The sequence below is a fragment of the [Flexibacter] sp. ATCC 35208 genome, assembly GCF_001975825.1.
GTDB lineage: Bacteria > Bacteroidota > Bacteroidia > Chitinophagales > Chitinophagaceae > Chitinophaga.
In genome coordinates, this window is the sequence record NZ_MTKN01000013.1 from 1 (window position 1) to 57,671 (window position 57,671).

Sequence of the window (57,671 nt, forward strand, 5' to 3'; positions counted from 1 at the left end):
GACTTTTTCAGTGCCCTCGCCTGCTGGTAGCCCCTTTTTGATCTGTATGGTGCGAAGGTTAGTTCTTTAATTTAAGTTAGCCCTTCAATGTAGGTTAGCCTTCAATGTAGGGTCCCTTTCAATGCAGGTTAGCCTTTAATGTAGGTTACCTTTCAATGTAGGTTACCTTTCAATGTAGGTCAGCTTTTAATGCAGGTTAGCCTTCAATGTAGGTTACCCTTCAATGTAGGTTACCTTTCAATGCAGGTGACCCTTCAATGTAGGTTCCCTTTCAATGTAGGTTAGCCTTTAATGCAGATTACCCTTTCAATGCAGATTATCCTCTAATGTAGGTTATCCTCTAATGTAGGTTAGTCCTTTAATTTATGGAGGAAGGTGCTGAGTTTAAACAGCAGCTCATCCTGCAGACCGGCTCTCAGCTTAGCTTCTTCATCGGTAATACCGAGTTTACGCATCCGCTGGTAATAGCCATAGGAGCCTCCAATCAGATCAAGGCATTCCTGGATCTTTTGTTTTACTTCTTCTTCTTTACTCTTCTTTTCAAATTCCTTTTTTGAGAGGATTTTGTGCAGGTAGAACACACTATCTCTTGCTTCTACCCATTGCTGTCCACGCTTGTGCTGGGGTTTATAGACTTCCAGGTAGCAATTGTCCAGTGTGAGTACATCGCCCAGTTCTGTCCGAAGATCGATTACAGGGGGGTGTTGTTTACTCTTTTTCAGCAGACCGCTGATCTGAGCCCCTTTTTCGCCGGCACTGACCAGTACCATGTGCAGGGCAGCCATTTCCATGCTGATGGTGATCTTGGTAAGCCGGCTGCCAGCTTTCAGTTTGCCCATCAGGCTTGGATTGGCATGCTCATCAAATACGATATCTTCCACCAGAATTTTGCTGACCATGCGGTAGTTAGGGGTATAGCCTTCCGTATCAGGGGTTTCCTTTTTAGAAGCTTTTACCTTTTCCTGGCGGCGTACGGACTGCAGGTAATCGTCCATCATGCGGAGGTCCTGCATGCGGAGGCGATTATACAGCTCGTGATGGGTGTAGTTGACGACATTGTTCAGCGAAAGCAGGTCATCCCATACATCGCCGTGCTGTGCTTTTTTCAGTTCTTCCAGCACTTCTTCGGCTGGCATATTACGACGGTATAATATTTCCGAGATCAGGAAGATTGAAAAGTCATTGACCGGGTATCCCAGTTCCGGCAGCAGATCATAGGGGCTGCGTTTTTGATCGGCAGCCTGTTGCAATTGATCGATGTCAGACACGACCGGGGCCAGCAGATATCTGCGGGCTGCCGCTCTCAGCTTCTTACTCACATAATCCAGCAGCTGATCGCTCAGCTGACGATGACTGGCAAAGTCATGCAATATCTGCACAAAACGCTTTGATGTAGGCAAGCCGAACTGTAGTAGAATATCATTTTCCATCTCCAGCACAACTGCACCACCGGCCTCTTCCCTGCCGGCCTTCGTCCGCAAATCTGGTTGCTGACAACGCTGATAGTACTCCTGTAATTTCAGTTTTAGCTTATCCATATGTTTTTATCGATTAGGTAAAAATTAATACACATACCTCTCCTGGACCAGTTCGCATGACAATGCCATATGACAAATGTCCATGTGCCGGTATTCGGATACAAATAGTTGTTTTACAACGAATTAAATAATGGGAGTAGTATTGTGAATTAAATGGGAGAATGCAAATCTAACCTTTTTTGGTATTGGAGCCAAATAAGGAGAACATCGGCCTGACTAAAATTCAAACTACACTACCGAGCACTGGTAATGTAATAGTTTGAAAATCAATGTTAGATTATAGAAGTATCGAAGAAGCGTCGAAGAAGCATCGAAGAAGCATCGAAGAAGCATCGAAGAAGCATCGAAGAAGCATCGAAGAAGCATCGAAGAAGCATCGAAGAAGCGTCGAAGAAGCATCGAAGAAGCGTCGAAGTAAGCTTATAGCACGGTCGAAAAACAGTCGAAGAAAGCTACTCAAAATATTTTTCGTGTGAGTCTGCTTGTAAAACAAAAAGAATCAACTATTTTGGACACCAGGCGAACTAATATCAATAGCATATAAATTATTTTTTATATTTTGCCTGCCAGAAGTATTTCCATGCCAATAAGACGAATCATGTGAGACCTATAGAGCGAACAATTTAAGGCGGAATACCACAACAAGATCAGAAACAATTACAAACAATCTATAAACAGCGCATGACTAACAAGCCTACTGATTTTACCTGGAGTACGGATCCAAATCCGCACCATGTGAGAGTTCGACAAATCCTTAAAGAACACCCGGAGATGAGGGAACTCGTAGGAAAAAATCCATACACCATATTCCTGATTCTTGGGCTCGTTGGAGCACAGGTCGCCATATCATACTGGGTAAATGATCATTCCTGGTGGATGGTATTTGGCGCAGCCTACCTGGTGGGTGCATTTATCAGCCATGCCCTGTGGGTAATGATTCATGAGTCCAGTCACGGTCTTATCTTCAAAGGTAAATTACCCAATATGCTGGCTGGTATGATTGCCAACCTGCCACATATCTTCGCCAGCTCCGCCTCTTTCCAGAAATATCACCTGAAGCACCACGCTTACCAGGGTGAACATGACCTGGATGCGGATCTGCCTGATTTCTGGGAAGCCCGCCTGGTAAGCAACAACCCACTGAGCAAAATGATGTGGTTCCTGTTCTTCCCGGTATTCCAGGTAACCCGTACTGCCCGTTTGAACATCGAACTGTTTGACCGTTGGGTGGTATTGAACTGGGTGATTCAGCTGAGTTTTGATATAGCTATTATTGCCCTCATCGGTCCCAAGGCTTTTGTGTTTATGCTGGCCAGCTTCTTCTTCTCAGTAGGCTTACATCCGCTGGGCGCACGCTGGATACAGGAACACTACCTGACGCTGGATCCTGTACAGGAAACATATAGCTATTATGGTCCGCTGAATAAAGTAGCGTTCAATGTGGGGTATCATAATGAACACCATGATTTCCCTTCCATTCCATGGAACAAACTGCCACAGATTAAATCAAAGGCACCGGCTTATTATGATTCATTGCTGTCACATCAGTCATGGTCTAAGCTGATATGGTTGTTTATTTTCAATCCAAAGCTTTCATTGTATTCAAGAGTGTTGAGGAAGGAGAAAGTGAAGATTGTGAAAGAGAAAGAAGAACAGGTATCTCTCTAAATAGAAAAGAGAAATTTATAAAAAAGGGAGTGTATCATACTTTTGATACGCTCCCTTTTTCTTGAAAATGATATTCATTCACCATTGGTGAATTCCCTCTTTCATGAATATTTTCTTTGAAAACGGTATTCATCCCCCATTGGTGAATTCCCTCTTTCATGAATGTTTTCTTTGAAAATGGTATTCATCCCCCGTTGGTGAATTCCCTCTTTCATGAATGTTTTCTTTGAAAATGGTATTCATTCACCATTGGTGAATACCCTCTTTCATGAATGTTTTCTTTGAAAATGGTATTCATCCCCCATTGGTGAATGCCCTCTTTCATGAATGTTTTCTTTGGACAAATCTCAGTGTCCCTTTTTATTCCTTTACAGCTATCGCATATAAATACCAAGCCACATGCGGAAACCATTGCTCCGCCCATCTCCAGTCATAATCCGTCCCGGTCGTCGCATACGATAAATTGAACCTCCTCTTCCAAACTTCAGATAAGGTCTTTATAATTAATAAAGTGGTAAGTAAAGAAATATATGAATGAATGATTTTTTCGGTGAATTGCTTTTGGGACTACTGCAGAGATTTCGACTGAATCACATAATATCTTAATAATATATAGCGCTAGAAAAGACTACCGAAATATGTGGTTTTGCATAAACCGACAGATCGTAATTTACAATGGATTCCCACAACCCTCGGGAAATATTTTCATCCTATTAAGATATGCCTGATCAAAAGAAAAATGATGCTGGTAAAATGAGTGGATTCAAGATCTACGCCAATATGATTCTCCAGCATGCTGATATTCCCAAAAAGACGATCATCTTTAATACGATAGTATCTGGACTTGTTAATGCAATTTTATTATCCACACTAAACAGTGCGGCCAATTCAGCCGGAGAAGGTACCGTAAATATCCGCTACCTGATAGCCTTTGGCGTTGCGTTACTTATATTTTTCATTACTAAAAGGTATATTCTACGGCAGTCTGTTGAGATAGTCGAGAACTCTGTATATAACCTCAGATTGCGAATACTGAATAAACTGCGGCAATGCGATTTATCATCCATGGAATCTATCGGGAAGGACCAGATCTTTACACGTGTTTCCAACGACACCAACTTTATTTCTCAATCGGCGGCAATGATCATCAATGGCTTTCAGGCAGCCATCCTTGTATTCTTTGCATTAATTTATATTGCGATCCTTTCTGTCACCGCTTTCCTCGTTACCATCCTGGTGCTGGTGATAGCGGTCACCTATTATTTCAGAAGACAAAAAGAAGTGAATGAGGCAATGATGCTGACCAATAGGAATGAAGCCGCATTCTATGATCATATAGAAAACCTCGTGGAAGGATTTAAGGAAATAAAAATAAGTTCATTAAAAAATGAACAATTATATTTTGACATTAAACAAACTGCACTGGAAGGAAAAGATAACAAAGTAAAAAACGGTTTACACTTCGCAGTAGGATTCATGTTTTCCGAAATAGTATTTTATTTATTACTGGCATGTGTAGTATTTTTACTCCCGCAATTCCTTACATTGTATGCCGGTACCCTCACCCGCCTTACAGCATCTATCCTGTTCATTATAGGACCACTGGAAAATATTGTCACCACTATTCCCCTGTTCATTAAAGCTATCCACGCTACTAAGAACATACAACAACTGGAAAACAAGATTCAATCATTACGGAATAATGATACCACTCAAAAGAAACAACCACTCCCTCCTTTTGAGGAGCTGAGGCTGGAGAAAGTTTGTTATGAATATATAGATGAGGAAAATCAATCTTCCTTTTCTTTAGGCCCTATTGATCTTGTTTTAAAGAAAGGTGAACTGGTATGTATTGTAGGTGGTAACGGAAGTGGAAAATCAACCATGCTGAAAGTACTTACCAATCTCTATCATCCCAGCTCCGGCCGGATTCTTTATAATGGAAAAGATATTTCTCTTTATGACAATGAAGAATACAGGTCCGTTTTCTCCGCTATTTTTACAGATTTCCACCTGTTTCCAAAGATATATGGTGTGAAAGACCTCAATGAAGAAAAAGTAAATGAGTATATCAACCTGATGGCTCTTTCACATAAAACACATTTCGAGGGATTAAATTTCAGCAATGTAAGACTATCCACCGGACAGCGCAAACGGCTGGCCTTAATATGTGTGTTGCTGGAAGATAACCCCGTTATGATCCTGGATGAGGTAACGGCGGACCAGGATCCTGAGTTTAAAAAGTTCTATTACCTTGAAATACTATCCTCCCTGCGTCAAAGAGGGAAGACGGTTATGATGGTTTCTCATGATGATAAATATGCAGAACAATTCGATAGGATTATAGAAATGGAATATGGTAAAATTATTTCAAAATAGTCAATCGATATGTATCAGCACTTTTCTCAATTATCCAATATCAACGAGGTGCTACTGCAGCGTACCCTGTTATCAGACCAGAAAATTGTTTTTGTTTCAGGCACTAAACAGGAGGAAGTAGTTACGCATCGACAGTTTGTGCAGGAAGCACAGCTTTTACTAGGATATTTTACTGCAAACGGCATTCGTAAAGGAGACGAGCTGATTATCCAGCTGGAGGATAATAAAAAATATCTTATAGCACTTATCGCCTGCATCCTGGGCGGTATTATTGCCGTTCCACTGGCTACCGGTTCCCAGCACGAACACAAGCAAAAGATCAGGAATGCCTGGCAGATCATGCACAGACCATTCCTGTTTACCAATAATGCTACAGCTACCAGGCTGGCCCAATATTTTACTGATCATCATGAAGCAGATAAAATATGGTGGCAGCAAATTCAGCCATCCCTGCTTTTCTGGCCGGATGAATTTGAAGAAACAACAAACACCATAAATACAAATGCGGCACCGGATGAAACAGCCTACCTGCAGTTTTCCTCCGGCTCTACGGGTAATCCGAAAGGGGTAATGATGTCTCATTCCAACGTGTTACATAATACAGATGCAATACTGACCCTTTCAGGCGGTACGCCGGCTGACCATACAATTATTTGCTGGCTTCCACTTACGCACGACATGGGACTGATAGGCTGTTTTTTCACGGCCATACTGGGAGGCCTCAATCTTGTAGTAATCCCTACCACATTGTTTATCCGGAATCCCATGATCTGGATGGAAAAAACCCATCAGCACAGGGCAACAATCAGCTATTCCCCGAATTTCGGTTTTAAATACTTCCTCCAGGAATATAAGGCAAGAGAACACAATCCTGATTGGGATCTCAGTTGTATGAAAGTGATCTATAATGGAGCAGAACAAATATCCAAACCTATTGTAGATGATTTCGCCGCATCACTGAAAGATCAACACCTCGGTACCGTAATACGACCTTCGTATGGTCTGGCAGAAGCCACCCTGATCGTTAGTTCTCACAGACTGCAGGCTCCCATCATTTCTGTATTTGCAAACAGGTTAAGTATAAAAGAAGGCTGTGCCATTGAATTTGTAACGGAAACAACTGAAAACTCACTGGAAATCGTAGCCTGCGGTAAAGCCGTTAACTATGCAAGCTTCAGGATCTGTGATGAAAAACACCAGGTATTAAGCGATGGATGGGTTGGACAGATTGAGTTGAAAGGCCAGGCTATAACAGCGGGTTATTATAAATGCCCCGACGATCAACTGTTTTCGCCTGATGGATGGATAATGACAGGTGATTCCGGATTTATTCATGATGGAGACCTGTACGTTGTAGGAAGACAAAAAGAAGTTATTATTATTAACGGCCTTAACTATTATCCTTATGATATGGAACGGGTACTGGATAGCGAAAACAACCAGGCTTTCCCCATTACCAAAACAGCTGCCGTTGGCGTGCCGGATGAAACAAACAGTGAAGCCCTCGTTATTTTTGTACAATCCAGGCTACCGGAAGAACAATTCCTTCCCATTGCAGCAGAAGCCAGGAATATTATCCTGCAACATTTCGGATTAATTGTAAAAGATGTAGTGCAGATAGGCCGTATCCCGAAAACAACCAGTGGTAAACTGCAACGCACTAAACTGGCAGATGAATATATTGCGCAGAAAAAAATACAGCATCATCCACCCGTTCATAAAAAATATCTGCCACTGCTGAAGGAACTGATATCCGCATTATGCAATATGCCGGATATACAGTATGATCAGCCATTGACAGATCTCGGATTTGATTCGTTGAAAAGCACCGAACTGATAAACAGGCTAAACAACATCACCGGGCTTTCACTCAGACCTACCATCGTATTTGAATATACCACCATTTATAAACTGGCGGAATACCTCGAGAACACTACACAAAACAATATCGTATCCTCACCGGTAAAGCCGGCAACCTTTGAACCGGTTGCTATTATCGGTATGAACGGAATCTTCCCCGGAAATGCTGATAATCCTGAAAAATTATGGGAGATGCTGATGAATGGCATTGACCCCGTAGCAGAAATACCGGCAGCAAGATGGAATGTGGAGCAGTTTAAACCCGGGGAACAAAAAGGCCAGGGCAACGTGCTGACCAACCTGGGAAGTTATACCTCCCATCCGGAACTATTTGATGCCGGCTTCTTTGGTATATCTCCAAAGGAGGCAGTATCTATGGATCCCCAGCAACGGATGCTACTTGAAACGACTTTCCTTGCCCTGGAAAATGCAGGATATACCCTTCCCGAAATCCGCAATACAGATACCGGCGTTTTCGTGGGACTGAGTCATAGTGAATATGTACGCGCACATATGTATGCAGACAATCCGGAAAAGATTGATCCCTACTCACTCACAGGTACCATGACCAGCACTGCGGCAGGCCGGTTGTCTTATTTCTTTGACCTCAGTGGTCCCGCAATCGTGATCAATACCGCCTGTTCCTCCTCTCTCGTAGCCGTACATTATGCCTGTCAGAGCCTGCAATCCGGAGATTGTTCAATGGCCCTTGCCGGCGGTGTAAACCTCATCCTCACACCGGAAACCACCATTGCACTTTCAGAAATACAGGCATTGGCTGCTGACGGAAGGTGTAAAACATTTGATGCAGATGCTGACGGATACGGACGTGGAGAAGGTTGTGCCATGATTGTACTCAAACGGCTGGATAAAGCACTTGAAGATGGTGATACAATATCAGGGATCATCAGAAGCTCTGCTGTGAACCAGGATGGGAAAAGTAACGGCCTTACTGCTCCTAACGTTGTTGCACAGCGTCAGTTACTCAGCAAAGCCATCCAGACGGCAGGAATCGATCCCGAAGAAGTCCGTTATATCGAAACACATGGCACCGGTACCCCACTTGGCGATCCATTGGAAGTACAGGCCATCCTGGAGACCTATCAACCCGGACAGCGAAAACATCCCCTGCTTATTGGCAGCCTGAAATCCAACATCGGCCATCTGGAGTCGGCAGCTGGTATTGCCGCAATGGTAAAAGTCCTGTTATCATTCAAACACGGAATACTGCCACCCGATTTACATTTCAACAAACCTAACCCGCTTATCCCCTGGGAAACAGGTAATATAAAAGTAGTCAATGAACCCACAGACTGGCCCGCCGGCAAAAAAAAGATGGCAGGAATCAGTTCCTTTGGTTTCAGCGGCACAAATGCCCATCTGATAATTGAATCCCCTGAGCTGATTACCTCCGTGCCACCTGTCAGAAGCAGTTACATATGCACGTTATCTGCACACACACCGGATACATTGCAGGAGATGGTTGACATATTACTTTCTGCCCTGGAGCAGGAACAGGATAATATTGGTGAATGCTGTTATAATTTAAACAGGAGAAACCACCTGCTGGCATACCACTGGTATTGTGTTGCAGATAACAAAACACAACTGTTGAGTGCATTAAAAACATTTGAGGCCAGTCAGGTACACAAAACAAAACAGCTACAACCACTGCTGGCTTTCCAGTTTACCGGACAGGGTTCTCAATATTCCGGCATGGGAAAAGAACTATATGAAGCTTATCCCGTATTCAGAAATGTTTTAGACGAATGCGACCGGATCTATCGTTTATACAATAACGGAATATCCATTACAGAGATCATTTTAAAGGATGACCCGGAAAAACGAATAGATCAGACGCGGTTTACACAACCAGCTCTTTTCTGCCTGTCCTACGCATTGTCTGCTCTTTATAAAAGCTTTGGTATTATGCCATCCATCGTACTTGGCCACAGCATTGGTGAAATTGCCGCCTCCTGCATGGCCGGACTATTTTCCCTGGAAAGTGGCATTCAACTCGTGAGTGAAAGAGCACGCCTGATGCAGGAATTACCAGCAGGTGGCGGTATGCTTTCATTACAGATCCCTGAAGCAAAAGCCAGGGAACTGATAGCTGCACAAAACTTTCAGTTACATATTGCCGGCGTGAATACCGCGGAGCAAACCGTCGTTTCAGGAACAACAGATCAACTGGAAAAACTGAGGGTATACATGAAGCAACAGGATATTCTTTGCTTTCCGTTGAATGTATCCCATGCCTTCCACTCACCTCTCATGCAGCCAGCTGCAATATCTTTACTTGAAACAACAAAACACATCCCTTTTTATACAACCACCATTCCTGTTATTTCAAATATAACAGGGCAACTACTTACTACAGAACAACAAGCCGATCCTACCTACTGGTCTGAACATATGCTGCAACCGGTAAGATATTTGGATTCCCTTCAAACATTACAGGAAACCGGGTGTACGATCTGCCTGGAAATTGGCCCCCACCCCATATTAACCAATATGGTGAAAGGGTTACCACTGCAAACAACGGATGCTGTTCCTTCACTCAAAAAAGGGAAGTCTGCCGTAAAACAATTCCTGGAAAGCCTTGCACTACTTCAACAATCCGGCATACAGGTTAACTGGAAAACCGGGGAACCCGGATTTCAGTTACGTCAGCAGGCGGTAATAACTTATCCTTTTCTGAAACAAGCATACTGGTTGCCGTTGACGTCAGGAAGATCCCAGGCATCCCCCCTGCCGGTTAAACATATTGCTGAAAACCGGAACATACAGGAAGTTGTTTATTCACCTGTAACAGCTTTATTACCGGAAGAGCAGACAACCATCACTTCGATGCTGATATTGTATGATGAACTGAAGGCAACTGCTCTCAACTGGCGACGCCAGCTCACCATACAGGGTATTACCGCGCTTACGGCCCACATTTCAGCTATTCCTGTCATACCTGCAGATACCACAGTCTGTTATCTGTCCAACCCTTTTGATGAAGAGTTACCTCTCATCAGTGAGCAGGAAGTATTGAATATGCTGCCCCTGATAGAAAAGATCAATCATACAAACAACACACGATTGATCATTGTTACCAACAATGTACACCAGGAAAATACACTTGTCAATCTCAGCGGCAGCATGTTATGGGGTTTCTTTCTTTCCCTGAAAACTGAGCTGGATTACCTGCCGGTGAGCATCATTGATGTAAATGAACTGAATTACGAACCCGCTTTTACAGCTATTTCCAAACATCTTAATCAACTGGGATTACAACTGGTTATCAGGGATGGTAAATGGTTCGTACCAACTATGCAGTCAGTGTCTGGAAATAAACCACAAAAAGAACTGATCATTCAGTCAGGCAAGGCATACCTTGTGACCGGCGGAATGGGCAGTATTGGTAAACAGGTAGTAACATGGCTGATACAGAAAGGTGCTACACATATTGTAATTACCGGCAGAAGTACCTTATCGGATATACAACATCAACAGTTGCAATTATGGCAAAGTAAAGGATGTATCATTACTTATCTTTGTTGTGATATCAGTGACCAGGAACAATTTGCCCGGTTATTGGCAGCAACCTCCATTCCTCCCATTACAGGCGTGATTCATACAGCAGGTACCTTAAGCGATAAATTACTGATCTCACATACACCCGAAAGCTTTACACCGGTATTTCCGGGAAAAGTTCAGGGTGCCTGGAATATACACCGGTTAAGTAAAGACTGGCAACTGGATTTCTTTGTACTCTTTTCTTCCACCGTGTCCTTACTGGGTAATACAGGACAAAGCAATTATGCTGCTGCTAATTCCTTCCTGAATGCATTGGCCTGTTACCGCAGGGAAAGACAACTCCCCTGCACAAGTATCTGCTGGGGCCCATGGCAGCATTCTGCTATGACTGCCGGACTCACTGCACAATTTGAACAACTGGGTATCCGTTCTTTTGAAGGCCCCGAAGCCCTGCAATCAATGGAAAGTATCATCAATGCAGCTCCCGTATATGCCATTATTGATGTACAACCGGCAACAGCAACACAATCTTTTCCCGGATGGCTGCACCCATACATTCCTGCTCATTGGGTGACCATTAAAAAGGAAACATCCACAACATATATAATACCCACGGACAAAGCCGGCATGCGTAAGCTGCTGGAGAAAACTGCCAGGGAGATACTTGGATTAAGAGCGGATGAATACCTCAATACAGACAGACCATATTTTGAAACAGGTTTTGATTCCCTGATGCTGAATAAATTCAAAAACAGTATTACCGCCACAACAGGTATTCAAATCCCGATATCACACTTTTTTCAATATCCGTCACTATCATTACTTGCAGATCATCTGTTCAAAGATTTAACTATTACGCCGGTATCCCTGATTGAAGAAATCAGCCGGATTTCAGATGAAGAAATAGCCCACCTGTTAAACGCATATACCGTATAATGAAAAAATACTACGTCGGTTTATCCAGCACCTTTCATGATTCTTCTATTGCAATTCTGAATGACCAGGGAACAGTGCTTTTTGCAGAAGCAACAGAAAGAAAATTACAATATAAACGGGGATTAAGTTGCCCTGCTGATAACTTCGATATAGGCCGCACACTGAAGAAATATTGTGATAAAGATGCTTCGTTCGTTATTGCAACTTCCTGGAGTGAGGATTACCTGCAATTGCTGAACAGGATGGAAAGGATGAACTTTTTTTCTGAGAAATCACTCACTAATCCCAAACTGCAGCTGCCTTCAAAATATATCTTTCCCAAGGCGTCTATTTACGCTATCCTGAAACTGCAACATCAATATCTGAAAAATGCCGGAACAGGTAGCCTGCTGGCTATTCAGCAACAATTTTCCGGCAGTGCTGTGAGCTTCAGAAGTTATCCGCATCATCATACACATGCAGCATATGCCTGTTACAGTAGTCCTTATGAAGATGCTGCCTGTGCAATTATAGACGGTTATGGAGAAGGTGGTTCTATCTCTCTTTTTAATTACCAGAACGACCAGTTGAAAGAAGTGAGCCTGCATAAAGGTCCTCAAAGCCTCGGATGGATTTACGAGATGATTACCACCTTGTGTGGTTTTGACTGGTTTACCGGTGAGGAATGGAAAGTGATGGGGCTTGCACCTTACGGCAATATTATTCCGGAGGCGCATAGCTTATTGAAAGAACTCTGCTGGTATGACAATAAGCGATTACATTATCCGGATGATGAAAAAATCATCACCATTACCGGCAAACTACAGGCATTTAAACGTTTACCGGAAAGTAGTCCCTGGTCAGCGGCAGACCTGGCTTTTACAGGACAAACATTTTTTGCAGAGCTGACAACGTTGCTGCTGAAAGACCTTGAATCCATGAAACTCTCGTCCAACCTTGTAATTGGAGGAGGATGCGGATTAAACTCTTCCTTTAACGGAACGGTCACTTCACAAACCGGGTTTGCCCGGTTGTTTGTGCCCTCCGCACCGGCAGATGATGGCAATTCCATTGGAGCAGCCATGCTTGCCTTAAAAGAAGATAACCCCGACATTCGCTTAGGTAGCAAACCTTTCTTCTCTCCTTACCTGGGTTCTGTTATACAGGAAGATGCCATTAAAAGAATGTTACAGCTGGGAAATATCAGTAAGATCAGGCACCTCCCACTGAGTATTCACAAAGAAACAGCTGTTAAACTGGCAGAAGGCAAGCTGGTGGCATGGGTACAGGGACGCGCAGAATTCGGACCACGATCCCTGGGAAACCGTAGTATACTCGCCGATCCAAGACCGGCAGACATGAAAAACCGCATTAATTCGAATGTGAAATTCAGGGAAGAATTCAGACCATTTGCGCCTTCCATTCTTCATGAATATGGACATGATTATTTTGAGAACTATGAGGAAACACCTTATATGGAACGTACCCTGATATTCAAAGAAGCCGTGAAAGAAAAAATACCGGCGGTAGTGCATGCAAATCATACCGGTCGCCTGCAGACAGTAAAAAAGGAGTGGAACAGTGCTTATTATAAATTGATTAAATCATTTTACGATATTACCGGTGTACCAATCGTATTAAATACAAGTCTCAATATCATGGGCAAACCCATCCTGCATTCCCTGGAAGATGCCATCGGCATGTTTTATACTACAGGACTGGATGTATTGGTGGTAAATGATTATATGATTGAAAAATAATCAAACTTATCTTTTTTTACCAGCCCCAATACAGGGCTGGTAAAAAAAGATAGTTTTAAAAGAATATGTTATTAAAGACTTCCCGGTATACCGCAAGATTTTGTTGCAGATTGTCCTGATCCAGCATAGCCGCATGTGAACCATAACCATTGTAAACTATTACCCTGCCTGCAGTTATTTCCTGCCAGGCCTGCTGCCGTTCTGTATTATGCCTGTTTTCAACAGAACTGATATAATAAATGTCTGCATTAATATAACCACTATCACAAAGCTGGTGGATAAACCTGGCAGAATTTTCAATATGCCTGCGCATCATTTCTTTTGTTGCCACACTGCTGTTTAGTACCATGGCTCTTGGATCTGCCAGATATTCATCAGCAATCTGACGGATCGTTTGTTCATCTATAGGTGAAGCTTGTATAAATCTCCTGGAGTCAAGAAATACCAGGGCTTTTACAATTCTTCCGGCAGCTTCCAAAGCGGAGGTTACATGATAACTCAAACTGCCTCCTGCAGAAAAACCACAGAATACCAGCTCTCCTTCCGGTTGTAATAACTGTACAATAGCAGCCATCTCCGCAATCGTATCGCCTTCAATAAAGTTAATGCCGATCACCCGGAAATCATCCAGGCAGGTGGCCAGTCCTTTGAAGCCAATCGCATATCCTACTGCCGGCGGGAAAAAGAAAACCGTTTTATCCGGGTTACCTTCCTTCAATATTACATAACCGGATTCTACTTTACTTTCAGTTCCGGAAATATATCGCCTGATCGTATCTGCAAAATCTTTCAGTACAGGGTCATGATACAGCTGAATAACCGGTAATAGAATGTCGTATTTTTTTTGAACAGCACTGATGATCCGGAATGCCTTAAGGCTGTGTCCCCCGGTTTCAAAGAAATTATCTGCTGTTGAAACCTGTATGCCCAGTTCACTTTCCCATAATTCAACCAGATAAGATTCCAGGTCATCCTGGGGGGGGATATTCACGGAGTCGTACATAATGTTTACAGGAGAAGGTAACTTTTCCCGGTCAACTTTTCCATTGCCGGTTAGTGGAATCTTCTCAACAGGCATATAATATGGAGGGATAAAATGTGCCGGTAAAGTTGCTGCCAGGAACAGCCGGAGTTCACTGGCCGGTACCTCCTGATCCTTAAATACAATATAGGCTACCAATGCCGGCATTCCCATTACGTTTACCGCAATAACACAAGCCTCCCTGATAGCGGCATGTTCCTGTAAGCGGCAAACAATTTCACCAGGTTCTATGCGATAACCACGAATCTTCACCTGGTTGTCTATCCTCCCCAAAAATTCGATATTTCCATCCGGCATCCATCTGCCCATGTCTCCGCTTATATATATTTTTCCTATGCCGGTTATAGGATCAGGTATAAATTTCTGACTGGTCAGTGCTTCTTTTTTATAATAACCTGCAGATACACCATCCCCTCCCACCAGTATTTCACCCGGCACTCCTGCTGCACAAAGCTGCATCTGTTTGTTAACGATATATACGGTTACTCCTGGTAGTGGTTTACCGATACAGGATTCTCCGCCGGCATGCAGGATTTCCTGATCGGTTACCTGGTGCCATGTAACATGCACTGTTGTTTCGGTAATACCATAGAGGTTGTAAAGTGCTACCTTATCATGTCCTTTGATGGATAACCAGCTGCGTAATTTAACGAAGTCCAGTATGTCTCCTCCAAAAATAACCAAACGAAGTGCTGTATTTTCCAGTGTCGCTGTTGTGCTGATCATGATTTCCGTCAGCTGATAAAAGGAAGCCGGTGTCTGGTTAAGTACAGTTACACCTTTGTTTATGATGAGATCAAGGAATGTGGTACCATCTCTTACCTGTTCCCTGCCCGGAATATATAATGAGCCCCCATTTACCAGTGCACCAAATATTTCCCATACAGAAAAATCAAATGCCGGGGAATGCGCCATTATCCATTTATCTGCTGCTGAGAAAGCGAAACACGCTTTCTGCTGCAGAAACAGATGGCTCAGATTGCGGTGCATTACCTGGCAGCCCTTAGGCTTTCCGGTAGAGCCGGAAGTATAGATGATATAAGCAATATCGTCTCCGTATATATCAGGAAATACGGCATCATCATTATTATGCTCAGGCAAATCTTCCATCAGTATTATGAGCGGAAAAAGTTGTTCCGTCAGATCCTCAATAAACCCCGCACTACTGATAATGGCCTTCACTTCGCTATCGGATGCGATATACATTTTACGTTCCGTTGGATATTCCACATCTACCGGCACATAAGCAGCCCCTGCCTGTAATACTGCGAGAATAGCAATCACAAGATCTGCAGAAGGTGGCAGGCAAATCAGTACCCGGTCTCCTTTCCGGATCTGATGGGTTTTTATCAGCCATCCGGATAGGCGGGCTGCTTTTTGCATCATTTCAGAATAGGAGAATATTTCTTTTGCATCTTCAAGTGCTGTGTTACGAGCATGAATCCGTGATATATTAGCAATGGCAGTCAACAGGTTGATAGCCGGATTAAATGCACCGGCAGATTGTCCTGCTTTTATCAATGCTGCGCGTTCTCCAGCAGATAGTATATCCAGTTTTGCAACCGGCAGGTTATCAGGAGCAATGATGGCCTCCATTAGATGCAACAGGTTAGCCGCTGTTTTTTCTATCAGTGTATCTGTATAGCGATGGCGGTTATACATAAAACTGATCATGAAGTTTTCTCCAGGATAGATCACAATGGCCAGCGGGTATCCTACCTGCCCGAATCCTTCTTTTGAAGTGATTGTTATTTCAGATTCGTCTACAGTACCAAGCGGATAATTCTCAAATACCATCACATGATCCAGTAAATCTTTTTTAAGTGCACTACACGACTGAATTTCTGCCAGTGAAAGATGCTGGTGCGCCTGTATGGAAGACAGGTAATTCCTTATGCGGGAGAACAATTCGCCGATACTGGTGTATTCATTCCAATGGATGCGGATAGGCAGTGTATTAATAAAAAGACCTAACAGGTCTTCCATCCCTTCCATATCTGCCGGCCTGCCGGAAACAGTTACCCCAAACACGACATCGGCCGTATTGTTATATTTCCCTAATAATATCCCCCAGGCCACCTGCATGAATGTACTGGGCGTAATTTTATGCTGACGACAGAATAACGCTATTTTACCGGTAAGTACTTCCGGTACTGTTAACGTATATTCAGCCCGGTCATATACCGTGCTGGTAACACTTCCGTTGGTGGCGGGCAGTGCTGCTACCGTTGTATAATCTTCCAGGTACTCTTTCCAGAATGAAAGCGATGCGGTATTATCTGCAACTCCTTTCCACTCCAGGAAGCGGGTAAAGGAGGTATACTTTTTCCACACAGGTGTAACACCTTTACACAATGCTTCATAACATTCCATCATCTGCTGCACAATAATCTGGAAGCACCAGCCATCCATGATGATATGATGATAGGACCATAACAACTGTGATTTCCCCTCCTGCAGAAATAGGGTAGCCCTGAGCAAAGGACCTGCTGTAAGGTCAAATCCTTCATTGATCCAGGCTGTTTTTGTGTGGCTAACCTGTTCTTCACTGAACTGCCGTAAGTCCACGATGTTCAGCACAGGTGCATGATCATCAGCAATTGTGCAGTAAAGTCTGAAATTTTCATCTTCTGCAAAACGGAGCCGCAGGATATCAAAATGTAATACTGCTTCCTGAACGGCCCTTTGCAGATGATGCGGTTGAATGTTTCCTGTTATTTCAAAATGCCTGATTATATTATTGGCAGCAGAGCCGGGGAATGCTTTATAATGGAAATACATGGCTTCCTGCATCGGCAATAATGCATAACGCCTCTTCTCAGGCTTCAGAAAAGCAGCAAGCGCCTGCACACTGGTATATTCAAAGATATCAGCCAACTGGCATTTCAGTCCCTTTTTATTTAACCTGGCTATTATCTGAATAGCTTTAATAGAATCTCCACCTGATTCAAAAAAATCACTTGATGCTACAATAGTAAGCCCCAGTATTTCAGACCAGGTGGTTGCTATCAGCGTTTCTGTTTCATTCATTACAGCATTACTACCAGCTACTTTATTGATTACCAGGTAAGGATCCGGGAATGCTGTATAATCCACCTTACCATTCGCAGTAACCGGTAATGTATTTATCCTCACAAAGAAAACAGGGAGCATATAATCCGGTAGTGTTTCAGATAGCTTTTTACGCCATAACTGGCTATCAATTTCTGTCGGGGATAAATAGTAACAAACAAGTTCTTCTCCAAATGACCGGGAAGGGATCAGCTTCAAAAAGATGTCCGTAATACCCTGCTGCTGTAATGCCCTTTTTATCTCTTCCAGCTCAACCCTATGCCCGTGTATCTTAACCTGTCCATCTTTTCTTCCATCCAGGAAAACAGTTCCATTCCCCATCAGGTAACCGGTATCCCCCGTATGGTATACACGTATCGTTTTTCCATTCAGTACTATGTTCCTGAATTTCTCCTGGTTCAGATCGTCCCTGTTATAATATCCTTTGGCCACCCCTGCTCCTGCAATAAGTATTTCACCTTTTTCACCGGGTACACAAAAGCGACCCTCATCATTCACAATATATACTTCATTTCCACTTACAGGCTTTCCTACAACAGGTTTATTGCCGAAAGACACCAGGGTTTCCGGTGTAATGAGATGAAAGAGCGTACCAATTGTTGTTTCAGTAGGACCATAGTGGTTCACAAAAGAGATGTCCTTTTTGATCCGGGAAAAGCGGGTAAGACCGGCTGTATCAATTTTCTCTCCTCCTGAAAAGATCAGTCGCAAAGCGGAACCTGCCAGTTCTTTTATATTCTCCGCCTGTAATAACAGATAAAATACGGATGGTGTAAGTTTTAGAAAAGTAATTTCCTGCTCCCGGATATAAGAGACCATCCATTCTGCCTGTTGCCGGTGTGCTGCAGGAACGATATGAATGGCAGCACCTGCCGTTAAACAACCCCATAAACTTGTATAGCCAAGATCATATGCATAGGATGCCTGCAGGATACTCTGATCTGTTTGGGTGATATGAAATGTCTGTTGCAGCCAGTTGGTATAATTCAGCAAATTTGCGCCTGTAATCATTACTCCCTTTGGTTTTCCTGTAGTACCGGAAGTATAGATCATATAAGCTGTTTCTGTGCCGTCAAAATCACAAACAGTTAATGGTAACCCATGATCCTGACAAAGCCCGGACAGGGCTGTTACTGATAAGTGAGACGTTTCCTGTATATCTGAAATAATGCATTTCACAGCTACATCCGACAGTATATGCTGTATCCTGGCAGGAGGATTACTACTGTCCAGGGGAACATAAGCAGCACCTGCTTTCATTACTGCCAGCAGCGCAACCGGCAGCCACTGATTTTCGTTCATCATTACGCCTACAAAATCACCTGCTTTTACATCGTACCTGTGTACCAGAGAAGCTGCTGCCAGGTCAGAATAACGGTTCAATTCATCATAAGTAAGATCGCCCGACAAAGAGCGCACAGCCATATTTCCCGGCACCCGGGCAGCAACAGCACGGAAGGCATCCACTACATGAAGGAAAGGAGCAGATGCTACTTCCCTTCCGGCAGCTACCTGTTCAGCAAAGGTCTGACGAAACAATGCCGTGCGTCCTGCCAGGCCTGCATGTTCATTTAATACGGATACGTACAGGCTCAACATCAACCGGATATCTTCCTCCCTGAAATAATCAGGATTATACCAGTATGAAATTTCCACAGACTTTTCCTGTTCTGTGATCTGGCATTTCAATTTTTCTCCCTGTATCCATTGAAATACTGTTTCTATAATATTTTCGGTGTGAATGTACCCAAACTGATAATCATATATTTTATCAGAGGTAGTGTATAACTGAAACGTTTTAATATTCTGGAGGTTATGATCCACATATTGAAAAAGATCAGGCTGGTCTTTTTTAATGGTAAAGGGCAATACCTTACTCAATAAGCCTACCGTGGAACTTAATTCATCAAATTCTCTTCCATAACATTCCAGGCCAACAGAAAATAATTCACTATCCGTCAGTAACTGCAATACTTCCAGGTAGGCACCCAAAAAGATGGTTTCAGGTGTGATGCCTATATGATTTGCTTTATCATATAACTGCTTGCATAACCGGAGGGGCAGGGACGTTGTACAGACTTCCGGCTGGCCAGCCTGCTTTCCGGAAGGAGTTTCATTACGCAATATCAGTTCACCATGAAGGTGTTGACGATTCCAGAAAGTAAGTGCTTCTGTGGCATCATCACTATCCAGTAACTGGTATTGCCATTCTGCATATTGCAGGTAACCGATCCCCTCTTCTTCCTGATGATCTTCTTCCAGCATATGCAGCAGCTGTTCCTGTAAAACCATCAGGCTGACTACATCTGCGGCCAGTGGATTCGCTTCCAGCAGGATCATGGTACCACCGGAAATCTCCTGCATGGATATGTACAGCAGAAACGATTGACCGTTATCTTCAGGCGACTGCCGTTGTGTAAATAGTACTTTCGTTTCACCACTCATGGATTGTAACCATTCTCCCTCATCACTTTCCTTTAGTATCAATCGAAAAATATCATACCTGTTCAACAGCGAAATAAATGTATCCTGAATATGTTGCGCTGTATAATGACCGGCAACTGAAAAAGACAATTTGCTATAGTTAAAACCTGATGGGGACGATAACAACAGGGATTGCTGCTGGGGGGACAACCTGTAGGTAAGTGCAGTAGTCATAAAATATTAAAGAGGTTTATATTGGATCAGATCAGGATAAAAACGTTCGGCTTTTCGCAGATACGCATCAAACTCTATTTGCATACTCATTGGGTTTGCAATCCATTGCCTGGTAAGCCTGGCTACATCCGGAGCAATAGGTAGCGGTGTTCCTGATTGCATGGCCATCAGGTTAGTGGTATAAGCCTGCTCTGCAGAAATCATCAGAATAGCAGCAGACTCAAGTTCTGTTCCCATTGTCAGCGTTCCATGATTCCGGAGTAAAAGCGTATGGTTATCCCCGGTTGCATGGAGCAATTGCTGCGCCTCGTTATCTGATAATACCGGACCATTATATTCATCATATAAAGCATGATCCTCAAAGAACATACAGGATGTCTGGTTGATGGGCGCTATAGGTAAGCCGAGTGATGTATATACGATGCCGTGGGGAGAATGGGTATGAACAATACAATGAATGTCAGGCCGGCCTTTATGCAGTGCTGCATGGATACAGAATCCGGCAACATTAACAGGATAATCGCCTGCTACAACATTGCCTTTGCCATCTACGGTAATGAGGTTATCCGGGGTTACCTCTTCAAAAAACAATCCGAATGGATTTACCCAGAAAAGATCTTCCTGTCCAGGAACTTTTAAGGAGATATGACCACTGATTCCTTCATCCAGTCCCTCCATAGCCAGTATCCTGTAAAGACCTGCCAGCCGGTAACGCAGCCACTCTTCGGTTTGAGGTCTTGCTTTCCGTCCAAAAAAAGCAGATGTATTTCTGCGGGCATTAGTTATAGCGCCGGCAGGTGTAACCTCCGGTTTCAGAGAAATAGGGTCAGACATCGCTACCAGTACCTTCCGGTTACCCGTAAAAGGTCTTCTTCCATGTGCGAAACGCATATTATCCAGTAACAACACATCATTGTTCTGCCAGGGAAATATAATCGAAGCTTTAGCATAGGCAGCTGCAATAGCATCCAGGTCTTCTTTGCTTAACACACTTCCATCTCCCAGGAAACTGTTCCTGGGTACGTTTGCTGCTCCTAATAATTCTATCAGTGATGTCCTGGTGACCTCATCCAGGCTCATGATATTAAAAAGATGCGCCTGGTTAAACCAGACTTTCTCTCCCGATAAAGGATGTACTGCTACTCCCTGAACAGTATAGGATGTTTGTAATACATCGTTTTCTTTCCAGCTGAAAGTCATCCCTTTCTTTTTACAAAGCATCTCCACTTCTTCCCTGCTATCCGTACCAAACACCTTCTGCCAGGGCAGATCTATATCCTTGTGGAATGTTCTCACGTAACTTACTCCCAGTTGTTCAAATTTATCTCTCAGGGCAACCGGCATCAGCCGGTATACCAGTGCAGCATCTGCAATAGGCGTTTCCCCGCCGGAAACAGCCGCTTCCCTGCTGTAAAACCATATTTTACCCGGCCACGTATCAGTATATGAATGTTCATTATGCAGCGGAATATGCCTTTCTTTTGGATATTCGGTAGAAGTGTATACTTTATCATTCACCTTTGTTCTTGGCGTTGATGGTTCTGTATAATCCAGCAACTTCCCTGCAAATGACTGGCATACCTGTTGGAAATCATCTTCATTGCCAACTTTAAAGCCCCTGAAAAGAACAGCACCGTAAGTGGTATATAATTTATCAACCTGTGGTTTATTGGCAATTAACCAGTCTTTTAAAGTGGTATTATTATCATTACAGGATAACACGGCATACTTTGTATGTTCAGTACCTCCCTGCATAATTTCCTGCTCTACGGTTTTGCCGGCTATAACAGGTTTTGGAACCGCACGTTTCAAGGATTGTAAAACATCTTCTTTTTTCATCTGTTCAGTTTTATTTATGATACACCTTTCAAATGTTTCAATAGTTCATGAGAACGGGATTTCAGGTTGACAGCAGATTCATCCCAACCGGTTAAAAAAAGCGATTCCACCTTCACGTCGTCCAATTCACAAACACGTTTCAGCATCATTTGCCATTGATTCGCATAAGTATGGATCACCGTTTGGGTATACATGCTTGTTTTATATTCAACATTGAGTGATAAACCTTCCCCGAGTGGTTGCACGGTAAAACTGAGATCAAACTTGCTTCCTTCCATTTTCACTTCTATCTCTTCAACTGCAATATCACCGGCATGTATATCCAGCGAAGAAAAATCGTTATATACAAACCGGGTATTGATATAATTCCCTAACTGTATCGCTCTGTCTTTTCTGAATAAGGCAGACAACTCATCAAATGGAATGGCGGCATGTGCCATATCAGCAGCCATACCTGCTGCAAAATGCTGTAAGGCTTCCCGGAGTGTAACCTGTTTATCAATATTTACAACCACAGGCATCATATTCACAAAAAATCCTACAACAGGCTCCATGGCACTGCTCGTCCTCCCCGATACAGAGGTGCCAATTATAAAATGATCATTGCCCGAAAGCCTGGATTGCAATAATGCAAAAGCAAACATCATTAGTTGAAATGTAGTGCATTTCCTTTCCAGGGCTGTTTGTATAACCAGACGTGAAAGATCGTCAGGCAGAATAAAATTCGAAGTGGCTCCCAATAAATTGTCTTCAGTTTTTACATGTGGAAAAGCGGCCTGCCGGATCTGTGGTCCAATTCTCGACAACCAGTATGCGGATGAGTCTTGCTGATTCCTTCCAGACATCCATTGTGCAAAATCTACATAACGTAAAGAAAGTGGAGGCAACGAATAATGATCTCCTTTTAGTTTTGCATTGTAAAGCAGGATCAATTCTGATAACAGGATAGAGATAGACCATCCATCCGTAATAATATGGTGCAGGTTGAATACGATATAAAAATCCTGCGGACTATTTTGCATGATCATGACACGGAATAACGGCCCCTGATTCAATATGAACGGCTGGTTACAGAAATCACCTGCCAGGGATTTAAATTCCTCTACGCTTTCAACACCATCTACATAATGCAGATAAGCAGCTGAAAGCAGTGTTCCTGATAATTTTACTACAGGACCATCATCATGCAGCACTATGCTTGCTCTCAGCTGATCATGACGCTGCACAAGGTAATCCAGGCATTCTTCAAGTAATGGTTTGTTTAAAGCAATCATTACCCTGAAAGCGGTGGTCATATTGTAGGAAATGTCCTGCGGTTCATTTGTCTGAAGCAACCAGAGCCTTCTCTGCAAAGGTGAAACCGCATAAAAATCGCGCTCCCCAGCCATTGGAATATCCTGATCAGCCGCTCTTTCAAGGGAGGTGATCAATGATGCAAGGTCGATCAACCGCGGGTTATTAAATACATCGTACAGATTGAGCTTTACTTTGAGCCGCTCCCGTATCCTGTTAATCAGTTTAATCGCTAACAGACTATGACCGCCTGAAAAGAAAAAGTCATCTTCAGGATGTACTACTTCAAGTCCCAGGGTTTCTTTAAACAACAGGGATAGCTGTTGCAATATAATGGTATCGGCAGTTGTATCCCTTGTAACGATCAATGGCACCGGCGTTTCAATTGCAGGCAGTTTAACTGCGATGAAAGTATCCAGTTTTTTAATATCTCCCTCCAGCAGTTCACAGAAAGTATCATACAATAATTGCGGGAAAGCCGCATCCACTTTTCCGGTAGCATATATCACAGAAATAAAAAAAGTTTCATGTTGCGCGGTAACTTCAATACTGAGATCAAATTTAGCATCCGTCTCAAGCTGCTTGTCCGGAAAATCACGTTCATCGTCATCCTGTGGTAATACCACGTAATTGAAAAGAATATTAAACAGGGGTTGTGTATTACCGGAGCCGGCTAACTTCTTATCCATCAGAATATGTGAAAGCGGATACCATGCATGTTGCATCAATGCTGTTAACCGCCTGCCTGTTTCCCGCATATATTCCCGGAAGGGAACCGCCGGCAGCAAATCTGCCCGGATGGGAAGCGTGTTTACCATAAACCCGGTAACCTCTTCCATACCGGCAATGCTCCTGTTGGAAACAGGAATACCACACGTAAAGCTGGCTTGTTTTGTTAAACGGGCTAATACTAACTGGAACACAGATAATATTACGGCGAAGTCTGTTACACCCAGATCTGCCGACAATGACCGGATCTTACCGGCGACACCGGCAGGAAATACATCCTGTAATGTATTTCCTGCAAACAATGAATCACCGGTAATAGCCGGAGCCGGCAACTGTAATGAAGCCGGCAATGCTTCCAGCCATGTGGCCCACCACGCTTTGTCGTTTGCATATTGCTCTCCCGGAAGATATGTTTGTTCATACCATTTTACCACATCATGAAACTGTAGGGAAGGCTGTGGAAGTACTTCCTGATGATATAACTGTATTAATTCCCGGAGGAATACAGTGTTGGAATACTCATCTGTAATAAGATGATGTATATCCATTAACAGGAAGAAAACACTATTTTGCTGCAACAGATAAAACCTGCACAATGGCGCCTGATCAATAGCTATTTTTTTCCTTTGCTGCCGGAATACGGCCAATGGATCTTCGCTATCCGGCTCCAGGTAAGTCAATCCTCCCACTATCATGAATGCATCAAATACTATATCTGCAGGAAGTATTTGCTGTTGCACATTACCATCAATTTGTACAAACCTGGTACAAAGAACAGTATGTCTATTCATCAGCCCTTTTATAGCCTGCAGCAAAAGCTGTTCATCCGGTTTTTCTTCCAGGCGGATCAGACCCGGAACATGGTAAGTACTACCAATATCAGGCAAACTCTCCAACACGTAAATACTTTCCTGTGCAGGAAGCAATGCCATTGCATCCTGCGCCGGAGAAGCTGTAACAATAGTTGCGGAGGATGGTTGCTGTTCTTTTATGAAAGCCGACAGGTCTTTCAGCGTGTTATGTGTTAATATATCCGGTAAGGAAACCTGTACATCAAAATTTCTTCTGATAGCAGACAACATCCTGATAGCGGTGAGGCTATGCCCACCATTGGCAAAGAAATCCTGTGCGGGGTCTACCTGCTTCCCGATCAGTTTTTGCCATATCTGCCTTAATTCAAGCTGTACTGCATCTTCCTGCAAACCGGCAGTGACGGGCACTTCATCTTTCAGTAATAAAAGTACCTCCTTACGGTTAATCTTTCCACTGCCCAGTCGCGGTATATGTTCCACACACTTAAAACCAGAGGGGATCATATATGCAGGAAGCCATTTGGCCAGTTGTTCCCGGATGCTAAGCAGCGGTATTTCATCTCCTGTATAAAGAGCATATAACATGGAAATTCCAGCCGCCTTTTTATGCAACAGGACAACGGCTTCCCGCACCCCTTTCAACAATAATATTTTTGCTTCAATATCACCGGGTTCTATCCGCTGGCCATTGAATTTGATCTGCTGATCTATTCTGCCCAGGTATATGAGATTGCCGGTATCACTCCACATCACAAGATCCCCGGTACGGTACATCCGCTCTCCTTTTACAAAAGGATCTGCCATAAACTTTTCCCTGGTCAGTGATTCTTTACCAATATAACCACGTGCCACGCCGACACCAGCAACCCATAGTTCGCCTGCTATCCACGGTGGCAGTAACCGGTACTGTTCGTCAAAGATATAAGCCCTGTCATTTAGCAAAGGCTTTCCGATTGGAATATATTTATAAGTTTCCGCTAAAGGAGAACAAACAAACCCGGTACAGTCCACCGTCGCTTCCGTTGGTCCATACAGATTAATCAGCAGGGTATTATGCTGCCGGTATAAGTAGTCATTAAACTGTAGTACTGCTCCAAAGGATAATGCCTCTCCACTGGAAAAAACATATTGCAGAGAAGCGCAATCGCTGGTATTACCTTCCTGTAACAGCATGTCCATAAACAGGGTCAACATAGAAGGTACAAAATGAATCACTGTAATCTGCCGCTCTTTGATCGTGCGTATCATCTCGTCTGGTGCACTTTCCTTCCCTGCTGCTAAAAAGAAAGTATTGCATCCGGAAAACAACCAGTGAAATAGCTCCCATACTGAAACGTCAAAACTGCTGGTGGTTTTTTGCAGGATGCAATCTGTTTGTGACAGTGGATACTCTTTTTGCATCCAGTATATCCTGTTCACCACAGCCCCATGCTCCACCACCACTCCCTTAGGGTTACCGGTAGATCCGGAAGTATAAATAATATATGCCGCATCTGCCGGTTCCAGGGCAACCACATCAATGCCGGATACATGCGGCTGTTGAATAGCAGATTCAATATCTATGTAAAGGTTATCTGCGCCAGTATTAAAAGAAAGTTTACCATACCCAAGCACCACCTTTGCCCCCGCATCCTGCATCATGTAGGAGATACGTTCTCCTGGTAACCGCATATCAATCGGCAGGTAAGTGGCTCCACGTTTAAAAACCCCCATGATAGCCACCATCAGCCATACAGACCGTTCGCAGCAAATAGCCACTACATCCCCTTTTTCAATGCCGGCGCCGGCCAGTGCAGACTGTACCGCATTACTGTACTGTTCTATTTCCTTTACTGTAAACCGGTGATTTTCATCTTCAAGAACAGCCGGCGACTGACGATTTAGCTGCGCGTAATAAATCGATAAAAGCGTTTCTTCTACCGGATAATCGCCTTTTGTATCATTGAAACTATTGATCAGTTTATTCGTATGGACATCCCCCCAAATGCTGATGTCTGAGAGCCGTAAACCATGACTAACAGCTGCTGCTACCTGGGTAGCCAGCAGTTCAATGTGTTTGAGCACCTGCACCATAAGTGCATCCGGATACCTGTCCGGGTTGTAGGATAGTCGCCATAAAATACCCTCTCCTACAGATATATGAACAGATAAGGGATAATTGGTACGATCAAATACAGTTGTTTCAAATACCTTATCATCGCGCTGGTTTTTCACTTCATCAAACGGGTAATCTTCCACTGCCAGTATATGATCAAACAGTGCCCCTTCTATTCCTGCCGCATGTTGAATTTCCACTACGGAACAATACTGATAGGGAAAGCTGCTGATCAGTCTCCCCGAAATATCCTTAAAATACTGATCCAGTAATAAGGTATCTTCTACCTGGAATGCGAATGGCATTGTATTGATACACATACCCACCACACGTTCGGCATCAGGGATGTCAATTTCACGTCCGGACACTGTTACACCCGAAACAACTTTTTGCCGGCGGCTGTATCGAGACAATAAAATTCCCCATATACCATATAAGATGGAATTAACGCTTACCCGGAGGTTTACTGCTGCCTGTTTTAATGCATTTGATACTTCCGTGTTTAAAATAGTTTGCAGGGAAACCTGCTGCATGCTAACGGAGGGCTGCATAAAAACGGGGGTTAAAGAAGCCACCGTAAAATCCGGTTCAATATCCAGGTGCTTTAACCAGTAAGCCGTTATCTCTTCCTGTTTCTGTGTGGCCAGCCAACCCGTAATACCCGTAAAAGAAACCGGCTTACCAGGTTGAAACTGCAGCCCGTTCTTTTCTGCGCGGTAATGACTGATCAATTCATGCATGATAATCGCATAACTCCAGCCATCAAGAATTATGTGGTGAAATGAAACCACCAGCTTTGAAACATCGCCCAGTTGTAATATCGCCACCCGGAACAATGGTCCTGACTGCAGCTCAAAAGAACGTAACCTGTCCTGTTCAAGAAATGTATCCAGGTATGCCTGCTGTTTAACCGCTTCATCCTTTTCCAGCGGGTGAACACTTAACTCCGGTGTCATACTTTCCAGTATCACCTGCACTGGCCGAACACCCTTATCAGCAATAAACTTTGTACGTAATGCATCATGCCGTTGAAATATGAAGGCAAGACTTTTTTCAAAACAGACTTCATCTATCTTACCAGGCAGGGTAAAACAATATTGCTCAAAATAAGCCTGATCATCCGTCTTTGCCAGGGAATGAAATAACAACCCTTCCTGCAGGGGTGTTAGTATTTGTATACTTTGAATATTATGCTGCATCGTTAAATTGAATTAAGTATCTCATCCAGCTCCCTTGCATTAAGCCCCTGGGTATCTATTCCGGATAATGTTCTTTTAAATGAATAGGTATCACTCCGCAATTCGGTAATATATCTTTCAAGGGTAAGTATGTATAGCTGCAACAGCTCTTCAATGGCAGACCTTGTATAAACTCCCTGGTGATAAGAAATATCAATGCATAAAACACCATCTGTAATAATCAGTGTAAAGAAAACCGCAGAAGGCATATAAATTTCTCCCCCGATATCCTGTTGAAAAGAGGATATCTGATGAATGGAAAACGGAGTATTGTCCAGCGTATCTCCTTGTCCCAGGTAATTGAAAGTAAAAAACGGCTCATTACCATTTTTAAGCACATTTTCTTCCTTCAGGTATTTAAGACAAAGATACCCTTCTCCATTACCGGGTATTTGTTCCATCGCATGAATGGTTTGCTGAATGTTGCCCGCTACATCAGCATCCGGCATGCCGGAAAGCCTGATTGGGTATTTCATGGTAAACCAGCCAATCGTTTCTGCAAAAACAGCAGCATCACCGGTACTACTTCTGCCATGAGATTCCAGGTAACAGGTTATTTCGTCCATCCCATTCCACCTGCAGATCGTTTCAGACAGGCAGGATAGCAAGATCTCTTCGATCGATATTCCCATGCCATGGAGATTCATGTGCAGCAACTGACCTGTTTTCTCTGCGGACAAAACACCACTTCGCAATTCATAGTGACGGAATGTTTTTTCTATATGTCTTTCTGCCGGCCATTCATCTTTTATGCTTTCACTCATCTTTTCCCAGTAATCCTGTTCAGCGACAGAGATCTGCTGCACCCGCTGCTTCAAAGCAACTGACCACTGGTAATAAGACCCTGTAGCTGAAAGCTGAAGGTCTTCCGGGTTGGTCATCAGGTATAGCCGGGATAACTGTTCCAGTAAGATTCTCCAGGATACACCATCTATGATAAGATGATGTGCCAAAAGGAAGATCATGTCTTTTTCGCCATCGCGGAACAATAAACAGCGAAACAAGGGCCCGCTTTCCAGGTCAAACCGTGCCTGCCAGTATCTCATCTTTTCTTCTACCTGCTCATCAACGCTTGAAAGCACCAGGAAACAATCATTTCCAGGCATGTCCGCAGGTAATATTTTCAGGGTGCGTACATTGTCTGTTATTGGAAAAGTAGCGCGTAACATGGCATGTGAATGCCACAATTTAAGAATGGCTCTTTTTAGCCGGTCTTCATTCACCCGCTCTCCCGCATCCAACAGGATAGACTGATTATAATAATGAGGTTGTGTAATGTTATCGTTGAAAAATTTAATCTGCAAGGGTGTAAGTGGTACTTCCCCTGTGATGGCGGCATCTGCTTCAGGATGCGGATCATTTTCCTGCAGGTAGTTCACCAGCGATGCGATCGTTGAACACCTGAGGATATCTCCCACCTGCAATTTCCATCCTATATCGCGCATCCGTGCTACAACCTGGATAGCTTTAATGGAATCTCCACCTATACTCAGGAAATGATCATGTATACCTATCTGTGTTCTTTTCATTACAGTCTCCCAAACACCTGCCAGCAGTTTTTCCAGCTTTTTTTGTGGTGCTACATAATGATGCATACGCCCGCGTACTTCTTCGGGAGAAGGTAGTGCAGCCATATCCAGTTTACCATTTACATTCAGTGGAAATTTCTCCAGCGCTATCAGGTGAGGAGGATGCATGTATACAGGGAGATGGATGTTAAGCTGTGCCTGTATTTTATCTGTCAATAATTGTGTTCCTTCATAATAGCCTACCAGTTCCAATTCATTATCTGCATTCATACATGCCATTACAAAAGCATCATTCACACCGGCCACCTGTCTTATTACAGCCGCTATTTCACCCGGTTCTATCCGGTAACCCCGGATTTTGATCATCTGATCATTCCTGCCTGTATAACGGATGTTACCATCCGGCATCCAATAGCCTTTGTCGCCGGTACGATACAATTTGCTGGAAGTACCGGCAACAGGAATAAACCTGGCTGCTGTTTTTTCGTCATCCCTGAAATACCCGGCACCAACTGTTTTTCCACTGATATAAATTTCTCCCTCAATACCGGGTGAACACAACTCCATATCCGTGTTAAAGATGAATGCACTGGTATTACTGATAGGTTTCCCTACCAGGATTGTATGGAATGTTTCAGGCACTTTCCATACAATACAGCCTACCGTACATTCCGTTGGACCGTATTCATTATAGATATTCATCCCTGGATTTAGGGCCCTCAATATTTTAACATCACTTTCAAGTAATGCCTCACCTCCTACAATACAGGTGTTTATGTGAGTGGTATGCACATCCAGATATGGCAAAATCCGTATGTGTGATGGTGTCAATTTAATCGTATCTATTCCGGATAACCCTTTAAAGGAATCACTGATAAGTTGATTTATGTAATCCTGTTCTCCAAACACATATAAGGCAGCTCCTCTCATCAGCGTGCAGAAAAAAGAAGTAACGGTAAGATCAAATGCCAGCGTTGTAAATAATGGCATTACTCCCTCTGCAGCATCATTGAAATAATAACTGTTTGCCCAACGGGTATAATGCAACAGGTTATCCATCGTAATCACACAACCTTTCGGCAAACCGGTGGTACCCGATGTATATAATATGTAAACAGGATGATCAGCCCCGCATACCGGTAGTGAACGCGACAAACTGATTACAGCGGATTCTGCCAACAGCTGATCCATGGATACCTTTTTTAGCATCGTATCCATTGTACTGTCTGTGATGAGGAGTTTTGCATCAGACTGTTCCAGGATATACCGGATCCTTTCCTCCGGGTATTGCTTATCTGCCGGGATATAAGTAGCACCACTGAAAATAATTCCCCAGATAAGCGGCACCACTTTTTCTGTGCGGGAAACATGTACGACTACCCTATCGCCCGGAGAGATATCAAATTGTTCCATTAACGTTTCTGATAATTGCCTGGCGCGAAAGAACAGTTCCCTGTATGTCATACTTCCCTGCCCCCAGATCACGGCGTTACTTTCCGGGAAACGGGTAACCGTATCTATAAAAATATCTGTCAATGTTTCCTTATCATATAATATGTCAGTTCCAAATACCAGCTCATCCAGTATTTTCTTTTCTGCATCCGGGGTTAACAATACAGGAATATTTATTGCATCTCCTTCCTGTTCTGCAAAGGCCTTGATATATTGCAGCAGGGTATGGCTGATCCAGGCAAGTGATACTGCAGATATAGCCTGTTCATTCGCCTGCAATATGACTCTTGTTGTATCAACCCTTTCTTCCGCAAAAAACGAAAGCACAAATGGTTCATTAACAGATAAACTATCTATGCAGGCCGGCATTTCTTTCATCACCGTTTCAGGAAAATGTATACGCTCCAGGTATTCAAAAGAACAGGAATGTGCAGGCATCCCTTCCGGATTAAAATATTCACGGTATACCTCCAGACTCTCTCTTTGTTCTTTCAGGCTTAATATATCCTGCTGCTGTTCTTTTCGTATATGATAAGTGATTGCTTTGGCAAACGGACCAGGAATTTCTCTGAACTCTTCAAAGCTACGCCCGGAAGAAACCAGGAGATGTGATCCCTGTTCCTGCTCCTGGTATAAAGCGAGCAGGTTTGTCCATGCCCAGTACCAGATATCACATGGCCGGAGGTCCATTTTGAGCGCGATAGCGTTCAGCTCAGTTAACAGATCATCCGGGAGGATCACTTCCTGTGTAATATAGGTTTGTCCACCAGCATGCCCTTCTTCCAGCGTAAGGGTACATGCTCCTGTACCCGTTGTCCATGCAGCTTCCAATCCGGCGGGAAGCCCTTCATCCGGAGGGGAAAGTTGCTCCAGCCATTCCACATATTGCACAAACTCCGGAGATTCCGCGTTTATACCGGCAGTGGTGATCAGTTGTTGTGCCAGGTAACGTAAAGACCAGCTATCCAAATATACAGCCGGCGAGACGATGCCGAAATAAACCGGTTGTTCCTCAGTTGTCTGAAAGATGATCAGCCTGATGGCATCACTTTCTTCTTTTGTGAACATATTCCAGTTATCCGCGATGTCCTTTTCATCCGCTGTAATTACCTTTACTGTTGTGTGGTCTGCAGTTGTTATTTCCTGGAACGGGAGTAATACATTGTTGTTATAGGTAAATGTAGTCCGCAGAATGCTATGCTTATTTACCAGCTGGCGCCAGCGTTGTACCAGATCATGGGCAACAGGAACATTTATACGGAACAATGCATGATGAAATAGTTGCTTTTCCCTTGAATGTCTGAATATTCTTTTCTGTACGGGAGATATATGAAAGGTGCTCATAAATGACGATACTTATCTCTTAGTTAAAAATGCTTTTATACTTGATGACTGTGACGCCTGCACAGTTGCATTCTCCCTGGAGCTGATGTCCTTCATCAGCTCAGCAACTGTTAGTGAGTGATCGTGTACAGGTGCAAGCAGCAGCTGCTCCAACCTGTTGATACCACGCCTTATGCTTGATTCACTAAAAAACTGGCGATCAAACAGGCATTCTGCCATCAGTGCAGCGTAATCTGTTTTAAAATGCAATTCCACACTGAATTTCCTTACCATGTTCACAGACGATTCAAAAGGCAATACAGCAATATCTGGCAGGGATTTTATCTGTTCATCATACTGTTCCGAAAAATCATCTATATGAATTTCCATGGTACCGCGCGCTATATCCTCTTCCGCGGCTGAAGGAATCCATTGTGCAGTAAATGCGACGGTGTCATTCGTAAAACGGGTATACTGACGCTGTACTTCCTGTAGTAATGCACCCATACGCATACCAGGTTGCCTGGCAATAGTGATAGCCACTACATTCATAAACACGCCTGCAGTGTGATGCCAGCGCGGATCAAATCTTCCGTGTAAAGGTGTATAAACCGTGAGTGCAGCGGATTCTCCTGCTTCCATGAAAGACAATGCCTGCAGGCCTGTGATTACAGCAAATGAAGACACTTCATATAATTGTGCCAGGGCACGGATACTTTCCGGTACGCCTTCTGAAAACAGATGTTTAAAATAACCCTCTCCGCTTTTACCGGTTATTTCCTTTAATATTCCCGTACCCGCCAGCCTTTTACGATCAGGAACGAAAGGTGATACCTTGCTTATTTCATCTGCGTAATTACTATAGGATATGATATTTCCATTTTCAGTGGATGCATGATAATATGCAAGAATTGAAGTGAAGAGGATTTTAATGGTCCATGCATCTCCTATAAGGTGATGTAATTTAAAAGCAAAGAGATAATCGCCGGTACCATATTTCCGGAGATAACAATAACATAAGGGCTCCAGTGTAGGATCTATAACAATGGCAGACAATTCCTTTACGAAAGTCTCCTTGTCCTGCCCATCCATATGATCCTGAAACTGCACCTGTGTCACTTCAATTGCAAATGGTTTGCATAAAAGCCCATCGCCTGATAACCGGAAACGGTAACGGAGTGCGTCCTGTTCTTCCAGGACTTTTGTAGTTGCTTTTAACCAAAGGGATACATCCAGCGGACCTTTCAGTTCGAAAGCACCTGTCATCAGGTATTTTAGTCCACCCTGTAATTCCATATCAGCCCATATATGCTGCTGAATGGGAGTAGCACTGACCCATCGGTCCCGTCTCTCTTCCTGAAGGTCGATGTCCTTTTCTTTCGTATCCAGTAACGATGCCAGTTCATGAACCACCGGATAGCGGTACAAATCACCTAATGTAATGCGCTTCTTTTCCTGCCGGTAAATCGCTGAAATCAATTTTATCGCCATCAGGCTCTGCCCGCCGGCTGCAAAGAAATTTGTTAAACGGTCTGCAACGGTAATCCCCAGCAACTCCCTGTACAGCTCACATAGCAGTATTTCCGCCCCGGTTACTGCCACCGTTTCATGATCAGGAATATGCAGGAAGGGAGAAGGTAAACCTGTAATATCTTTCTTACCGTTGATGTTAAGTGGTATATGTTCAACCGGCACAAAAAATGCAGGTACCATATAAGATGGTAAAACAGTCCTGCATGCAAACATCAGGGCATCCGTTGTATAGTCAGCATACTCTTCTTGCAGCACAACATATGCCAGCAGGACCGGATGTTGTGCTGTTTCAAATGTATGATATACAACTACCGCATCTTTCACAGCAGGAAGTTCCAGCAGGCAACGGGTCACTTCTTCCGTCTCCATCCTGTTACCATTGATTTTTATCTGCTGATCCCTTCTGCCTATAAATTCAAGCAGTCCTCCGGGTAACCATTGTACCCAGTCGCCCGTGCGGTACCAATGCTGATGGTCTTCTTCATAAAAATGTTTCCCGGTTTCCCTGTCATTGTTGTAATAACCTTTTGCAAGTCCGGGCCCTGAAATATGTAGTTCACCGGGTACACCCACCGGCACCATCATGCCGTCGGTATCTACTACACGCACTTTTACATTTACAATAGGCGTACCTATTGACATGACAGTATCTGAAGGATTAATTTTTGTAAAGGTGGTACATACCGCATTTTCAGAAGGACCATAGGCATTAAATAAGGTATGCCTGTCTGCCAGCGCCTGCCCGGTTTTTACAGGCAAGGTTTCACCTGCCGAAATCAACACCCGCAAAGCGGATGGCAATGCGGATGGCAGTGCCTGCAGGTAAGCGGGGGTGATGGTTGCTACTGTAACAGCGTGTTCCGTCAGCCAGTCAATAAATAAATGCTGGTTGTGCATCAGACCAGGCTCCGGAATGTGTAGTGCCGCTCCTGAGAGAAGTGCCATGAATATTTCAGACAGGGAGGCATCAAATCCCGGAGACGACAACCATCCGCAACGGTCCGTTTCCCGGATACCAAAACCTTCGGTTTGTGCTGCAATCATGTTCATGAATCCACCATGCGTAATAGTGAGACCTTTGGGCACACCGGTGGTACCGGAAGTAAAAATCATGTATGCCGGAGATTCCTGATTAATGACTACAGGTGCATCATAATTATACAGAGGACGGTTGGTCCCGGGCACCCTGATATCTATTCCTGCCAGCAGGAAAGGCATACCGGATGTATTAAGTACCAGGTTACCTCCTGCCTGTTTGAGTATGGAATTAATCCGGGGTTCCGGATGTTTTGCATCTATGGGCAGGTAAACCGCGCCGCACTGCATAATAGCCAGCATGGTTACAATCGTTAATTCATTACCGGCTGCCAGTACCGGCACAACCTGTTCCGGTTCAACGCCCCATTCAGTCAGCAGTTCACTTATGATACCCACTTTCTTTCCCAGCATTTCATAGGTGGTACTTCCTGATGGCGAAACAACAGCTATACGTCCCGCATGTGTCAAAGATTGTTCCCGGAAGGCAGAAATGATTGTCATTTCAGGTAATAGTGCTTTACAAGGACCTGAAGCATACGCAAATAATTGTTGTTGTTCTGCATCGTCCAGCATCGGTATTTTACCTGCGGGAAGTTGCGCATCAAGTATCAGTTGCCTGGTAAGCTCCATGCAATGACGGGTCATGCGGTGTATAAATTCTCCTGAATAAAGAGAACTGTTATAGTCTACTGCCAGGTACAGGTTATTGTTATGCAGCGAAAAATTGAATGCCAGATCCACCTTGGCATTTGTACGGTAATTGTAGTCCATCTTTTCAAGCCGCAGACCTCCTTTCTCTATCACATTTCCATGTTCCCTTTCCTGGAAATTGACCAGTGCATGAAAAAGAGATTGCCCCTGCATCTGGTCACGGCTAACCAGCTCCCTGGCCAGCCATTCATAAGGATATTGTTTATGTTGTAACGCTTCAGCCAGTTCTGTGGCCCAATTATCAATTAATTGCAACGCATCCGCTGCAGGATCCAATGTATTCTTAAGCAGTATGGTATTCAGGAAAAAGCCTACCTGTTGTTCAAAAATCACATCCAGGCGATTATCTACCGGTACAGCTATTACCCGTTCTTTCACTCCGCTGTAACGATATAATAACAGATCTACGATACTCAATAACGCAGTGAAAAGTGTATGTTGATGTGTATTGGAAAATGCCAGCAACCCTGCTGTCAGTTCCTTTCCAAAGTCAACGGTATAAGTGTCTGCCATGTCTTCCTGTAACCGTGTTGTTTTACCCTGAGCAGGAATACCGGATGCAGGAACCGGGGTATTGAACTTACGAAGCCAGTATGCTGCACTATGCCGGTGCTCAGCGTTCAGCTTATTCTGCCATGCAGCATACTCCTTGTATTGCAATGGAGCTTTCAACACATTGACGGCATGTTCAGCTTCATAATAAGCAAACAGCTGATTCAGCAGGATATCTTCCGATAATCCGTCTGCAATGATATGATGCAGGTTAATCAGCAATAACCAATCTTCTGCAGCCACTTTGTAAACAGCTACCCTGTACAGAGGCAATACATCCAGCGCAATATACTGCTGACCATGATCCTCCAAAATTTTCCCTATATCAGCATCCCTGGCCAGTTCTTCATAATGATACTGCAGTGTACTACCTGGATGAATCTGCTGTTTTATTCCGCCTGCGCCGGTATCAACAAAGGTGGTACGCAGGGATTCAAACTGCGTAATCACTTTTTCAAATGCAGCAACCAGTCGTGTTAGCTCAAAAGGCCCACTGATGCGGTAAGCTACCGGCATATTATATGCAGTAGATAAAGGTGTGGCATGATGTTCCGTCCAGATACGCAATTGCTGTCCGGAGAGCTCATACATTTCCTGGGCAGGAAGTACTACGGGGCCTTCGGCAGGAGATGATTTTATATGATTTGTTATCTGGATGGCCTGCTGTGAAATAACAGGATACTCAAAGATATCCTTCAGGGTAAACGTAGTGTGAAACTGTTTATTTAATCTTGCCACCAGTGCAGAAGCTTTTATACTCTGCCCGCCGGATGTAAAGAAATGATCATTCCTGCCAATACGGTTTACCTGCAAAATTTCCATCCAGATAGCAGCTATCTTTTCTTCTGTTTCATTGATGGGAGGTTCAAAAGTTACAGTGTCTTCTTTTATTGTGAGGGTGTGCAACCGCAACTGTTTTTCATCTGTTTTCCCATTAACGGAGAGTGGCATATTTTTCACCTGGTAGAACTGTTGCGGTATCATGTAAGCCGGTAGCTTTTCACTGAGGGCTTTCAGCAACTGCTGTTTATCCATAACGGATGTGGCTTCATAGAAGGCAGCCAGTACAGGTTCATTCAACTGTTGCTCTACCAGTATATGCGCTTTTACAATTCCTTTTATACGGGTGAGATGGTATAAAATTTCTTCTGTTTCGATCCGGTATCCCCTGATCTTTACCTGGCTGTCTATTCTGCCAAGGAAAATGAGTTCTCCGTTTGGTAATCTTCTCACCAGATCCCCGGTACGATAAAACAGCGTATTCCCCAGCGTAATAAATTTTTCACCTGTGAGTGTGGTATTATTCAGGTAACCTTTGGCAATGCCGTTACCATAGAGATAAAGTTCTCCCATCAGCCCACGCATCAAAGGTTCCTGCCGGTTGTTAAGAATCATTGCCCGCATACCGGCAATAGGATTACCAATGGTGATCAACTCATCATCCGGCTGTATTTTCTTTACAATGCATCCCACAGTAGCTTCCGTAGGGCCATATTCATTATACAGATTTATTTTTTCATTCAGCCCGAACAGTAAATCCACCTGTGAGTGAAGCAATTGTTCTCCACCTGTGATCACAAGTTGTATGGAGGTGCTTTTAATATCCGTATTTTTCAGCAGGCTGATATGTGAAGGAGTCAGTTTTATGCTATCCACTCCATTCACTCCGGAAAAACATTCCTGTAATATTACATCTGCCTGTTTGGTTTCAGGGAATACCACGATACGTTTCCCTTTTACCAATGGTAAAAAGATAGTGGTAATGGTAAGGTCAAAAGACAATGGTGTGAACCAGGGAAAATTACCGTAATCATTATTTTTCAGATAATTATTATTACACCAGTGTATATAATGCGACAAGTTTTCCCTGCTGATCATACATCCCTTCGGCTTACCGGTTGTACCGGATGTATAAATGATATAGGCCAGATCTGTTCCCTGCGTTTGCGGCAGTGTGATGGTGGTGTTAATTTCCGTAGTATTGAATAAGCTGTTTACCGTACAGGTATTACCTGGGATATGCCGGTCACCCGGCAGTGCGGTCAGGATAAGTGCGGGTGATGCATCATTCAACACAGCATGAATACGTTCGTCCGGCTGGGACATATCAACAGGCAGAAAAGCAGCGCCCGTTTTCAGAATGGCCAGTATAACAGCAATAAGGTCTGCACTTCTGGATGCACATAATGCAATGATATCTCCGGGCTGAATACCTTTCTCTGCTATCAGGCATTTAGCCAGCATATCCGATTGCTCCTGTAAGGAGGCATAAGTATAACTTTGATGATCATCTATAACCGCTGTCTTAGCTGCATACTTATGACAGGCGGTATTAAACATCCCGAGGATATCCTTTTGTGTGGGATCCGGCTTTACCGGAGTAACAGAGAATGTTTCTGTGAGCTGGTTTACATCCGTGAGATTGTCCGGGAGAGCTGTTCCCTTTTCAAATAACTTTTGCAACACAACGTCCAGTTGTTCCACATCAGACTTTTTAAAACAGGCCGTGTTATAATTCCACCTGGTTGTGATGCCGGTATGATCTTCCAGTACATCCAGCTGTAAAGCGGCACCGGGTTGCAATACCTGCCAGTCATTCAAACTAACGCCTTCCGGCATTTTCACATACTGGATAATATAAGGAGTGGTATTAATAAGGTCATGACTGATATACTCAGCTACAGATTGAAGTTCTGACAGTAGCTTACCGGTTAAAGTCCTGAGTTGATGGAAGGAACATGTTTCGTCAAAAGTAAGCTGTAAAGGCACTACCTGGTCAATTAATCCTACTGTCTGATCCAGTTCATCATATATACGTCCGGGTAAAACAATACCTGGCCGTACCACGTTTTTATTGGTAAAATGACTGAGGAGTATAGCAAAAATCGCATAACAATATTCCCTGGTTATAACAGAAGAGAGTGGAATGGTATGTCTGCAGGTGGTTTCATATTTCCCGGCAATAACAGGCGCAGTACGATGAAACAGGAAAGGGGTAAAATCAGTCTGTCCGGATAACTGCTTGTTACACCAGTCCTTTACAGCTTCAGGTACTTCTTTTAATGTATCGTGTTGCCAGCTTACATATTGCGAATATGCAACGACCGGAATGGCGGCTATGCGTCCGGAAAAGAGTTCCTGGATGGCCACGCAAAGCTTTCCCATACTATGAAAATCAACTATACCTGATGGAAATTGCAGATATGCATTCCAATATCCTGCTGTTGTATCAGGAGCAGCCATAAATACGCAACTCATTTCAGTCTCATGCGGATAGTTTCTGCAATGCAGCAGGAAATCGGTGGCATTACCGGGATGGCTTTCCACAGCGATATGATAGCCGGAAACATCATCCGGCATAATTCTCTGCAATGGGTATACAAGATTGGCCTGTTCTACAAACCTGGTCGAAAGCGCCTCATGCTGTTGAAAAAGGCAGGTAATCATTTTTTTCAGAACCGGAACATCCACCGGGATAGTCGCTTCAAACTTCCAGTTACAAAAAACGGGGAGTCTTTCTCCTCCTGTTTTGAATATCACTTTCTGCTGTTCAGTAAGGGACAGGGTAATCGCGTCCAATAAAATACTTGTCATTGTATAAATAATTAGGCATGTTCCCCGAAAGGCTGCATCATTACTACATTAATTTCTCTTGCTCCGGTGAATGAATTACGACCGTGTGCCACCAGCATATTATCCATTAGCAGGATATCCTGATTTACCCAGGGGAAATACACACATTCATCCCGGTAGGCTTCAAAAATGGCGGTAAGAAAAGCAGGTTCAATGGGAGACCCATCTCCATAATAAGTATTGAAGGGCAGCTCGTCCATACTAGCAAATGCTGTACGGATTTCAGGGGCCAGTGCCATGAAGTTGAAGAAATAGCCATGATTAAACCAGATCTCTTCACCTGTAACAGGATGATTACGGATAGCAGGCCTGCACCATTTTATTTCCAGGGCATCCTTTTCCAGCCATTTAAAATTCAGTCCGTATGTTTTACAGTGCTGCTCAACGACGGCTCTATCTTCTGTCTGATATACTTCCTGCCATGACAGGCCTACTCCTTTTTGTAACAAACGGCGGTATAAAATGCCTTTCTGTTTAAAACTGCTGATAAGTGCATCCGGCAGTCGCTTTAATACTTTTCTTACATCAGCAATAGGTGTTTCTCCTCTTTCCAATGGTTGTTTTGAACAGTAAAAGGCAATCTTCAGCGGCCATGTATGAGAGTAGGACAGTTCATTATGCATATTAATCACCTGATCTGCCGGGTGCTCTGTAGAAGTATATAAATTGCCGCTGATTTCAGTACGGGGAGAAGATCGGTCTTTATACGACATCAGCTCTTCCCCGAATGCTTTCATCACTTCCTGGAAGGCATCTCTGTCCGGCACATCAAATCCTCTAAAAAGAATGGCGCCATATTTTTTTAAATCTGCCTCGATATCTGCCAGGTGATCTCCTATCCATGAACCCAGGGAGATACCATCTATAGCCGGCTTGTATACCATGGGGAAGTGACCAGGTAACATCGCTTCGCGCTGCAATATATCTTCCGGCAGATCAACGGTTTTAGGTTGTATATTTTTCAGGGAAAACTGGGGTCTGTTAAATTGCATAACGAATATTATTAGGGTATTTTGTTGGATAAAAGGCCGGTGATATTCTTTTTGCGGTGTGTCTGAAGGGCATTTGATTTTCTTTGCTGTTGCATTTCTCTGATGGATGCAATGAGTGCTCCAATTGCCTGATCCTGCTGGTCTATCAGTAATTCAAGCAGTTGTTGCCAGTCGCTGATCATTTCCTGTATCAGCAGATCAGGATATAGCGTACTATCATACACCAGTTTCAGCATAATATCTTCATGCCCTTCATCAAAGCGGAACTCCATTGGATATTTTCTCGGATCTATGGAAAGGCTTCCCCCTAAAGGGCGAACAGTGAGATCATTAAATTTCCGGTCATTATGATGGCGTTTTAACCGGAAGTTCTGCAGTGAAATTTCCACTTCAAAGAATGGGAATGTACTGCTACGGTCCCAGCATTCATTTTTCAACAGCTCAAAGGGATAATCCTGCTTTTCATACATCTCCAGCAGCAGGGTTTTAAGCCGGTTGAGAAAATCAACTGCGCTTTCCTCACTCCTGATATCAATACGTAATACCAGTATATTGAGGAAGTGGCCTATCAGCCTGTTCCATTTATTTTTACTTCTACCTGTAACAGGTGTTCCTGTAGTGAGATCTGTGGCGCCGGTATAACAATGTAATAACAATTGTGTAACGGCGGCTACTACAATAAATACACTCAGGTTCAGATCAGCCGCCAGTTGCTTAATTTGTGAATACATTACACCGCTTATTAAAAGCGTTTCTTCGCCTTTTCCCTGGCTACCGGTTACAGCCGGCATATTCATCGGGGCTATGTTACTTACCTGGCGATGCCAGAAAGATTTCAGTTGTTCATTGGTGGCTGTATTTTGTTCTTCTTCTATATATTGACGGTATTGAATAGGCTGTGATGAATCTCTTTTATTACCTGTTGTCAGTTCATTATAGGTATCGATCAGCTCATTGAACAAAATTTCCATTGACCAGCCATCGCAGATGATATGGTGGATGGTTACCGATACGATATAACGGTCCTCTCCACGCCGGCATACAGAGACTCTCCATAATAATTCATTGGCAGTATTAAATGGCTGGCTGTTCAACTCAAATAATACTTTCTCTGCTGCTGATTCGTCTTCCGGTAAAAAGATCTCGCTGAGCATAATACGGGCATCTGTGCGCAGTTGCTGCCGGGGTATCCCATCTTCCTCATAAAAGGACATGCGAAGAATTTCATGCTTCTGAAGCAGCAGGTTACATGCTTCCTCAAATTTTGCAGGAAGGAATGGACCTTCAATCAGCAGCGTTTCTGAAAGATTAAATGCGGATGAATCAGGCTGTAATTTCCAGGCCCACCAGATATTCTGTTGTGCATAGGAAAGCCTTGTATTAACTACCGGTACTTCTGTACGGATCAGTTGTGCGTCCAGTAACTCTTCAAAACTTTGCTTCACTGCATCAATAAAATAGCGGATATCTTCCTGGGTATGTGCAGTTGCTACATAACAGTTCCTCCCCTCCCATATGTAAATATTCTTTGCCAGCAGTTTATAAAAAAGCAGTTCATAATTTCCTTTGAGAACAAACCGGAAAAGCGATCCGAAATGAACCATACTTACCGGAAGATCTTTCTCTTCAAAATACCTGTTTAATTCACTGCAGATCTGTGCTGTTTTTTCTTCCAGTGATATATAGATATCAGGATTTGCTTCCAGGTAATCCAGCACCTGCATTCCGGCTTCCATGGCCAGCGGATGATGGCAGAAGGTACCAGCCACAAATGTATTGGTCACTGCAGGGTAAGAAGGATCACCATACGACCAGTGACCACCATCGACTGCATCCATAAATCTCTTATTCCCGGCTACAATGCCCACCGGTATTCCACCTCCTATAATCTTTCCATAAGTGGTGAGGTCCGGACGAACCTTTGTAAAAGCACGAATGCCATTGATAGCGAATCTGAATCCGGATATTACTTCATCAAAGATCAGGGCAATGTTATTGGCGGAAGTAATGCGCGACAGTTTTTCAAGGTATGCAGCCGGAAAGAAATCCGGTCTTCTGCTCTGCACAGGTTCTACCAATACAGCGGCTATTTCGCCTGCCAATGTGATAATATGTTCCAGGTCCTGTTCATTACCATACCGCAGCACAATTACATCCTGGCTAACGGTGTTGCTTACGCCGGGTGCCAGAGGCTCGGCATAAATTCCTTTTCCAGGTCTGGCCAGGATGCCATCAAAAGTCCCGTGATAGGAACCGGAGAAAAGGACAATCTTATTTTTACCGGTAGCTGCCCTTGCCAAACGAAGTGCTACCATTACGGCCTCTGTACCGGTGTTATAGAATGCCACACGGTCATTCCCCGTGATTGTACAGATCCTTTCTGCGAGCCGGCCTGCCTGGGGAGATAATGCTCCTAATATCAGCTGACGCTGTAATATATCCTGTAAGGCTTCATTCACAAAAGGAGGATTATAACCAAACAGGTGTACTCCAAATCCCATTGTAAAGTCCAGGAAACGATTGCCATTTACATCCCATATATGTGCGCCGGCGCCTTTTTCTGCCACCAGTTGATACACCATATCCTTCCACTTCGGTTTGAAGCCGGCAATATTCCTGTTATTAGCAAAATAGCGGCGGAAGTGTTGTGTTATCTCACGGGATCCTCCGCTTTTCTCCACAACCTCATTCACCAGTGCCACCAGTGCCTCATCCTGTTCATTCAGTTTCTGATCTGTACTAACTTCCGGTTGTTTATATGGAACATAGGCATTATCATCAGCACGTTCCTCCACATAAGCGTCTGCCGGCAACGAAACCTGCAGGAATTCCTTTAGTTTGCCAGGTGTATTGACCCGGTCGTAGAATACTGCAATTTCAATATTGATATGTTTATCATCCAGGATCATTTCCCGCATGTGCATCAACATGATAGAATCAAGACCAATACTGAAAAAATCATCTTCGTCGGTAAAGGCGTCTGTACTTAGTTCTGTAATCTCACGGATGATCCTGTTTACATACAATGACAATGATTCTGCCGAAGCATTTTTCACTTCAGCTGCAAGTGCCATAGTGGTTTCCTCCTGTTCCGGGTTAATAAATGCGCGGTATAAAGCGGCATCAATCCAGTACATCTCATGATCAAACTGGTAAACCGGTATGGGTACTTTTGTGCCCTGTATTGAAAATGCACCCGGGGTGATTATTTTAGAATGCAGGTAAGTATGTGCTTCTTTCAACAATGTTGTTGTATCCACACCAGGGGCTACCAGCAGTCTCTCTGTAGTATTAAATGATTGCAGGAGTTGGATAGCAGCCTGTTTATCAGTGGCAATAACTGCCAGTTTCTCTTCAAAATGATCCCGGCAATGTAATGCGGTAAATGCAATATCCGTGATTGCATATGTTGTATCCTTCAGGTAAAGCACATATGTTTCTACCAGTTTTTTTAAGGATCTTACAGATTTTGCAGACAGCATTAACAGGGTTGCCTCATCGGTTTGTTTTCCCTGATTTGCTTTGTGTGCTGATTGCAATACCATATGCACATTTGTTCCGCTAAAACCAAAAGCACTCACGGCAGCAAATCCGGATGCACCGGCAGGTAGATCCGTAAGGGTAGTAACTACTTTTACCTGGTCGTTCCAGCTGATAGCGGGATTGGGTGAATTATAGTGCAGGCTGGCGGGTATTTTTCCATGATAAAGGCATAAAGCTGTTTTTATCAGGGAAGCTACACCGGAAGCGGCTTCCAGATGTCCAATATTGGTTTTAACACTTCCTATATAAAGCGGATGATCTTGCCGCGATATTTTGTTATATACGTGTTGAATGGCTTCCACCTCAATCGGGTCGCCCAGTTTGGTACCGGTACCATGTGCTTCCAGGTATAGTACTTCACTGGCAGAAACACCGGCCTGTTCGAGTGCTGTATGCAGCAATCTCTCCTGTGCCAGTCCGTTTGGTGCAGTCATCCCGTTACTGGCACCATCCTGGTTTAATGCAGATCCCCTGATGATGGAGAAAATATGGTCTCCATCTCTTACGGCATCTTCATATCGTTTCAGGATAACAATACCACATCCCTCACCGCGCCCATATCCATCAGCACTTTCATCAAATGTTTTGCAACGGCCATCGGGAGATAATGCTCTTGTTTTAGAAAGACAAATATGCCCTAAGGGAGAAAGCTGCAGGTTGATGCCACCTGCAATCACAAGGTCTGTTTTGCCGGCCCGTAATTCCTGCATACCAAGATCTACAGCTACAAGAGAGGATGAGCAGGCCGTATCCACGACCATATTGGCTCCGGTTAGTCCTAACTGGTAAGCAATTCTTCCGCTGGCAGTAGCGGCAGCAGTACCTGTAACAGAATAAGGAGATATTCCTTTTCCGTAATTTTCTGTTGAAAAATATTTATAATGATCGTCGGACGCGGAGAGGTATACAGCTGTACCGGTGCCCATCAGGCTTCCCGGGCGGATATTTGCAGATTCCAGCGCCTGCCAGGTTGTTTCCAGCAATATTCTTTGCTGTGGAGACATATGTTTTGCCTCTGCAGGAGTAATTTTAAAAAAGGCAGCATCAAATCCTTTTACATCGGCTAAAAAAGTGCCACTGTTACAATAGGACTTACCCGGTGTATCAGGATTTTTATCATAAAACCAATTTTTATTCCAGCGATCTGCCGGTACTTCAATCACAGCATCCTGTTCATTACACAGATTATTCCAGAATGAGGCTATACTGTCCGCACCTGGAAAACGACAGGACATGCCAACTATAGCCACGGGACCATTTTCCTTTTTCTCCAGGGATTCAATTTTTGCTTCGGCCGTTCTAAGGCTTTTGTATAACTTCCTGACAAGGTCAATATTTTCCATCATCTTATGAATATTTTTGAATTTCTTTATTGATCATTTTCAGCAGTTCGGCATCACTCATATCTTCTGTATAACTATACCGGAGATTCTCTTTAACCGTTTTTATCACTGTTACTGGTTGCGGTGTTGATAATTCATTGATGTGGGTCGTTAACAAACCTGTAGCCGGGTAATTGAAGATTGTATTTGAAGTGATTGTTGTACCCAGGCGTTTATTGATTCTTTCCACAAACTTCAGGAGTAAAATAGAATCCATTCCCATATCACTAAAACTCCTGGCGGGATCTATCTCCTCTTCTTCCGGAATGACTAATACTTCTTTTACAAGGAGTACCAGTTCATGGTGAATAAGACTCGCTCTTTCAGCGTCATCTGTGATCAGCATCAGGTTGGGCAATGTCGCAGTATTGTTTGCTGTTACAGGCTTCTGCTGTTGCATTCCGCGTAATGTTTCCCAGTAACTTTGCGCGCCTCTTATTTCCATCATCTGTAAAAAGCGGGATTGATTTAACTGTACATAAATCCGCTGATCCTGGCTTATGCCTAGCAGGGAAGCATAACTTTTTCCAACAGTATCTGCATGCACAGTCAGTACGCCGGATTCTTCCAGCAGGCTGGTGGTATTACTATCTTTCAGCACCATATTACTATTCTTCCAGGGTCCCCAGTTGATGGTTGCAGCAGGAATACCTTTTGTTTTTAAATGGAGTACAAAAGCATCCATATAAGCGTTTGCAGCTGCATAATGCGCAAGCATGGCAGAGCCCCATATTGCCGCTATGGAAGAATATGTTACCAGGAAATCAAGCTGATCAGACGGCAGATGCCTGCTGAGGTACCTGATACCGTTGATCTTGGGAGCTCCCACCTGCAACATATCATCTATGGTCATATCTTTTAGTAAACAACGACTATTTGTACCGGCGGCATGTACGATCCCTTTAAGCGGCAGAGAAGTGCTTTTCAGCCATTTACCAAATGCTTTTACGTCTTCTTCACAGGCAACATCCAGCTGTTTATAAATGATACGATCATTTTTATGGTTTGCATTTGCAGATCTGCCAGTAATAATTACCTGGCCGGCTCCATTGTCCCTCAACCAAACGGCGATATGTTCACCCAGGCTTCCGTTGCCTCCTGTAACCAGGTAGGTGCCTTCATTATCCAATGTCACTTTTATTGGGGGTACCGGTGTGGCAGGTGAAATAACAGGATACCAGTATTTATTGTTTCTAAAGGCTGTTTCCCGGAAATATGACTGCTGCACATAGCGATTAATAAAGTTCATATCCGGAAGATCATTGTGTATATCCAGCACCAGCATGGCAGGGGATTGTAACTCCAGGGATGCAGATCTGATAAAGGATGCAAGACTATGTTGTAATGCATATAAGGGTGCCGTTCCGTTTACAGGGAGGCCCTGACGGGTGATAAAAAGTATAACGCCCGGCGATAAAGAAAGTGTTTTTAAAGTCTGAAAGAGTTGAATAATATGTTTAAAGGCTGCGGACAGGGTATATTCATCATTTTCATCCTCTTCTATCCATGCGCTGAGATCGTATACCAGGCAATATTGCTGATAACGTTGTGTAGAAAAAATATTCTCCAGCCGGCAGAGGTGATCTATTGCGATAGAAAAAGCGTTTTTACCGGAGAGAAACGTTTTCTGAAAAGCCGGAGTGCCTCCATCTGTTTCAACATATACGTACGCCATATCATTTTCCGGTTTTCTATCTGTGGCCAGTTCAACCTCTTTCCATTTAACGGTATATCCGGTAGGAACAACAGGGCCGGGTAGTTTTCCCAGCCAATGGGGTTTTAATTGAAAGTCTGGTGGCGGGATACATTTTTCAACCACTGTATGTTGATATTCCGCAACAATACAGTGGGCAACTGTCCCTGTAAAGCCGAATGAGCTAACACCACCAACTATGCGTTTCTTATCGTTACTGAAAAGGTATTTTTCCGCATTAATATGAAAAGGCATCTGTTGCCAATCGATATGATGATTAGGAGTGTTAAAGTGCAGGGAAGGGGGCATTTGTTTGTGGTATACATTCAGGCAGGCTTTCATGAAGCCTGCCAGTCCGGCTGCCGCTTCCAGGTGTCCGAAATTACTTTTCACAGATCCGGCCACTATTTTTTCCCTGTTATGGCGTTCTCCGAAAGCGAGGTGTAGGCCTTCGGCCTCTATAGGATCACCCAGGGGGGTACCTGTACCATGGGTTTCCACGAAGCGGATATCATCGGCTTCCATACCGGCAGCAGCGAGTGCATGTTTAATAACTTTTGCCTGACTGGCCGGATCGGGCACGGTCAATCCTCCGCTGGCGCCATCCTGGGCAACTGCAGAACCTTTAATACAGGCATAGATGCGGTCGCCATCTTTTTCAGCATCTGATAATCGTTTAAGTACAACAGTAATACAACCTTCGGAGCGCACATATCCATTTGCACTATCATCAAAGGCCTTACAACGACCATCGGGAGAGAGCATACCAGCTTCTGTAAGACTGGCCTGCAGGTAGGGTGATAAAATGAGGTTAGCCCCGCTTACCAGTGCGAGGTTACATTCATTGCGTCTCAGGCTTGCCGCGGCCTGGTGTAATGCCACCAGAGAAGAAGAGCAGGCGGTATCTATACTGATACACGGGCCATGAAGCCCGAGGCAATAGGATATCCGTCCGCTGGCACCACTGAATGAATTACCGCTGCATACATAGGGATTTATTCTCAGGGATTCATCCTGTTGCATAATGTGCAGGCTATAGTCAAATGCGCTGATACCCGTAAAGACGCCTGTATCCGAACCTTTCAGTTTATCAGCCGGGATGCCTGCATCAGCGAGTGCTTTATGTGCAAGCATGAGGAGATGTCTGTGTTGAGGATCTATATATCTGGCTTCTGCCGGTGATATATGGAAAAAGTCATTATCGAACAATGTGATGTCATCTAGTAATCCGGCATGGGGCATACATTTATTAAACAGGTATTCCTTTTGTTCCATTTCCTGCCAGCGGGTTAACAAGCTGTAATTTGTTACCAGGTCTTCTCCTGCCAGCAATGCATTCCAGAAATCGTTCACTGTATGAATACCACCTGGCAGATGGCAGGCCATCCCAACAACAGCAATTTCTTCCATTGAATCAGTACTGATTAACTGATCTTTTAATTTTCTTTCGAGGTTTCTGATAATGAGAAATGATTTTTGCAGACTGCTCAGTGATTCATGGGATACTGACTTCATAATAGATAAATTAGACGTAGGGTAATTGAGTACATATAACATAACGATGGATAAACTGACTTATCTTTTTACTGAAATCGGGAGATTCAAGCAAAAAAAAGTGTCCTCCGTCGAGGAATTCATGAATACATATTCCGAGGGTTTCTTTCTGCCATGAAAGCAGTGCCTGCGTTTCAGCAATTCTATCATTGCTGCCGTTCAGCAATACAAATGGAATATCGAATCTGTTGCTTTCACAATACTTATAGGTATCATTCAAACGCAGATCATTTCTGATTACGGGCAGAAAAAAAGAAATAAAATCAGGATTTGTGAGAAGGCTAAGGTCAATCCCTCCCATCGCCGACAGGTGTGTAATTAGTTCGCCGTCTGCTAATTTGTGTCTTTCCATGTTCACGGGAGCTTCACAAGGGCCGCTTCTGCCGGTGAGGAAAACCAGCTCAGGCAGTCCTGAGCCGGATGTACGTAAACACTTTATTGTTTCATAAGCCACCAGTGCTCCCAGGCTATGACCCAGGAAAACCATCGGCAGATCATGTTGTCTGTTAAGCGTAATAATATCCATGCAATCCTTTGCCAAAGACGGGACATCCTTTGCGAATGGCTCATTAAAACGTTTTGCTCTTCCCGGATAACAAATTGTAAATGTGGTACCTGTTATCTGCAATTTTCGTTCTAGTGAGCGATAAGACAAATCGCTTCCACCGGCATGCGGAAAAATAAAAAGCTGTACGCCATTAACATCCATGGCAATAAGGATTAGGTAGATGTAAAGGACATTATCCTTTTTTTACAGGTTGAAAGATCATCAGCATGATCAGTACCAGGAATGGAGAGACGATCATGGCCAACCAGAAGGTTCCCCAGAAGCGTGTACGTCTGTTAGCTCCAAGGATGGCGCATATCAGGCTAAGAATGATCCAACCGATAAAGAAAGGAGTAAAAAGAATGTTCACCATAATATAGTGCTTATATGGTCTCTTCTTTTCCCTCTTCTGTTAAGGATTCACTTTTTGAGGTAAATGGTTTTGTAACAGTTTTTTTAACTTTACCTGCAAATTCCTTTCCTTTATCCAGTTCCTCTGCAAAATAGGTTTTCATATCAGATGCTTTTAAATCCAGCATTGTTCCTCCACCTGCAAAGTGTTTATCGAATACCTGTCCGATAGCATATGTTGTGGCACCGGCAATAGCAGGGAATGTAACAGCTCCGACAGCAGTACCTACAACCGGGATGAATTTAATGAAACTGCCGATAGAAGCCATTACGAGTGCTTTACTACCTGCACCGCCAACCAGGGAAACGATAATAGATTTACCCAGATCATTAGAAAACTGCACATTGTGGTGGGCGGCCAGTTTGCTGATCATAGAAAGTTGTGTAGCTGTAATTGCAGCTACATCTACAAATGGAATAGGTACGGCACCTACACCCATAGAAATAAGCACGTGTTTCTTGATGATTTCCTTAGCGGTTTTACCTGTGATGACCGTTTCCTGCAATTGTTGATTTTCTGTCATTAGTATGATTTTTATAGTGATAAAAAATTATTTACGGAATTATAACTGGTCGTCGTTGTGCTGTCGTATCCTGACCGGCAGCCATCTGATCGCTTAAGAGAATGGGTAACCCCCTGGTACCACTACCCATAAAAATCAATTTTGAATTGGGAGAAGTACCTATTTTTTGTGTTACGTCAAGAGCTTTCCATAATAACGGGGAGATTTTTGAAACGGAACTGAATTCCCTCAAACCCTGGGCTTCTATCCCTTTCCGTGTACGTTCTTTATCTTCCACAGCCAGCCTGTAATCATATTCTTCGTTTAACTGTTGCTGACGATATACAGATTCAATGGCTTTGTTTACAGAATCGGGTAAGGCGATACTTGTTATGTAATATCCTTCAATAAGGATCTGATCTTTAGCAAGTATCTTAGAAAGGTTGTCCTTGTTATTCTTTTCAACAACACCTCTGTCAACCATGTAAATTTCTTCCGGTGTAAGGCCTGCAATCTCCTTCCTCATCATAGACTTCACATTCGGATCAACAATAAGCTGTTCATAGCCGGGGCCGATTTTCTGATGGAGTGAAGGTAATAAACGAACATCCGGCTTATAGAGAACAGAATGTAATACATGAATAGTAAGTCCGTTTGCACTAAGTAAGTATTGATCAAAATTTATTTTATGGGTACGAACATTATAAACGATCATGGTATTAACCGGGCTGATTAAATGTAATCCTTCACCGTATGTTCTGCTCATATCTGTACCGGTAAATATATTATACAATACGCCAGCCTCTCCTGGCTTAATGGTAATAAATATCCTTTTTGAAAAAAGTGCCACCACTAATAATATCAACAGCAATACAATGCCTGTATTTCTTATTATCAGACCAGTGTTGAATCCTCCAATTTTTTTATTCATGTTGTTATATCTGGATAACTATTAAACGCATCGGATGTACAGGGCATAACTTTAACGCTGTTCATTTTTTAATTAAATGATACCTGTAATAATTAATGGAAATTTTCCGCAGAATTTATCTTACGGTAGCCTGTTGTGTCTGTTCTTAATTTTGTTTTTCGCTAACGGACAATTAAATATTTAAGGGTTCAAATAGTCTTTACATGATATAAAAATTGACTGATCATAGTAATCAATAATTCTATTGTAAAATATAAAATCCAATAATCAATATTTTTAACTCACTTTTGCATATTTTGCTAATAAGCTAAACATAGCATCTTAATATTTGTTCTAAGGATTTAGAAAATATCCCCAAATGAGTTTAACAATATTAAAGATCGTCTGTTATTATGATGACATTTACTTAACATATTGATCGCCTCAAAATTAAATTTCGGATTTATACAGATTATTTTTACCACATAAAAGTGTAGGACGCTAAGATCAACGTTCCGCATGGGTTTGCAATCCCTCGAAAATAGACAAAACAACTAATCCAAATGCCTAATACTTACATAACGACTAATCGTATATATCAAATTGGAATTATCGATGAAGACCCTCAATTTAGCGACGATTTAATGAGGTATATCCTGAATGATAAACAATTTTCTTCATGCCTGCATTCGGCCAATCTGCGTAACGCGATGCAGTTATTATATAATACTTCATCCCTGAATCCTGATCTTTTACTGTTAGACATTTGTTTGACTGAGATTCAAAAAGAGGATACCATTAAGACGCTAAAGCAGATAAAACCTGAAATGCTGATTGTAATACTTACAAAGGATGAGAACAAACATCTGATTAAGGCAGCGTTCGATAGGGGGGCTGATGGTTATCTTCAAAAATCAGAGAACTTCAGCAGTATTTATCATAAGATCCTTAATATGCTGTTATATGGGCAACCAGTAGTGAGCCAGCACATATTCAGGTATATGGTTTTCAGAAATGATCTTCCTCAGCCTGCTGTAAAGGAGAAGCTGACAAAAAAAGAAAAGGAAGTCGCGCAAATGGTATTAGAGGGATTATCTCACAAAGAGATAGCTGCCAGGTTACATCTTAGCCTGAATACGATACAATATCACATGAAGAATATTTACTTTAAACTTGATATTAAAACAAAAACAGAGTTGTTTAAGATGCATTTCCATAAAATCTAACAGTGTGATTATTTCGCATTGATAATCTTTCCTTTTGCGATAAACAGTCAACGACAGAAAAGATATACACTACATCTTTTCTGTCGTTGACTTCGTCATTGTATTGCGTATTTTCATGCATACTGTCATGACTGATGCAGCTATTGATAAGCCAGCTACGGAGCGATAACTACACTGGAAACTGCGCCAGTTATGTTCGTCCATGGTAGTGTCACCATGAGACTGGTCTTTGGACTGCTTGATGTGATATCCTTTATCCTCTGCACGGATCAACCCATCCTTCGCCAGTTTGCCGGGCCCCGGCGCTGCGACAGAACGATAGAAGGAACCATTATTTACCTGCATGCGCGCTAAGTAATCCGCCCCATAAGTAGCTTCGTCCAGTATTCTTCTCAGGTATTGACGATAATCAGTGCCGGGTTTCTGCTGTAGTAATGCGTACGCCTTGAACAGACGATAAGCCGTCAGTGAGATCTGTTGAGGATTGAAATAAGTTGAAAAAGACAAGTCCGCTGTATACTGCCGAACCTTCATAGACTGTTTGCCCGGTATTAGCGACAATCAGTTCAAATTTATCGATGGACTGTTTGGAATCTGCTTTAATTATAGCATGTTTGGGAAGATTATACTCATACCCCACATGATTCGTGATTACCTGTACAGATGGTGCAGTTACACTTAACGGGAGACAATAAGTAAATAGCCGGAATAGGGTCCTGGCTATTTACACGACAAAGATTTTGGCCAATATTGAGTTTACTGTTTTTGGGGGAGGGGTAGATATATTATAACTATCTAACATCCAACATTTACTACAACAAATTTCCACATAAAGATTAACTTTAGTCTTTTCTATGCGGTATTATTTTTTTATACTGGTATTTTGTATAGCCAGTTTGACAGTAAATGCTAACGATACCACTTTACATGCAGGAGTATATAGGAACAGTGACAACACCTTTACCTTACGTTGGAATACAAATGACAAAACCCTTACCAACAGCCCGCTTGTAGTCGGGTTGGGATCTTCTACCCTTGCAGGATATTTACTATCTTATCCCGATCGTCTCGGTGATAAGATCAGTGCATGGCTCACAAGCAATACATCCAGTCCTACCTGGATCAACCTCGCTGTGGCGGGGTATGCAAGTGCGAACCTGATGCCGGCTTCCAAAGGCGGTACCACAGGTACGAATATCGATAGTGCGCTGAACAGTAACCCTGATTTTATGTTCATCTCTTTGCCTACAAATGATGTGGCAAATGGGTTGACGAATGCAGAAATCATGGCGAACTTAAGATACCTGGATGCATTGGCCCTGAATAATGGTGTTCCCATATTCTGGGAAACCACCCAACCCCGTACGACCTTCAATGCCACTTTGCAGACACAATTGAAAGTGCTGGCGGATAGTATACGCGCAGCATGGCCTACCCGGTATATAGAGGGGTTTAATAATGTTGTGAATACAGCTGCCAGTACAGATGCGGAGATCAATCCCGTATATGGTGCAGGTGATGGGGTGCATCTGAATTCTGCGGGAAACCAGTTTATTGCAGATAGTCTATTTGCACGCTGGCTACAATACTTTCAGGCAGTGACGGGGGCATATATTATTGAGACCTCTTCGGATGGGAGTACTTGGAGCACCTTTGATACGGTTACCGACACCGTCAAAAAGACTTATTCTAATTCTTATACGACTACACAATACTTCAGGGTCAGGACTAAATATACAAATGGGACTTATTCTGCCTATTCCAATATTGTGACATTGGCAGCGGCCAGCTCTTCGGCCAGTGTAAGAGTACGGAATACCAACAGGATCCTGGTCGACTTAGGGGGTGATGGTGTGAATACTGTTTTACCAAGTGGTACGGCTATGGGCCAGCCTACAGCTTCTCCGGATGCATATGGTAATTACTGGAATAACTGGTATGGGAGTGGTGGATCGGCGGGCTTCAGGGATGGCGCAACCATTAGCCAGCTCCTTACTACAGGTGATAGTACGACAACGATTTCTATGAAAATTATAGGTACCCCGGATGGAACTTATAATTCAACTGCTACAACCAGGGGGATTAATAATAATGGATTTTCTGTAGGTGTGGACGATTATCCTGCTACTGCCTTGTCGGATAATATGTTCCTGTATAATTCTATCAATCCCGATGGAGTGATACTCCGTATTAAAGGATTGTCGCAAAACAAGATCTACAATTTCAAGTTGTGGGGCGCGAGAGTAGATGCAAGTAGTACACCAAGGATCTTAGAAACCCGTTTAGCAGCTGAAGATTGGAGCGCTGCTAAGAGCATTGAGACCAGATATAGTACCAGTGCCAGTCCGGAATATGACAGAGCCATCAATTACACAGGCGTTTCCGGAGTAGATTCGCTGGATATTTATTTAAGAGTGGGCACCGGGAGCACCTTTGCTTCTCTGAGTCTGGTGGATATCACTTTTGGTAAGATTGATACGGTAGCAGTATGCGAAGGAGGCAGTGTTACATTGACCACCAGTAACACTGCATCTGCTTATCAGTGGCAGCAAAATACGGGCAGTGGGTATGTAAATATAAGCGGGGCAACTTCTGCCACCTACACATTGAATAATGCCCTGCTCACATGGTCCGGTTACCGCTATCGTTGTGTGGCGAATAATGATAGTTCGGAGGTACATTATCTATTAGTGAATTCCACTGTCACGCCTACTATCACCATTAGCGGTACAACTGCGATGGTACAAAACACAGCTACCACTTTAAGCGCTACGATCACCAATGGTGGCACCTCTCCTACCTACCAATGGATGGATAGCACCAGCACGCATACATGGGCAGGTATCAGCAATGCAGTCAATAATACACTTACTTATACACCTGCCAAAACAGGCGATGAGATCCGTTGCATACTCACCAGCAATTTAACTGGTTGTCTTTCGACCTCGCAGGTAACCAGCAACCAACTTACATTTAAAGTAGATGTTATTACCACTGATACCGTGACTGTGTGTGAAGGAACAACATTGACATTGAGTTATAGCAACACCGCTTCCTCCTATCAATGGCAGCAAAATACGGGGAGTGGTTATGTAAATATAAGCGGGGCAAATACAAGCACTTTAAGCTTAAATAATTCCTTACTGTCATGGTCCGGCTACCTGTATCGTTGTATGGCAGATGATGACAGCACCGCTGTACATTATTTAAAAGTGAATGCTGCTGCTACACCTGTCATCACTATCACTGGCACCACTTCTGTAAGACAATATGTATCTACTATTTTAACATCCACCATCTCCAACGGTGGTACCTACCCATTCTACCAATGGATGGACAGCACCAATACACATACCTGGGCCAACATCAGCGAAGCCACTGCCGATACGATCAGTTACACGCCAAAGAAAACAGGAGATAAAATTCTTTGTCTGCTCACCAGCAGCTTAACGGATTGTCTTACTGCGTCACAGGTATCCAGCAATCAACTTACTTTCAATGTAGATGTGATCACTGCCGTAGATCCGGATCCAACTGTTACTACAGGGCCACGTCTATATCCCAATCCGGCATATACCTCTCTTACTATCGACCAGCTCTCTAACTGGAAGCTATTGGAAATATATGGTATGGATGGTAAGACCTACCTGCGTAGAGAAGACATGCTCACCAAAACAAGCCTGGCACTGTCAGTCTCTGATTTACCAAATGGCATGTACATAGTGGTGCTTACAAAAGCCAATGGTATTACTAATGTGATGAAGTTTATAAAATCAGATTAATTATTGAAATACGCTTTCATAATCTGCTCTGTCGTGAGATGAGCCGTTGCTCCATTGATATGACCTAATACAAGGACGTTTCTAAAACCAGATTAATTCCTGAAATACGCTTTCATAATCTGCTCCGTCGTGAGATGAGCCGTCGCGCCATTGATATGACCCAATCCAATGAAGTTTCTAAACCAGATTAATTCCTGAAATACTCTTTCATAATCTGCTCTGTCGTGAGATGAGCCGTCGCGCCATTCAATGAATCCAGCCTGGACTTTGCCAGCACCACCGGATCCATCGTCACCGTCTCCAGCATCTTTTGCACTACCGGCTTCTTCTTTACTGAAATCGTATCATTCAGATACTTCTCCATCATCAATCCTGCAATCGGCGCCGCAAAGGTGCCCCCATAACCAGAATTCTCCACAATCACCGCCACCGCTATCCTCGGATGATCTCTCGGTGCAAAAGCCACAAAGAAAGCATGGCTCTTCATCTTCTTCAATTGCCCGTTTACGATGGCATTGTTCTCTGCCGTACCTGTCTTTCCACACACGATCACCCCTTCTATCTGTGCATTTCTACCCGTACCACTCTCCACCACATCTTCCATTCCCAATATCACCGACTGGTAAGCCGTATCTTTTACATGCGCTACCGTATGTTTATCCCTAAACTTCTTCAGCACATCAGCCACATCATTATCAATACTATTCACAAAATGCGGCAGGTAGTAAAATCCTTTATTTGCAATGATACACATCGCATTCGCCATCTGCAAAGGCGTGACCGCCACTGCGCCCTGTCCCATCCCTACATACAACTCTGTACAGGAATTCCACTGCCCATGATACCGCTTATTCATACCCGCCGAATCAATCGCATAACCCGCATATTCTCCCGGTATATCAATACCTAACCGATGTCCCAACCCAAATGACGT

Annotated in this window: 21 protein-coding genes and 1 pseudogene (1 of these 22 running past the window's edge); 6 read left to right on the plus strand and 16 right to left on the minus strand. The window is 43.4% G+C overall.

Going from position 1 to position 57,671, the window contains the following annotated elements:
• Positions 1–350: 350 nt before the first annotated feature.
• Positions 351–1,538, minus strand: coding sequence for a hypothetical protein (locus tag BW716_RS10155; protein ID WP_083722430.1), 1,188 nt, complete (start codon positions 1,536–1,538; stop codon positions 351–353).
• 681 nt (positions 1,539–2,219) lie between these two features.
• Between BW716_RS10155 and BW716_RS10160 the strand changes: the two genes are divergently transcribed.
• The 4 genes from BW716_RS10160 to BW716_RS10180 all read left to right on the plus strand — a co-directional run bounded on the left by BW716_RS10160 (position 2,220) and on the right by BW716_RS10180 (position 13,645).
• Positions 2,220–3,206, plus strand: a complete 987-nt coding sequence (locus BW716_RS10160; protein ID WP_083722431.1) for a fatty acid desaturase — start codon at positions 2,220–2,222, stop codon at positions 3,204–3,206.
• Positions 3,207–3,926: 720 nt separating this feature from the next.
• On the plus strand, positions 3,927–5,585 hold the full coding sequence (locus BW716_RS10170) for a cyclic peptide export ABC transporter (RefSeq protein WP_083722433.1): 1,659 nt from the start codon (positions 3,927–3,929) through the stop codon (positions 5,583–5,585).
• Positions 5,586–5,594: 9 nt separating this feature from the next.
• The gene (locus BW716_RS10175) at positions 5,595–11,906 is read left to right on the plus strand and encodes a type I polyketide synthase (RefSeq protein WP_083722434.1); all 6,312 of its coding nucleotides are present in this window, start codon (positions 5,595–5,597) and stop codon (positions 11,904–11,906) included.
• Positions 11,906–13,645, plus strand: a complete 1,740-nt coding sequence (locus tag BW716_RS10180) for a carbamoyltransferase C-terminal domain-containing protein (RefSeq protein ID WP_083722435.1) — start codon at positions 11,906–11,908, stop codon at positions 13,643–13,645. Before BW716_RS10175 ends, BW716_RS10180 begins: the two co-directional genes overlap by 1 nt.
• A gap of 55 nt (positions 13,646–13,700) precedes the next feature.
• Here BW716_RS10180 and BW716_RS10185 read toward each other — a convergent pair whose 3' ends face one another.
• Genes BW716_RS10185 through BW716_RS10235 form a run of 12 tightly spaced genes read right to left on the minus strand, consistent with a single transcriptional unit; the run spans position 13,701 to position 51,750 of the window.
• Positions 13,701–20,417, minus strand: a complete 6,717-nt coding sequence (locus BW716_RS10185; protein WP_083722436.1) for a non-ribosomal peptide synthetase — start codon at positions 20,415–20,417, stop codon at positions 13,701–13,703.
• Between the two features lie 6 nt (positions 20,418–20,423).
• Positions 20,424–22,256: a class II aldolase/adducin family protein gene (locus BW716_RS10190; protein ID WP_083722437.1), complete on the minus strand. Its 1,833-nt coding sequence runs from the start codon at positions 22,254–22,256 to the stop codon at positions 20,424–20,426.
• 14 nt (positions 22,257–22,270) lie between these two features.
• Positions 22,271–28,384: a non-ribosomal peptide synthetase gene (locus BW716_RS10195; RefSeq protein WP_083722438.1), complete on the minus strand. Its 6,114-nt coding sequence runs from the start codon at positions 28,382–28,384 to the stop codon at positions 22,271–22,273.
• A 2-nt stretch (positions 28,385–28,386) separates the two neighbouring features.
• Positions 28,387–32,748, minus strand: a complete 4,362-nt coding sequence (locus BW716_RS10200; protein ID WP_083722439.1) for a non-ribosomal peptide synthetase — start codon at positions 32,746–32,748, stop codon at positions 28,387–28,389.
• A gap of 12 nt (positions 32,749–32,760) precedes the next feature.
• A complete protein-coding gene (locus BW716_RS10205) occupies positions 32,761–40,155 on the minus strand; it encodes a non-ribosomal peptide synthetase (protein ID WP_083722440.1) in 7,395 nt (2,464 codons plus the stop codon).
• Between the two features lie 11 nt (positions 40,156–40,166).
• Positions 40,167–41,186 (minus strand): TauD/TfdA family dioxygenase, encoded by a 1,020-nt coding sequence (locus BW716_RS10210; RefSeq protein WP_083722441.1) that lies wholly within the window; start codon positions 41,184–41,186, stop codon positions 40,167–40,169.
• 11 nt (positions 41,187–41,197) lie between these two features.
• A complete protein-coding gene (locus tag BW716_RS10215; protein ID WP_083722442.1) occupies positions 41,198–46,075 on the minus strand; it encodes an aminotransferase class III-fold pyridoxal phosphate-dependent enzyme in 4,878 nt (1,625 codons plus the stop codon).
• Position 46,076: 1 nt separating this feature from the next.
• Positions 46,077–49,319, minus strand: a complete 3,243-nt coding sequence (locus BW716_RS10220) for a type I polyketide synthase (RefSeq protein WP_179091075.1) — start codon at positions 49,317–49,319, stop codon at positions 46,077–46,079.
• A 10-nt stretch (positions 49,320–49,329) separates the two neighbouring features.
• Positions 49,330–50,067, minus strand: a complete 738-nt coding sequence (locus tag BW716_RS10225) for a thioesterase II family protein (RefSeq protein ID WP_083722444.1) — start codon at positions 50,065–50,067, stop codon at positions 49,330–49,332.
• 31 nt (positions 50,068–50,098) lie between these two features.
• On the minus strand, positions 50,099–50,278 hold the full coding sequence (locus BW716_RS36100) for a hypothetical protein (protein WP_143708814.1): 180 nt from the start codon (positions 50,276–50,278) through the stop codon (positions 50,099–50,101).
• 10 nt (positions 50,279–50,288) lie between these two features.
• Positions 50,289–50,840 carry a YcjF family protein gene (locus BW716_RS10230; protein ID WP_083722445.1) on the minus strand — a complete coding sequence of 184 codons (552 nt, stop codon included), beginning with the start codon at positions 50,838–50,840 and terminating at the stop codon, positions 50,289–50,291.
• A gap of 31 nt (positions 50,841–50,871) precedes the next feature.
• The gene (locus BW716_RS10235; protein WP_083722446.1) at positions 50,872–51,750 is read right to left on the minus strand and encodes a prohibitin family protein; all 879 of its coding nucleotides are present in this window, start codon (positions 51,748–51,750) and stop codon (positions 50,872–50,874) included.
• A 542-nt stretch (positions 51,751–52,292) separates the two neighbouring features.
• Here BW716_RS10235 and BW716_RS10240 point away from each other — a divergent pair.
• On the plus strand, positions 52,293–52,955 hold the full coding sequence (locus tag BW716_RS10240; protein ID WP_083722447.1) for a response regulator transcription factor: 663 nt from the start codon (positions 52,293–52,295) through the stop codon (positions 52,953–52,955).
• A gap of 69 nt (positions 52,956–53,024) precedes the next feature.
• Here BW716_RS10240 and BW716_RS36715 read toward each other — a convergent pair whose 3' ends face one another.
• Together BW716_RS36715 and BW716_RS38030 are read right to left on the minus strand one after the other, a co-directional pair.
• The gene (locus BW716_RS36715) at positions 53,025–53,489 is read right to left on the minus strand and encodes a hypothetical protein (protein ID WP_235643599.1); all 465 of its coding nucleotides are present in this window, start codon (positions 53,487–53,489) and stop codon (positions 53,025–53,027) included.
• A 46-nt stretch (positions 53,490–53,535) separates the two neighbouring features.
• A pseudogene (locus BW716_RS38030) lies at positions 53,536–53,595 on the minus strand (hypothetical protein); the annotation flags it as partial.
• Between the two features lie 214 nt (positions 53,596–53,809).
• Between BW716_RS38030 and BW716_RS10255 the strand changes: the two are divergent.
• Positions 53,810–56,737 carry a T9SS type A sorting domain-containing protein gene (locus tag BW716_RS10255; protein WP_083722450.1) on the plus strand — a complete coding sequence of 976 codons (2,928 nt, stop codon included), beginning with the start codon at positions 53,810–53,812 and terminating at the stop codon, positions 56,735–56,737.
• A gap of 187 nt (positions 56,738–56,924) precedes the next feature.
• Here BW716_RS10255 and mrdA read toward each other — a convergent pair whose 3' ends face one another.
• Positions 56,925–57,671 carry the 3' end of a penicillin-binding protein 2 gene (mrdA, locus tag BW716_RS10260; protein ID WP_083722451.1) on the minus strand. It continues 1,209 nt past the right edge of the window, so the window shows 747 of its 1,956 coding nt (coding positions 1,210–1,956); its start codon lies beyond the right edge, outside the window; its stop codon occupies positions 56,925–56,927.

Excerpts from the sequence above, each read along its gene's own strand:
- BW716_RS10155 (WP_083722430.1), bottom strand. The coding sequence starts at position 1,538 with ATGGATAAGCTAAAACTGAAATTACAGGAGTACTATCAGCGTTGTCAG.
- BW716_RS10160 (WP_083722431.1), top strand. The coding sequence starts at position 2,220 with ATGACTAACAAGCCTACTGATTTTACCTGGAGTACGGATCCAAATCCG.
- BW716_RS10170 (WP_083722433.1), top strand. The coding sequence starts at position 3,927 with ATGCCTGATCAAAAGAAAAATGATGCTGGTAAAATGAGTGGATTCAAG.
- BW716_RS10175 (WP_083722434.1), top strand. The coding sequence starts at position 5,595 with ATGTATCAGCACTTTTCTCAATTATCCAATATCAACGAGGTGCTACTG.
- BW716_RS10180 (WP_083722435.1), top strand. The coding sequence starts at position 11,906 with ATGAAAAAATACTACGTCGGTTTATCCAGCACCTTTCATGATTCTTCT.
- BW716_RS10185 (WP_083722436.1), bottom strand. The coding sequence starts at position 20,417 with ATGACTACTGCACTTACCTACAGGTTGTCCCCCCAGCAGCAATCCCTG.
- BW716_RS10190 (WP_083722437.1), bottom strand. The coding sequence starts at position 22,256 with ATGAAAAAAGAAGATGTTTTACAATCCTTGAAACGTGCGGTTCCAAAA.
- BW716_RS10195 (WP_083722438.1), bottom strand. The coding sequence starts at position 28,384 with ATGCAGCATAATATTCAAAGTATACAAATACTAACACCCCTGCAGGAA.
- BW716_RS10200 (WP_083722439.1), bottom strand. The coding sequence starts at position 32,748 with ATGAGCACCTTTCATATATCTCCCGTACAGAAAAGAATATTCAGACAT.
- BW716_RS10205 (WP_083722440.1), bottom strand. The coding sequence starts at position 40,155 with ATGACAAGTATTTTATTGGACGCGATTACCCTGTCCCTTACTGAACAG.
- BW716_RS10210 (WP_083722441.1), bottom strand. The coding sequence starts at position 41,186 with ATGCAATTTAACAGACCCCAGTTTTCCCTGAAAAATATACAACCTAAA.
- BW716_RS10215 (WP_083722442.1), bottom strand. The coding sequence starts at position 46,075 with ATGATGGAAAATATTGACCTTGTCAGGAAGTTATACAAAAGCCTTAGA.
- BW716_RS10220 (WP_179091075.1), bottom strand. The coding sequence starts at position 49,319 with ATGAAGTCAGTATCCCATGAATCACTGAGCAGTCTGCAAAAATCATTT.
- BW716_RS10225 (WP_083722444.1), bottom strand. The coding sequence starts at position 50,067 with ATGGATGTTAATGGCGTACAGCTTTTTATTTTTCCGCATGCCGGTGGA.
- BW716_RS36100 (WP_143708814.1), bottom strand. The coding sequence starts at position 50,278 with ATGGTGAACATTCTTTTTACTCCTTTCTTTATCGGTTGGATCATTCTT.
- BW716_RS10230 (WP_083722445.1), bottom strand. The coding sequence starts at position 50,840 with ATGACAGAAAATCAACAATTGCAGGAAACGGTCATCACAGGTAAAACC.
- BW716_RS10235 (WP_083722446.1), bottom strand. The coding sequence starts at position 51,750 with ATGAATAAAAAAATTGGAGGATTCAACACTGGTCTGATAATAAGAAAT.
- BW716_RS10240 (WP_083722447.1), top strand. The coding sequence starts at position 52,293 with ATGCCTAATACTTACATAACGACTAATCGTATATATCAAATTGGAATT.
- BW716_RS36715 (WP_235643599.1), bottom strand. The coding sequence starts at position 53,489 with ATGAAGGTTCGGCAGTATACAGCGGACTTGTCTTTTTCAACTTATTTC.
- BW716_RS10255 (WP_083722450.1), top strand. The coding sequence starts at position 53,810 with ATGCGGTATTATTTTTTTATACTGGTATTTTGTATAGCCAGTTTGACA.